Below are 55,763 nucleotides of genomic sequence, written 5' to 3'. Positions count from 1 at the left end.
GGGCCGCATGTTCATTGCCGGCATCATCCCGGGCATCCTGCTGGCGGTTACCTTCTGTGTCACGATCCTGCTGCTGGCCTACCTGCGCCCCGGTTTCATGATGCAGGATCAGGCGGTGCAGCCCGAACGCGAAACCATCGACGAGACGCCGCTGTCCCTGGTGCTCAAGCTTGTGCCGATACTGGCACTGATGGCCCTGGTGCTCGGCGGGCTCTATTCGGGGTTCTTCACCCCCACCGAAGCCGGTGGCGTCGGTGCCTGCGGTGCTCTGCTGCTGGCATTGATGAAGCGACGCTTGAATGCGGCCAAGTTCTATCAGGTGCTGGGCGAGACGGGGCACGTGGCGGTATCGATCCTGTTCCTGATTCTCGCGGCCTCGCTCTACAGCCGCATGCTGGCACTGACCGGGCTGCCGATGTCCATCGCCCAGTGGGTCACGGCCATGGACCTGACCGCCTATCATTTCCTCTTCCTCTACCTGCTGGTGGTGATCCTGATGGGCTGCATCATCGATTCGGTGTCGATCATGCTGATCGTGCTGCCTATCGTGCTGCCCATTGCGCAGTTCTTCGGCATGGACCTGATCTGGTTCGGGGTGATTACGGTGGTGGCGGTGGAAATCGGCCTGATCACGCCGCCGTTCGGGATCTCGGTCTATACGGTCAATGCCGCCCTCAATGACCGCAACGTACCGGTAAAGGAGATCTTCAAGGGCGTGGTGCCGTTCTTCGCCGCGATGCTGCTGGTGCTGTTGATCCTGTCGCTGTTCCCGGTGCTGTCCACCTATCTGGCTTATCGCTACTGAATTCGCAATGACCGAGCAAGGCAAGGGAGAGACGAGATGACCGTAGGCATATTGAACCCGCCGGCGCTGGACCAGCTGTTCCTCGAAGCGCGAACCCATGCCTACTGGCAGGATCGCCGCGTGAATGATACAACGCTGCGTCGGCTTTACGACCTGCTGAAAATGGCGCCCACCAGCGTCAACTGCAATCCGCTGCGTATCCATTTCCTGCGTACGTCAGAAGCCAAGGCAAGGCTGATGCCGGCACTGGCCGAGGGTAACCGGCAGAAGGTGGAACAGGCCCCCGTGACGGCTATCCTGGCCTACGACAGGCGTTTCCACGATCATTTGCCGGAGCTGTTTCCCCACGTGGATGCCAGGGCCTGGTTCGTCGGCGATGAGCCCCACCGGGAGGAGACGGCCTTTCGCAACGGCAGCTTGCAGGGGGGGTACTTCATCGTTGCCGCCCGGGCGCTCGGCCTGGATGTGGGGCCGCTGTCCGGTTTCGACAACGACATGGTAGACAGCCTGTTCTTCGCCGAGCGACACCCCCACTACCGCAGCAACTTCCTGTGCAATCTGGGCTATGGCGATGAGGCGGGGCTGCGACCGCGTGGCCCCAGGCTTAGTTTCGATCAGGCATGCGCGCTGCTGTAACCCGTAATACCGCATGAACGCAAACGGCCACCCGAAGGTGGCCGTTTTTCAGCAGCACGCCTTTCAGGCGCTTGCTCGCTCCCCCGGCTGGGCCAGTACGGCCTTGAGATGGGCGAGGTCGCGCGAGACGTCGATTTCGACGAACTCCGCCAGCAGGCGCTGGGCTTCCTGTTGGGCTGCTATCTGCACGTACTCTTCATATGTTGCTATGGCTGTCTGGCAATAGCGGCACTGAAGCACATCCGTTGGCTTCGGGTTACCGTTCCAGAAATTGCTGCCACTGCACTCCGGACACTCCACTTTCCTTGATCGCTGAAACATTCTGGCCTCCTGCCTGAATCTCATGCAGTGAAAAGGTTATCCTCAACACACCTTGTACAAGATGCCACAAGTGACCGCACTTGCGTCAAGTTTAATGTTAAGAATAGTTGTGCTTCATGACAGACACGAGACTAAAAGCCGCTGGGTCATCGCTGCGCTTGGGCTGGGACCCAGCGGAACATTGGCCATCTGTCGCGGCTCCAAGCGCTGAGCCTGTGTTTTGCCAAGGCCCATGAGTTCGGTAGGGACTCATTGGAATTGGGTAATTGCAATTGATGTCCTAGGGTGACTGAATACAACGATTTTGGGGGAAAGAAGATGGCGGACGATCTGCACCAGCCCAACAACCTCATGATTAGAAAGCTGGAAAGCATCTTTCCTCTCACCGATGAGGAAACACATGCGCTCCAGGAGTTAACGGCTGTGATCAAAAGCCTCAAGGCCGATCAGGAAATCGTCAGTATCGGGGATCGCCCTCAACATTGCTGCGTGGTTCTCGAGGGTTTCACCTGTGTCTACAAGCTGAGCTATGCGGGCCGACGCCAGATCATGGCGCTGCACGTGCCCGGCGACATGCCTGACCTGCAGAGTCTGCACCTGGAGGTCATGGACTTCAGTATCGCCTCGATCAGCCCTTGCACGGTCGGCTTCATCCAGCATGACGACATGCGCCGTGTGTGCGAACGCTTTCCCCGTCTTACTGCCGCCTTCTGGCGCGAGACGCTGGTGGACGCTTCGCTCTATCGCGAGTGGCTGCTCAACATCGGACAGCGGGATGCCTATACGCGCATCGCGCACCTGCTCTGCGAATTGCTGCTGCGTTTGAAGGCGGTGGGACTCGTCGAAGACATGTCCTTCACCTTGCCGACGACTCAGGAAGAGCTGGCGGATGCGGTAGGCATAAGCCCCGTTCATGTCAGCCGTACCCTCCAGGCGTTGCGCGCCGATGGGGTGATTCAAACTGAAAAGACGCGTGTGATCGTGCCTGACTGGCAGCGCTTGGTGGAGGCCGGTGAGTTCGACCCGCTCTATCTCCATCAGCAAGGGCGCGATGGGCCTTGAACGACGCCACGTAGCCGCTGCAGGCGGCAGTGCGATATCGATGGAGAGCGAGAAAGGCAATCATGGGCTGGCGCCCCCATCAGGATTCGAACCTGAGACCTTCCCCTTAGGAGGGGGACGCTCTATCCAGCTGAGCTATGGGGGCAGCACGGCTGCGCATTATAAGCGCTTGTGGCGGCAAGATAAACCGCTTGGCTGGAGGCGGTTGCCATACGTTCTGGCGGACGCCATCATCGAAGCGTCCGCCACGTCAGGGAACGCGCATGCTGATCGATGAATATCGCCGATACGACGCCATGGGGCTGGCTGAGCTGATTCGAAGCCGGCAGGTGAGTCGTGATGAGGTGCTGGAGGCCGCGTGTCGGTGCATAGAGCGCTACGATCCGCAATGGAATGCCATCGTGAGGACACGCTTCGAGCGCGCCAGAGGCGAGGCGCAAGGCGTCGTTCCCGATACGCCTCTCGCGGGGGCGCCGACCCTGACCAAAGATCTGCTGACGGCCATCGCTGGAGAGCCGTTGGCCTTTGGCAGTGCCGCCTTGGCCGAGTGGACGGCGCCGGCGGATTCGACGCTGGTGACCCGGTTGCGTGAGGCGGGGATCTCTCTTCTCGGCCAGACGGCCACCCCCGAGCTGGGGCTGATGGGGATCACCGAACCGCGAGCCTTTCCTCACCCACGCAACCCATGGAACGTCGATCATTCCCCTGGCGGCTCCAGCGGCGGCGCAGCGGCGGCGGTGGCGGGGGGACTGGTGCCGCTGGCCATGGCCGGCGACGGTGGCGGCTCGATCCGGATTCCTGCAAGTTACTGTGGTCTGTTCGGTTTCAAGCCCTCGCGCGGGCGTGTGCCCCAGGGGCCGCTACACGGCGAGGTATGGCGGGGCGCCGTGGTGGAACACGCCGTAACCCGGTCGGTACGCGACAGCGCCGCGCTGCTCGATGCGATTAACGGCATGGATGAAGGTGGTCCCTATCCGGTGCCTCGCGAACATGGCTTCCTGGCGGCGCTGGATCGCCCGCCCGGGCCGCTTCGCATCGGCGTTTCCCTGGGTGAACCGCTAGGCAAGCCGTTGGGAACCCGGCTCGATCCCGAGGTGCGTCAGGCGGTCGAAGGGGCGGCGCGAACCCTTGAGGGGCTTGGTCATCACGTCGAGTGGGCCGATCCGCCCGTCGACGGCGAGCGTCTGGCCAACGCCTACCTGACACTCTATCTGGGCCAGGTGTGTGCCGATCTGGCCTGGATCGCTAGGGAAACCGGCGTTGCCGTGGGGCGGCTGGCCATCGAACCCGCTACCCGCGCCATCGGTCGCCTGGGGCGCCATCTGCCGGTGCGCGACTACGAGCTGGCCAAGCGCGACTGGAACACGGCGGCGCGAGCCATGGGGGAGTTTCACAGCCGCTACGATGTGCTGCTGATGCCCGTCACCGCTGCACCGGCGCCACGTCTGGGCGAGCTTTACCCGCCGGCTTCGCAGGAGCGCCTGATGTCGCTGCTGGCCTTTCCCGGGCTGCCCAAGCTGGCGCTCAAAGCGGGCATGCTCAAGCATCTGGCGCGAGACGCTCTGGCGCGCACCCCCTATACCCAACTGGCCAATCTCACCGGCCAGCCGGCCATGTCGCTGCCGTTTCACGTCACTGCGCAAGGCTTGCCGGTGGGCGTTCAGGTAGTGGGCCCCATGGGCGACGAGCGCCGCCTGCTGGCGCTGGCGGCCCAGGTCGAGGCCGAGGTGCAATGGCAGCGACACCTGCCCAGGCCCGCCCAGGAGGGGTAGAATGCGCGCCACATACGCCGAAGCAGCAGGCCATGACCGAACCCACACCTCTTTCGCCGGCCGGCGACCGACATTTCGACGGCCTTGTCGACAAGTTCTCTGGCAGCCTTTACGGCGGCCCGCGCGGTGAGCTGCGCCTGGCCATGCTCGATGAGCTGCTGCCGCAAATGCTCGCTCTCGACGGTCAACCCGTGCTGGACGTCGGGGGTGGGCTGGGCCAGCTCTCCGCCTGGTTCGCCCGGCGTGGCCATCCCGTCACGTTGATGGAGCCGGCCGGCGATATGCTCGACCAGGCCCGACAGACGCTCGCAGACCTGCCAGTGAGCTTCGTCCAGTCGCCGCTTCAGGCGTTGCCGGAGCGTGCTGACGCCCCCTGGTCGCTGATCGCCTGCCACGCGGTACTGGAATGGCTCAGCGATCCAGAGGCGGCTTTTGCCACCCTGGCGAAGAGCCTTGCTGCCGATGGCCAGCTATCGCTGATGGTGTTCAATCGCGATGCGCTGCGTTTTTCCAACGTGGTCAAGGGTAACCTGCAGAAGGCGCTGGACGATCGTCTGGAAGGTACCGGCAAACGCCAGCGCCTGACACCCATCTCGCCGCTTTGCCACGAGCAAATCGTTGCCTGGAGCCGCGATAACGGACTGGCGATTCGCTCCGTGGCCGGCATTCGCATCTTCCATGATTATCTGCGCCAACCGCCGACCAACGAGGCGGACTGGCAGCGCCTGGTGGCGTTGGAACTCCGCTACTGCCGGGCCGAACCGCACTGGCGGCTGGGACGCTATCTGCTCTATACCCTGGTGCGTGACGATGAGCGTTCGCTCGAGGAGAAGGTGCGATGAGTGCGCAAACGCCGGTCTGCCAGCTGCTCGAGCGCCAGGACTGCGACTACCGCGGCTGGTTATGGGTGGCACCGCCGCGGGATGCCTGGCTCGAGGATGGTCAGGGTAGCGTTCTCAGCGCCGATCATGCCGTGCTTGCAGCCTGGCGGGAGCGCGAGCGCCGGGCCAGCTCACCGTTTGATACCGGCTCCGTAGGCGAACCGCCGGGTGTCGTGCTGTTCTGGCCCAAGAGCCATGCCTTGGGCGAGTGGTGGCTGCTGTGGCTGTGCGCCAACCTGCCGCCGGGAACGCCGCTGCAGTTGGTGGGCGAGAACCAAGGCGGTATCAAGCGAGTGTTGAAGGTACTGGCGGCGCTGGGGCTGGGCTGCCGTAAGCTCGACAGCGCACGGCGCTGCATCCTGTTCGAGTCGCGTCTCGGCGCGGTGGGCATCGACCCGGATGCCGCCTGGACCACCTTCGAAGCCGAGGGACTGACGCTTGCCAGCCATCCCGGGGTGTTCGGCCACGGCAAGCTGGACGAAGGCACCCGGCTGTTGCTCAGTCAGCTCGACCGGCAGCTCCCGACGCCGGAAACGGGGCATGAGGTGCTCGACATGGGCTGCGGTGATGGCATCCTGAGCGCCTGGCTTGCCCGTCGCGGCCACGCCGTGACGGCGGTGGACGTCAACGCCTTCGCGGTGGAGGCGACTCGCCGCACCCTGGCCGCCAATGACCTGCAAGGGCAGGCCCTGGCCAGCGATGTCTATTCGGCACTCGACGGACGCCGCTTTGCCGCCATCGTCAGCAATCCGCCGTTTCACCAGGAGCGCAGCATCGACTACGGCCCCGCCGGGAAACTCATTCGTGAGGCGCCGGCGCACCTGAAACGGGGCGGGGAGCTGTGGGTCGTCGCCAACGCCTTCCTGCCCTATCCCGACCTGCTCGCAAGCACCTTCGACGGCTTCGAGATCGTTGCCGACGACCGTCGCTTTCGGGTTTATCATGCCCTCAGGCGCTAGGCCTACAACTGAGTGATCCGGTCATGGCGGGAAATCTGCGCAGTGCAGCGGTTCTGGGGGTGCTGTTGGCGGTGGGGTTGATCCTCTTTACCGGCCTCGATGCCATCAAGCCCGAGATGATCGCCGATGCCACCGCCGACGCACGTCGGGCCGCGCAGCAGTTCGCCGAGGACTCCGGCAGCCGGGTGGGGCAGATTCGCCAGGCCACCCAGGGCTACTTCTCCATCGAGGATCTCGACAGCTACACGCCGGACGTGAAGCGGGTAAGGGTGGTGACGACCGTGGATTACGCGCTGGAGGACTGAAACTGCCTGAGTTCGCCGACGTTTCAGGCAGGGCCTGGGCTCAACTACCCGGCGTGCGATAGGCGATATCGGTAATGATGTAGGCGCTATCACCCGCCGGGGCCTTCACCGTGACCTCGTCGTCCAGGGCCTTGCCCAGCAGTGCCTTGGCCAGCGGCGCATCGACGCTGATCCAGCGTTTGCCGGTGTCGGTCTCGTCATGACCGACGATGCGGATGCGCATCTCCTCGCCCTCATCGTCCTCGAGGGTGACGAAGGCGCCGAAATAGACCTTGTCGGTGTCTGCCGGCAGGCGATCCACCACCTGCAGTTCGTCCAGCCGCTTGGTCAGGTAGCGGATCCGCGCGATGACCCGGTTGAGTTCCTTCTTGTTGTAGGTGTAGTCGGCGTTCTCGCTGCGGTCGCCCAGCGCCGCGGCTTCGCCCACCTTGGCCGAAAGCTCCGGGCGCTTGACCCGTGACAGATGATCGAGAATTCCGCGTAGCCGAGCCGCTCCCTCGCCGGTTATCAGGTTGCTCCTGGGTTCCTGGCGCGGGTCCTTGGCGGGGTCGCGCCAGCGCGTCATATTGCGGCCCTTCATGCCGAAGCTCTCCTCGATCGGTGGGTGGCGAAAGCAACATACGCCATCGGCCAGGCGCATGCCAGACGCGAACCGACTGGCGGATCAATCAAACGTTCGTTACATTCTCAGTGGCGGCGTCACGCCGTCACCAAGAACAATCCTGCGTGAAAGGAGTCTGGACATGTTTCGACGTCAGCTTATCGGTGCCGCTCTGGGTGCCGCTCTAATGATTACCCCCTTCAGCGCTGCCCTGGCCTGGGAGAGCGAGGTCGAGACGCTCAAGCAGCGCTGGGAGCAGATCACCACCCAGCGGGCGGAAGGGCAGCGGCGCAATTCACTCAAGTCGCTGGCCGATGAAGCCGAGCGGCTGGCCCAGGCCAATGCCGGTGAGGCCCAGCCGCTGATCTGGTACGGCATCATCGAGGCCTCCCATGCCCGCGAGCGTAGCGGACTGGGGGCGCTCGGCAGTGCGCGCTCGGCGCGGGATGCTCTCGAGCGTGCCATCGAGATCGACCCTCAGGGTGGTAACGGCTCGGCCTATGTGACCCTGGGCGCCCTGTACGACCGAGCGCCGGGTCGCCCCGTGGGCTTCGGTAACAGCGGCACTGCCGAGCGCATGTTCCAACGCGCGCTGCAGATTCGCCCCGATGGCATCGACGTCAATTACTACTATGCCGCTTTCCTCGAGGACGAGGGCCGTCGCGACGAGGCGCGCGAGCACGCCCAGCGTGCCGTGGACGGCACCGCTCGTGAGGATCGTCAGGCCTCGGACGAGGCGCTGCGCGAGCAGGCAAGAGCGCTTCTCTCTCAGCTTTGAAGCGGTCCTTCCCCTTGCGCCTCGCCTGCGCGGCGCAAGGGGAGCGAGGCAGAGTTGGCATTCCTGGCCTCGCTCACGATAATGGTCTCCATGCGCAGACTCGGAGGCTTGCATGACCGATGATCGTGACAACGGCCAGGATGGCGCTCGCCTGCCCGCTTTCGGCACCGACGACGTTGAACTGATCGAACGCCGCCCGCTGTATCAGGGATTCTTTCGTCTGGAAGAGGTCCATTTGCGCCACCGCTTGTTCGACGGTGGCTGGAGCCGTTCGATGGCGCGTGAAGTTCACGTGCGCCACGATGCCGTCGGCGTGCTGCTCTACGATGTAGAACGCGACTGTGTGGTGCTGGTGGAGCAGATCCGCGCCGGTGCCCTGAACGATCCCCGGTCGCCATGGAAGCTCGAGATCGTTGCCGGCCTGGCCGAGGCGGGCGAAAGTGCTGCCGAGGTAGCCCGGCGCGAGGCCATGGAGGAGGCTGGCTGCGAAGTTGCCGATCTGATCGAACTGCATACCTACTACCCCAGCCCCGGCGCTTGTACCGAGAGGGTCACGCTTTTCTGTGCCCTGATAGACTCCGCTGGGCTCGGCGGCGTGCATGGGCTGGATGAGGAACATGAAGACATACGCGTTCACGTGCTACCGTTTATCCAGGCTTGGGAACTCCTGAATGCCGGGAGACTCGACAATGCCATGTGTCTGATCGCCTTCTACTGGTTGGCGGCTGAACGTGCATCTTTACGAGCAAGGGGGTAGCGTGGCGAGAACCGCCTATGTCACCGATCTGAAAGGCCTGCAGGGCGAATGCAGCGCCAACTACCTGCGCCTGATCCGGCTGCTTGGGGATATGGGCGAGGGCGAGACGCGCGAATTCGAGCTGACCGGCAAGCGTGGTCGGTTCGGCACCCTGTGGCTTTCGGTGCTGGAGCGGGCGCCTTACACCACCATCGCCCGGGTGAGCCAGAGTGGCTTGATGGATGGCGTGATCGAACCGCCGCGGATGCGCGTGCATCTCTATCACGACGTGCGCATGGCCGAAGTCACCGACTTCCAACGGGAGCGTCACTTCAGCGGGCGCTACCGTTACCCCAACGTGCGGATGTTTCAGCCTGACGAGAAGCTGCAGTTGAACCGCTTCCTCGGTGAGTGGTTGGCGCATGGCCTCGAACACGGCCATCCCACCAACCTGACGGAACTGCCCGGATGACACGGCTGGTTCAGATTACCGATTGTCATCTCCACGCTGACCCCAATGCGCGCTCCCGTGCCGGCTTCCCGCTGCGCCAGCTCGAGGCCGTGGTGGCTGCCGCACGCACTGAACGGCCTGATGTCGTCATCGTCAGCGGGGACGTCAGTCAGGACGAGACGTCGGCATCCTATCAGCATGCCATGAACGTCCTCGCGACCCTGGAGTGCCCGTGGTTCTGGCTGGAGGGAAACCACGACCAGCCGGGGCTGATGGAAGAGGTGCGGGTCGTTCACGACGAGATCGAGCTGAACGATTGGCGCCTATTGGTGGTGGATACCTGTGTTCGCGGGCATGCCCATGGCGAGCTTGGTCAGGAGCGGCTGGATCGTCTGGTGGAGCAACTGTCGGAGGACGACCGCCCCACGCTGCTGGTCATGCATCATCCGCCGGTCAGCGTCGGCTCGGCATGGCTCGACGAGATCGGCCTCGAGGACAGCGCTGCTCTGTGGCAGGCGCTGGATCCCTTTCCTCAGGTCAGGGCGATTCTCTGTGGCCACATCCATCAGGCCTTTGCAGAGCGCCGCACGCTCGGTCAGGGCGAGGTGATGGTATACGGTTGCCCCTCCACCACCGACCAGTTCCTGGCCGGCTCCGATGAATTCGCCATCGATGAAGCGTCGCGCCCCGGCTATCGGGTTTTCGACATACGCAACGAGCAGTGGCTGACCTGGGTAGAGCGGGTCGATCTGTGATCATTGATTCTTTTCTGGTCTAAAAAGATAGGCAATCATTCTTTTACGTTATTATTACCCCGGCGTTACCCTGTCCGCATGAATTTCCCTGCCCACGTCATGCGAGGTACCCGGGCCGATGACCAGTCTTCACGCTCCCGAGCATCAGTCGATATCCCAGGCTGCCGATACGCCGGCGTCCCTGTCCCCACGCCGGCTGACCCACCTTCAGCAGCTGGAAGCCGAGTCGATTCACATCATCCGTGAGGTGGCGGCGGAATTTCGCAACCCGGTGATGCTCTACTCCATCGGCAAGGACTCCTCGGTGATGCTGCATCTGGCGCGCAAGGCCTTCTATCCCGGGCCGCCGCCGTTCCCGCTGATGCATATCAACACCACCTGGAAATTCCGCGAGATGATCGCCTTTCGCGATCGCATGGCGGCCGAGTGCGGCATGGAGCTGATCGAACACATCAACGAAGAGGGGCGGGCCGCCGGCATCAACCCCTTCGATCACGGCTCCAGCGGCTACACCGACGTGATGAAGACCCAGGCGCTCAAGCAGGCGCTGGACAAGTACGGCTTCGATGCCGCCTTCGGCGGTGCCCGCCGCGACGAAGAGGCCAGCCGTGCCAAGGAGCGCGTCTTCTCCTTCCGCGACAAGTTCCATCGCTGGGACCCCAAGGTCCAGCGGCCCGAGCTGTGGAACCTCTACAACGCGCGTATCAACAAAGGCGAATCGATCCGCGCCTTCCCGCTCTCCAACTGGACCGAGCTGGACATCTGGCAGTACATCCATCTCGAGCAGATCCCCATCGTGCCGCTCTATTACGCCGCCCCGCGACCGGTGGTGGAGCGCGACGGCATGCTGGTGATGGTCGATGACGAGCGCCTGCCGCTGGCCCCGGGCGAAGTGCCCGAAGAGAAGTGGGTGCGCTTCCGTACCCTGGGCTGCTATCCGCTCACCGGGGCCGTCGAGTCGAAGGCCGATACCCTGCCCGAAATCATCCAGGAGATGCTGCTCACCCGCACCAGCGAACGCAGCGGCCGGGCCATCGACCACGATCAGGCGGGCTCGATGGAGAAGAAGAAGCGCGAGGGGTACTTCTAGCCGCTGGCAAAAACTCGCTGCGCTCGGCCATACGGCGTTAAACATCGGCTCAAGATGCTCATTTACTCCAGTAAACTCCGCTCTTTCGCCGCTGTTTGCCTTGTCTGGCCATCGCTCGCTGACTTTTCGCTCAGCGTCTGATCAATGATTTCCAGGATGTCACCATGGCTCATCAGTCTTCTCTAATCGCCGACAATATCGAGCAGTACCTGCACGAGCACGAGAACAAGGACCTGCTGCGCTTCATCACCTGCGGCAGCGTCGACGACGGCAAGTCGACCCTGATCGGCCGGCTTCTGCACGACTCCAAGATGATCTTCGACGATCATCTGGCGGCGCTAACGCGTGATTCGAAGAAGAGCGGCACTACCGGTGGCGCCGTCGATCTGGCGCTGCTGGTCGACGGGTTGCAGTCGGAGCGCGAGCAGGGCATCACCATCGACGTGGCCTATCGTTTCTTCTCCACCGACAAGCGCAAGTTCATCATCGCCGACACCCCGGGGCACGAGCAGTACACCCGCAACATGGCCACCGGCGCCTCCACCGCCAACCTGGCGATCATCCTGATCGATGCGCGCTACGGCGTGCAGACCCAGACCCGCCGGCACAGCTTCATTGCCGACCTGCTGGGCATCAAGCACCTGGTCATCGCCGTCAACAAGATGGACCTGGTGGGCTTCTCCCAGGCACGCTTCGACGAGATCGTGGCCGACTACCGCCGCTTCTCCGAGCAGCTTTCGGTCGACGATCTGCACTTCGTGCCGATCTCGGCGTTGGAAGGCGACAACGTGGTCAACCGCAGCGATCGTATGGCTTGGTACCAGCTTGAAGGTGAGGCGGGGCCGGCGCTCCTGGAGCTGCTGGAAACCGTGGAGGTCAGCCGCGATCGTAATCTGGTCGACCTGCGTTTCCCGGTGCAGTACGTCAATCGTCCCAATCTCGATTTTCGCGGCTATGCCGGCACGCTGGAAGCGGGTGTGCTGCGCCCGGGCCTGGCAGTCAAGGTGCTGCCGTCGGGCAAGACGAGCCGGGTCGAGCGCGTGGTGACCTTCGATGGCGATCTGGAAGCGGCCTGGCCGGGCCAGGCGGTGACCGTCACCCTGGAAGACGAGATCGATATTTCCCGCGGCGACTGGATCGTCGCCGAGGATGCCGACGTCACCCTGACCAATGTCTTCGATGCCGACATCGTATGGATGCACGAGCAGCCGCTGGTGCCGGGTCGGCAATACGACATTCGCCTGGCGGGCCGTTCGGTATCGGGCCAGGTGAGTGCGATTCATCATCAGATCGACGTCAATACCCTGGCTCGGCTCGATGCCGACTGCCTGGAGCTGAACGCCATCGCTCGCTGCCGTGTCGAGCTGACCGCGGCCGTGCCTCTGGATCCCTACGATCAGAGCCCCGGTACCGGCAGCTTCATCGTCATCGATCGCCTTTCCAATGTCACCGTCGGGGCAGGCATGGTGCGTAGCGCCGCCGAATCGGCGGGAAATGGGGAGCACAAGGTCGATTGGGCCGCCTTCGAGCTCGAGCTCAACGGGTTGATCCGTCGTCATTTCCCTCACTGGCAAGCGAAGGATATACGCGACCTGCTGAGTTGAGCGTCATCCAAGCGAACCATAGACGGTTGATTAAGCTGTATCATCCTCCACACTATGAACAGGGTTCGGCCTATGCCGGGCCCTGTCGTCTGTCAGGGAGGAGACAATGTCATATTGCCAGGAAAGGCCGTTACCATACCGCTCGAGGGCCCACCGCCGTTGCGCCTTGTGTCGGGTGGGCCCATGACCGGCTTCATCAGGCGCCTGCTGCGCATCGCTGCGAGACCCATGGAGCGCGATCGCGGGCGTGGCGGGTACGTGGTGCACTCGTACCGTGGCTATGGCTCTCGTCACGAGGTGCTCCTTATCGGGCGGGTATTTCGTCAGGCCGCGCTGGGGAACGCTATCCCACGCTACGGCGTGCTGCGTGACCTGGCCGATATCGTACGGCGCATTTTTCGCCGCGGCCTGTCACAGGTTAGCGTCGAGGTCACGCTGGGCGAGAATGTCGCCACGGTGACGACCGACCGCGATGGTTACTTCGACGTGCACATGCCCCTCGAGCATCCCTTGCCGCAAGATAGCGACTGGCACCACGCCGACCTGCACGTGGTGCTGCCGGGGGTGAAATCGGTGCATTCCTTCACCGAGGTCTACATAGCGCCACCGGAAGCCGATCTACTGGTCATCAGCGATATCGATGACACGGTGATGTACACCGGCGTGGCCAACAAGCTGCGCATGCTGCACCGTCTGTTCGTCAAGCAGGCGCATCAGCGCTTGGCCTTTCCCGGCGTGGCGGCGTTCTATCAGGCGCTGCATCTCGGCAAGAGCGGCAAGTCCAGAAGGCCGATTCTGTATGTCTCCCGCGGGCCGTGGAGTATCTATGAGATGCTCGAGGAGTTCTTCCAGCTCAACCGCATTCCGGTAGGCCCCATTCTGTTCCTGCGTGAGTGGGGCATCTCCTGGCGCAAGCCCTGGCCTCGCCGCGCCGAAGATCACAAGTACGACATGATCCAGAACATGCTGTCGCTTCGCGACGAGCTGCCTTGCGTGCTGATCGGTGACAGCGGACAGCATGACCCCGAAGTTTACGCCCGCATCGTGCACGAGTATCCCGAGCGAATCCGAGCGGTCTATATCCGGCGGGTGGAACGCAAGCCCGACCGTGAGCGAGCCATCAACAGGCTGCGTGAGGAGATCAGCCATACCGGTTGCGATCTGGTGCTGGCCGAGGACAGCCTGACCATGGCGGAGCACGCCTTCGCTCAAGGTTTGATTGCCGAGGAGGCTGTAGAGAAAGTGCGTAGGGAACAGGATCAATAGCTCGAAGTGATGCTCCCTTCGGCGCCTGATGAGGGAATGGGTCGAGACAGGAAGTCGTTAGGCTGAGTGTCGATTTCTTGCGTTTTTAGACCCTACTCTGCGCCCGATCTACACCGCCCGATCTACACCGAGGTGATCACATGACCACAATCGTCTGGGATGGAACGACGCTTGCGACGGATTCGCTGATCAGTGTCAACGGCTCGACCTACAACCACGCACAAAAGCTGTTTCAGCTCGAGAGTGGTGAGTGGGTTGCCTTCGCCGGCGAGCAGCAGGAGTGGTGGGAGGTCCTCGAATGGCTCGAGGCCGGGGCGCCGCGCAACGACAAACCTCATGTCACCCGGGTCGAGATGATCATCGCCGGCCCCGACGGTGTTTTCGAGATGTTCAACAAGCTGGTACGAATTCCGGTCAAGGGTCCCGTCGCCTACGGCACCGGCTGGAAGTGGGCGCTCGCCGCCATCGATCACGGCAAGAGCGCCGTCGAGGCGGTGGAGTATGCCATCAGTCGCGATCACGACAGCGGTGGCGAAATACAGGCGATCACACCGCTCCTCAAGGCCACTGTACCTTTTGCCGCCATGATGCGAGGTGTCGAGGCGGCTCCCGCCGCGAACTGAGTCTCCGGCTCGGCCACCCCGGCCGTGACCGGGGATGGTTGCGTTCGGGTGGTCAGGGCGCCAGCACGATCAACGGAGCGCCGTCGTCATGGCGGGGCCCGGCCATCAGCTCGGCGTCGAACACCTGGGCCAGGATCTGGCCATCGAGCACCTCTCCTGGTGAACCCGCCGCGATACGCCTGCCCCCCTCGAGCAGCCAGATCCGGTGGGCGTAACGTGCCGCCAGATTGAGGTCGTGCAGTACACATGCCACCGCCAGCTGCTGGCGCTCCGCGAGTCGTCGCAGCAGGCGCATGAGACGCTGCTGCTGGCCGATGTCCAGGGCGCTGGTCGGCTCGTCGAGCAGCAGGATGCGGCCTTCCGGGTTGTCGTTTTCCTGCCCCAGGCCAAGCTGGCACAGGGCGCGGGCGATCATGACCCGCTGGGCCTCTCCACCCGATAGTCCCAGCGCGCCGCGTTCGGCAAGTGTCTTCAGATCGAGCAGCGCCAGCACGCTGTCGATGATCTCGGGGGATGCGTCGCTGCCCAGCGCCACCAGTTCACGTACCGGCCAATCGAAGCCCAGGGTCAATTTTTGTGCCACCAGGGCCCGGCGTCGGGCCAGCGCGTCCGGCAACCAGCATGACAGCGGTTTGTCATCCAGGGTGACCTCACCTCGCTCAGGGCGTCGAAACCCCGAAAGAAGCGACAGCAGCGTACTTTTGCCGGCGCCGTTGGGACCGACGATGGCGAGCAGCTCCCCCGGCATCAGCTGGCCGCTGATGGGCGCTAGGGTGGGGGGCTGATCGAAACCGGCGGCGTGAAGACTCAGCATCGCACTCTCCGCTTGAGCAATAGCCACAGGAAATAGGGACCGCCGAGCAGGCTGGTGAGCAGCCCCACCGGGATCTCGGCCGGGCTTGCCACGGTGCGCGCCAGGGTGTCGGCCACGATCAGCAGCAGAGCGCCGCCCAGCATCGAGGCGGGTAGCAGAAGCCGGTGCCCCGGCCCCAGCCATAGACGTAGGCAGTGGGGCACCAGCAGGCCGAGAAAGCCGATGATACCGGCCAGCGCCACGCACAGACCGACGCCCAGTGCCGTGGCCAGCACGACGCGTCGCTTGAGACGCGGTGCATCGAGTCCGGCGCCATGGGCGGTCAGTTCGCCAAGCTGCAGCAGGTCGAGTCCCTTGGCGCAGCGCAGCAACCACCATAAGGCCGGCGGGATGCCGAGCATCGCACCCACCGCAGCGCCCCACATCGCGTGGGACAGACTGCCCATACCCCACAGGCTGAGCTGGCGTAGCTGCTCATCGCTGGCGATGAAGGCCATCACGCCGCCCATGGCGCCCGCCAGGGTATTGATTGCCAGACCCGCCAGCAGCAGGGTGAACAGCGCCTCCTGTCCATGCTGGTGCCGGCCCAGGGCGAACACCAGCACGCACACCCCGAGCGCGCCGAGAAAACCGGCAAGGAATTGACCGTAGAGACCCAGGCTGCCGGCAGCGCCTTCCAGCAGCACGATCCAGAGCGCTACGGCAAGGCCGGCTCCGCTGGCCAGACCCAGCAGGGTGGGGTCGGCCAGAGGGTTGCGGAAGAGCCCCTGCATGGCTGCGCCGCTGCCGGCCAGCATGGCGCCGATCAGCGCAGCGAGCACGAGCCGCGGCAGGCGCAGCTGCCACCACACCTGCCACGCCAGCGGCGTAGGCCACTCGCCGAGCAGCACACGGGGAGAGAGTCCGACGCTGCCGCTCATGGCCGCCACCAGCAGCGCCGCCGCAACCGCCAAGCCGAGAAACCCAATGACCCGGACCGGTGAGCGTAGCATCGTCCGATGGCCTGCCACCGAGCGTCGCCAGGAAGGGGCCATGGGCAGGCTGCGACTCATGAAACCACCACCCAGCAACCCTCCCCGGTGCTGCCTTCCTTGCCTTGCAGAGCCCGCTGCAGTGCCATCAACGCCGCAGGCGTTCGCGGACCGAACCCGAGCAGCGCCTGGTCGTCACACACGATAAGACGGCGCTCGCGACCTGCCGGGGTCATGGCAAGGCCGGGAAGCTGCCATAGCCGCGCCTGCCCGCCAATGCCCTCGAGCCCGCTGCGGGTGGCGATCACCACCTCAGGTGCCACGCTCACCAGGGCTTCAGAACCGACTGTCTTGTAGCCGTTGAAGCCGGTAAAGGCGTTACGCGCCCCGGCGGCCTCGATCACGGCCTGGCCGGCGGTGTCGTTTCCCGCCGCCATGGGCGTCATGCCGCTGTGACTGAGCAGGAACATGGCGCTCGGCACCGGTTGCGGTTCCGCATCACGCAGCGTTGCGAGCCGGGCCAGCTTTGCTTCGATATCGGTTGCCAAGGCCTCGCCTTCGGCACGCCGGTCGAGGGCGAGTGACACGGCGCGAACCTTGTCGGGCAATGCCGCCAGGCTCGTTCCCTGCTCGATCCGTATCACCTCGATCCCTACGGCTTCCAGTTGGACCAGCACCTCGCGTGGACCGGCCGCGGCGGCCACGATCAGCCTCTCCGGGCCGAGCGAGAACACGCCTTCGGCCGCGAGCTGGCGCAGGTAGCCAACCGACGGCAGTGCGGCGACGGCGTCCGGGTACTGGCTGGTATCGTCGCGACCCACTACGCCTTCGAGTGCATCGAGGGCGGCGAGAATCTCCGCAACGTCGCTGCCGATCACCACGGTGCGCGGCGGTGCGGCAGACGCCTGCATATGCCAGGTCAGCAGGACCAGGCTGGCCAGCCAACCCAACCAGGACGGAAGCCTCATGCCGCGGCCTCGCGGGCGCGGAGTCCATCCAGCAGCTGGAGCCACTCTCGGCGCTCACTCTGGCCTTCGCTGCGTTCGGCATAGATCTGCAGTACCAGCCCGCCCTGGGCGTCGAAGGCTTCCAGGCTGGTGACTCCGCCGTCGCGGTTGGGCTTGTGCACCTGCCATGCGCTGACGATGCTGGCATCGTCCAGATGCAGGGTGAAATCTTCACCGAACAGGTTGAGCCAGCCGCGCATGCGCTGCGGTGTAGGTATCTTGCCGGTGCGGATCTGCACGCAGCCTGGGCTGGCCACGAACAGCATGAGCGGCAGTTCGCCGTTCGCGGCCTGGCGCAGTGCCGTCTCGCAGGCCTCGGGGCGAAGTGCCCGGGTGAAGCGGCCTTCCACCAGGGCGTTGGCTTCGTGGCGACGCAGCTGGTGGCGGTTCAACAGGCCGAAGAATTGATGCACGTCGCTCATCCGTGCCCACTCCTCGGCGAGGGTGGGAACCACCGGCAAGGCGCGTGGCAGCGGTTCAGCCGCTTGAGCGAAAGCAGGTTCCTGCCCGCTGCCCTGCGCGACAAGCTCTTGCCATGACGCGGGTGGCTCGGCCGCCAGCGAGAATGTCTTGTGCAGTGCCGTGCCATGGCGATCGAAGACCTGCAGGCTAAGGCGCTGGGCGGTGCCGCCCCCCTTGCGTGGCATCCGGTCGCGAATCAGGCAGGCCCAGTACCATTGGCTCAGGTGCAGGCGCAGGTCGAGCCCGCCCGGGGCGAGGAGCAGGCCGGCATGTTCCGACCCACTTAGTGACGGATACCGGCCCTGCTGCTCCAGCACCGCATGGCGTGAGCGGGTCAGCGCCTTGACCTCGCCTAGCCGATGCAAACGCGCGGCCAGCGCTTGGGGCGACAACGGCAGGGTGAATACGTCGCGACCGAGGCGGGCGGCCTGCAGCTCCCCTTCGCTGATACCCAGACGCCGGGCGATATCCAGTGCCGGCAGGTGGGGGGTGGCATTGCGAGCGGCATCGAGGGCGTCAAGGATGGCTTGGCGGGTTTGGCACGTGGCGTTCATGAGAATCTCCTTGGTCACCATTGAAGGCTGACGTTGGCGAGCAGGCTGCGTCCGTCGCCGAGATTGCCGTCGGGGCGATACCAGGCCTTGTCGGCGACGTTGCGCAGCTTGAATGAAGTGGAAAGCAGCGGCGTGATCTGCCAGCCGAGCTGGATGTCGTGCAGGCCATAGCCGGGCAGCGCTTCGTCTTCACCCTGCTTGTCGAACGAGCGGGCGAAGCGGCCGCGCCAGCCCAGCGTCAGATCGGGTCCGGCTAGGTGATAATCGAGACCGGTGAGTGCCTCCAGCGGGGTGAGGCTGCCGAGCGGTTCGGCGCTGTCGCGGTCGTGACCGCTCACTTCGGCCAGGCCAAGGAAGGCCGTGACGGGAGTGCCCGAAGGCGACCAGTCGAGACGGGCGTCATACCCCCACAGCTGGGCCCGACTGACGTTGGTGGCACGGGTGGTACCGGCCAGGATGTCGACCTCGGTGTCGATGAAGTCCTTGGCTCGGGTATCGAAGTAGCTGGCGCGCAGGCCCCAGTCGCCGAAGCGCCAGGCCAGACCGCTCTCCCAACTCCGGCTGGTTTCAGGCTGCAGGTCGGGATTGGGTACCCAATAGTTGTCGGGAACGCAGAAGAAGGGCCCCATGCAGAAGCCGCCGAAGTGGCGCTGATCGGCGTAGAGCTCGGAGAGGGTGGGGGCGCGAAAAGCTTCGGCATAGCCGCTGTAGAGCATCAGCTCTCCGGTGGGGCGCCAAGCCAGGCGCAGGCGCGGCGAAACCTGGCTCCGCTTGCTCTCTCGGCCACAGTCGCCCTCGGCGCGATAGCTGTCATAGCGTGCGCCGAAGCCGAGGTCGAACTCGCCGGCGCCACCATCCGCGAGATAGCGGCCCAGCGTAAGGGTATCGTCGAGATAGAGCGCGACGCTGTCGATATCGGCCTCGGGGAATCCGGCGGCTGTGCCGCTTGGGCGCTGCATGGCGCGGCTCGCTTCGGCGCCGAAGGCAAGTGTCTGCGACAGCCAGCCGTGATCCAGGCGATGGTAGCCGTCGCTCTGAACGCCGAGGCGCTCCAGCGTGCGCTCTGCGGTGGGCTCTTCGATATTCTGACGGCTCAGGGTCAGGCGAGTGTCGATCTGGGTTTCCTGGGCCGGCGTCCAGCGATGGCCCAGCTGCAGGTTGTCGCTGGTGGTGATCCTGTTACGCAACTCACCGTCCATCTCCGCCAGCTGCTGCGGGTTGGGCGGCTGATCGGCGTCTTCGGCGTAGTGCTGCCAGCTGGCGAACAGGCGGTGGTCGGAACCGAGTTGCCAGCCGCCCTTGGCGAGAAGGCTGTTCAGACGGGTGTCTTCCGGCGTGAGCTGGCCGCCGGCGCGGCGTATGTCGCCGGATTCGCTGCGACCCAGGGCCAGCAGGCCGTCGAGACTGCCGCCACCCGGCAGGTCGTGCTTGCCAAACAGGCTCAGCGTTGCACCGAGTTCGTCGTTGGCCGTGGCGCCGCGCAGGGAAAGTCGGGCGCCGCTGCGCTCACCCGGGCCCAGCAGGTCGTCGGCGTCCACCGTCTCGAAGCTGATGACGCCGCCCATGGCGTTACTGCCGTAGAGGCTCGATAGGGCGCCGCGGGCGATCTGCACTTCGCGCAGTAGCCCTGGGTCGAGGAAGAAGTTACCGATGTGACCGGTGTCGATATCCTGACGTACGCCGTCCAGGCGGACCAGCACACCGTTCCCGTCGAAGCCGCGCAGGCTCAGGGTCTGGCCGTTGCGTCGACCCTGTCCGGCCACGTGCAGACCAGGCTGGTCGGCCAGCAGGTCCTCGACCCTTGACGCGGTACTGAGAGCGGGGTCGTTCAGGTCGATCACATCGACGAAAAGCGGGGCGAAGAAGGTATCGGCGGGAGTGCGCGTACCCGTGACGACCAACGGCGCCAGCTCGGCGGCGACGGTTGTGCCGGTGGCCACCTGGGCCTGGGCCATCGGTGACAGGAGGAAAAGCGCCAGGGCGCCGGTGCAGCTCGTTGCTCGCTTCATGTTCCTGAAGTTCCCTTGTCGGTTCAGGCAATGAGCGGCTGGCTGGGTGGCGATGGCTACCTGGCTGGCGGTCTCGTCGGGGTTAGGAGGTCAGTATCAGCTTTCCGTTACGTGTTTCACGCAGCTGGTAACGCTTGCCGCGGTGCTCGATGATCACTTGGCCCCGTTCGTCGAGCAGGGAGCTGCTGGAGACGATGCCGGGTTTGCCCATTGGGTCGAGCTGAACGGCGGCCTGCGCGCGGGCCGTGCTCGGGTCGGAGGAAGTTGCGCACATGGGGTGTCGCCCTGGATGAGTTATTGTGTCAAACGAGAATAATTATTGTTTATTGGTTGGGCGACGTCAAGCAATGCCGCGACAGTCTGAACCGGAAAAGGGTAGGCTTGGTCCAACGGCAAGTCGCTGCAGCGAGACCCGATACACCATGATCGTTCTTCTGATTGTCCTTTTTCTCGCCATCTTCCTATTGCCCAACGTATGGGCCAAATGGGTGCTGTCGCGCCATGCCAGAGGGCGAGACGACTATCCCGGCACGGGTGCCGAGCTGGCCGATCATTTGCTGCGTCGCCTGGGTATCGAAGATGTGAAAGTGGAACTGACCGAGCAGGGCGATCACTACGACCCGGAAGCGCGTCGGGTGCGGCTCTCCCGCGATCACTACGAAGGGCGTTCGCTCACCGCGGTAACGGTAGCCGCCCATGAGGTCGGACATGCCATCCAGCATCATGAAGGCTACGCGCCGCTGATCGCCCGGGCGCGCATGGTCGGCGTGGCGCAGCGTGCCGAAAAGATCGGCGCACTGCTGATGATGGCAGCACCCTTCCTGTTCATTCTGACGCGCCTGCCGGGCGGGCTCGCCATCGTGATCGTGGCAGCGGTGATCAGCTTCGGCACGGCGGCGCTGGTGCACCTTGTGACCCTACCGGTGGAGTTCGATGCCAGCTTCAACAGGGCCCTGCCGCTGCTGCGCGAGTACGTGCCGCCCTACGACATGCCTGGCGCCCGCCACGTGCTCACCGCCTGCGCCTTCACCTACGTGGCAGCGTCGTTGGCGAGCATTCTCAACCTGGGGCGCTGGCTGGTGATTCTGCGTCGCTGACGGTAGCGATAGGCGATTCCATCAACGGGGCTGGCCGGGTTCTCGCCGGCTCCACTCGTTCTTAGCTCGCTGAGTTCGGCCGGTTGGCGATGAGCACGGCACGGCGTGGCGCCGGATAGCCCTCGCGGGTGCGCGACGAATCGTTAGGGTCGAGGAAGTCGGCCAGCGACTGGAAGGTCATCCATTCGGTGGAACGTTGCTCGTCGCATGAGGTAGGCGCTTCATCCACCACCCTGACGTTGGTGAATCCGCAGCGCTCGAGCCACTGGCACAGTGCCGCGGAAGAGGGCAGGAAATAGACATTGGGCATGGCGGCGTAGCGCTCGCCGGGCAGCAGCACGGTGGTTTCGTCGCCTTCCACCACCAGCGTTTCGAGCACCAGCTCGCCTCCGGGCCGCAAGGCGTCCCTCAGCTGCAAGAGATGCTCGAGCGGGGAAGGGCGGTGGTAGAGCACGCCCATGGAGAATACCGTATCGAAGAAAGCGAGCCTCTCGGGTACGTCCTCGATGCCGACGGGTAGGAAGTGGGTACGGCCGCCATCGGCGTCACCGACGAAATGGCGCAGAGCCTGAAACTGGTAGTAGAAGCGTGGAGAGGGATCGATTACCAGAACGAAGCCGGCGCCCGCTCCTGCCATGCGCCAGGCGTGATAGCCGCTGCCGCCGCCCACGTCCAGCACGCGTCTGCCGCGCAGCTCGGCCAAGTGGGGGGCTACGCGTTGCCATTTCCAGTCGGAGCGCCACTCGGTATCGATATGAATGCCGGCCAGGGCGTAGGGGCCCTTGCGCCACGGCATCAGCTTGCGCAGCAGGTTTTCACATTGGCGGCGCTGGCTCTCGTCGAGCTCGCAACCGATCGTTACCGTGTCGCAGTCGAGACTTACGTCGCGCGGCTCGGGCAGAGCCGGCAGCTTGGCCACCGCCTTCTCCCAGGCCGGCAGGTCGCCGTAGCGCCTGCGATCGAGCCCGCGGGCGAGCTGCTCGGGGAGACGTGCAAGCCAGGCGTCGAGACCTTGCTCGATGAAGGCGCGATAGAGCGGCTTCTGCTCGGGAGGAATTGCCACCTCAGGCCTCCTTGAACGCGATCAGCGAGGCGAAGTTGAGGTACTGGAACCAGGTGAGCGAGCGCGGAAAGCCGGCCCGGGCGAGGCGTGCATGGTGCGCCTCCAGGGTATCGGGCACCAGCACGTTCTCCAGTGCCGTGCGCTTCTGGCTGATCTCCAGGTCGCTGTAACCGTTGGCCCGCTTGAAGTCGTGATAGCGTTCCACGCGCCAGGCGTTATCGCGCTCGTCGGGGTCCACGACTTTTTCCGAAAGTACCAGCACCCCCCCCGGTTCCAGAGCTGCGTAGATACGTTTCAGCAGCGCTTCACGATCTTCGGGGGGCAGGAACTGCAGGGTAAAGTTGAGTATCACCATGCCTGATGGCTGGTAGTCGAGGCAGCGAATATCGCCTTCAAGCACTTCGATGGCATGCTGGGGGCACTCGGCGGCGAGGGTCTCGCGAGCCCGTTCCACCATGGCGGGAGAGAGGTCCACTGCGGTGAGGCGGAAGGCATCCGGCGGCAGTTGGCCGGCCAGCGCCAGACTGGCGGCGCCCAGCGAACAACCCAGGTCGTAGACATGCGAGCCGTGGCGCAGATGCCTGCCGGCGATGAGCCCCAGCATGCCGAGTATCTGGCCGTAACCTGGCACGGAGCGGCGAATCATGTCAGGAAAACAGGCTACCACTCGTTCGTCGAACGAGAAGCGTGCCACTCGGTCCAGGGGTGTGGTAAAGATTGCGTCGCGATAAGATGCGTCACTCATGAGCAGGCCGTCACCGAAAACAGGTCGATATTCTACGCTTGCTGTCGATCGGCTGCACGGAGCGTCATGGCTTTGGCGGTCAAATCGATTGTATTGGGCCTATGCAGAGTGGTGTCATGCCCTTCGGTGGATTTACAGGCGGATACAAGGCTAGCCTGAGGAAGAGGGAATTTGCCCGGATATCACAGTGAGAGCTCAACGACGCGATAGCTCCCGCAAGAGGTCAAGGAGGATTGCAATGAATCAAGCCCCCATCGATCAGGCCGTGGCCTGGAAGCGTTTGATGGAACATGCAGAAGAGATGCGCGGCGCGCATTTGAGCCAACTGTTCATCGACCAGACGCGGGGCGATGCCTTCGCGCGACGGGCTGCGGGGCTGACCCTCGATCTGTCGAAGCAGCGTTGGAGCGAAGCGACGATCGAAATGCTGCTGGACCTGGCCCGAGAGGCCGGCGTGCCGGAGGGCATTCAGGCGCTGCTGAACGGCGAGCACGTCAATGTCAGCGAGGATCGCCCGGCTTTACACACGGCCCTGCGCCTGCCCCCTGAGGCGTCCTTGATCGTCGATGGCGAGGATGTGGTGCCGGGCGTGCACGCCTCGCTGGACCGCATGGCCACCATGGTCGAACGGCTGCACGCCCGCCAGTGGCGCGGCGCCACCGGTCGGCCGATTCATGATGTGGTCAACCTGGGCGTGGGTGGCTCCGACCTCGGCCCGCTGATGGTGACACACGCCTTGGCCGACTATCGGCCCGCCGATGCCCATCACGTCGAGGTGCACTTCGCCTCCACCATGGACGGCTCGCAGCTCGCCGACTACCTCAACCGCTTCAACCCCGAGACCACGCTGTTCGTGATCTCCTCCAAGTCCTTCACCACCATCGATACGCTGTCGAACGCACGTACTGCCCGCGACTGGCTCATGGCGCGATTGGTCAACGACGGCATCCAGGGGGTGGACGAGCACATGGTGATGCGCCAGCACTTCGTCGGGGTCTCGGCCAAGCCCGACAAGATGAGTGAATGGGGTATTGTCGACGCCAACCAGCTGCTGTTCTGGGAGTGGGTCGGCGGCCGCTATTCGCTATGGGGTGCCATCGGGCTGCCCATCGCCCTGGTGATCGGCATGGCCAATTTCCGCAAGCTGCTGGCCGGTGCCAACGCCATGGACGAGCATTTCGCCCAGGCCCCACTTGCTGACAACCTGCCGGTGCTGCTGGCGTTGGCAGGCATCTGGAACGTCAACTTTCTCGATATTCGCGCCCACTCGATCCTGCCCTACGACGGCCGCCTGGAGCACTTCGCCGCCTATCTCGAGCAGTTGGAGATGGAGTCCAACGGCAAGTCGTCAACACACGATGGCCGTCAGGTGAGCTACGCCACCTGCCCGGTACTCTGGGGACAGCTCGGGCCCAACGCGCAGCACGCCTTCTATCAGCTGTTGCACCAGGGCACCCAGCCGGTGGTGTGTGACTTCATCGCTCCGCTCAAGCGCTACGACGATGTCGAGGACGCGGCCACCCGCGATCATCTCAAGGCCCAGCACCGTCTGACGCTGGCCAACTGCTTCGCTCAATCGCGGCTGCTGATGCTGGGCGACGATGCCATCGACGAGTCGGGCGAGCGCCCCGGGCACAAGCGCTACCGTGGCAATCAGCCTTCCACTACCCTGCTGCTCGACCGCCTGACCCCTGCCACTCTAGGGTCGTTGATTGCGCTCTACGAGCACAAGGTGTTCGTCCAGGCCGCCATATGGGGCATCAATCCCTTCGACCAATGGGGGGTGGAGCTGGGCAAGCAGATTGCTGGCGAAACCGGGCAAATCCTGGCCGAGCACGAAGGTCTCGAGAAGATGGACGCTTCCACCCGGGCGCTGATCGAAGCTGTGTGGCTTGCCGAGCAGGAGGCCGAGCGTTGAAGGGAAGGGGGAGCGATGTGCCTGTCGGGCTGGTAATCCATACAGTGGGTTGGGTATGCTGACAGCGCCAATGACACCGCTCCCGGCCAGCGGCGTACTCTATTTGCATGGCTTCAACAGCGGCTACGGCTCGCCCAAGGCGGTACTGATGCGCGCTGCCTGCCATGCATTGTCGCTGCCCTGCGAGACACCCCAGTTGCCCCATCGACCCGCGGCGGCTCTGCAACGGGCGGAATCGCTGCTCGCAGGGCTGGGCAAGCATCCGCTATTGGTGGGTAGTTCCATGGGCGGTTTTCTGGCTACCTGCCTGGCCGAACGCCACGGCCTGCCGGCTGTCCTGATCAACCCGGCAGTGCGCCCTGCGCGGCTGGTCTCGGAGTGGGTGGGTGAGTCCTTCGTCAACGAGCATACCGGCGAGCGCTTCACCATCGAACGCGCCCACCGGGAAGAGCTCGATGCGCTGACGCCGCAGCGGGTCTCACCCGAGCGCTATCTGCTGCTGCTGGGCAGCGCCGACGAGACGCTGGACCCGGCAGACGCCTTTGTGCTCTATCATGGCGCCAGGACCGTGCTGCATCCGGGAGGCGATCATGTGTTCAGCGCGCTGGAAGCCTATCTGCCGGCGATCCTGGCCCATGGCGGGCACCGTCTGGCACCGAACTGCCGGGCGCAGGGTGACCCATCGCGGTGAAGCAGGGCGGGCGGCAAGGATGCGCAGAGATCACGCTGGGAGCGCAATCGAATTCCTAATGGCTTTGGGATACGCATGACACAGTACAGTGCCAGCTCAATCGAAGTACTCTCCGGTCTCGATCCGGTGCGCAAGCGCCCCGGCATGTACACCGACACCACCCGCCCCAACCATCTGGTCCAGGAAGTCATCGACAACAGCGTCGACGAGGCGCTGGCCGGCCACGCCCGGGAAGTCACCGTGCGCTTGCTCGAGGATGGCGGTATCGAGGTCCTCGACGACGGCCGCGGCATGCCCATCGACATCCATCCCGAGCATGGCGTTTCGGGGATCGAGCTGATCCTCACCCGCCTGCATGCGGGAGGGAAATTCTCGCAGTCCAGCTATCGCTTCTCCGGCGGGTTGCACGGCGTGGGGGTATCGGTGGTGAACGCCCTGTCGCGGCGCCTGGAGGTCGAGGTGATGCGCGACGGCGCTCGTCATGGCATGGCCTTCGAGCACGGCGACAAGGTGTCGGAGCTGGCCGAGATCGGCAGCGTGGCCAAGCGCATCACCGGGACCCTGGTGCGCTTCTGGCCGGATGAGTCCTATTTCGACAGCCCCCGGCTGGCCATGGGGCGACTCAAACACCTGCTGCGGGCCAAGGCGGTGCTCTGCCCGGGTCTCAAGGTCACCCTGGTCGAGACCGATGGCGCCGAGAGCGTATGGCAGTACGAAGACGGTCTGCGCGACTACCTGGCCCAGGCGACCGACGGCTTCGAGGTGCTGCCGGCTTCGCCGCTGATCGGTCATTTTGCCGACGACGAGCAGGCGGTCGACTGGGCGGTGCAGTGGCTCCCCGAAGGCGGCGAGACGCTGATGGAGAGCTACGTCAACCTGATCCCCACCCCCCAGGGTGGCACTCACGTCAACGGGCTGCGCTCGGGCCTGCTCGAAGCGCTGCGCGAGTTCTGCGAATACCGCAACCTGCTGCCGCGGGGCGTCAAGCTTACCGCCGAAGATCTCTGGGAGCGCGTCGCCTACGTGCTCTCGGTGAAGATGCTCGACCCGCAGTTCGCCGGCCAGACCAAGGAGCGGCTCTCGTCGCGTACCGTGGCGGCCTTCGTTTCCAACGTGGTGAAGGACGCCTTCTCGCTGTGGCTGAATCATCACGTCGACCAGGCCGAGGCGTTGGCCGAGCTGGTCATCAGTGCTGCCCAGCGGCGCCAGAAGAGTGCCAAGAAGGTGGCGCGCAAGAAGGTCACCGCCGGCCCCGCGCTGCCCGGCAAGCTGGCCGACTGCTCCGGCCAGGATCCTGCCCAGGGCGAGCTGTTCCTGGTGGAGGGCGACTCCGCCGGCGGCAGCGCCAAGCAGGCGCGCAACCGCGAGACCCAGGCGATCCTGCCGCTGCGCGGCAAGATCCTCAACACCTGGGAGGTCGACAGCCACGACATCTACGGTTCCCAGGAAGTCCATGACATCGCCGTGGCGGTGGGCATGGACCCGGGCAGCGACGACCTCAGTCAGCTGCGCTACCACAAGATATGTATCCTCGCCGACGCCGACTCCGACGGCCTGCACATCGCCACGCTGCTGTGCGCGCTGTTCGTGCGCCACTTCCCGGCGCTGGTGGACGCGGGCCACGTCTACGTCGCCATGCCGCCGCTCTACCGCATCGACCTGGGCAAGGAAGTGCACTACGCCCTGGACGAGAGCGAAAAGGCAGCGATCCTGCGCCGTCTCGAGGGCAAGCGCGGCACGCCCAACGTGCAGCGCTTCAAGGGCCTGGGCGAGATGAGCCCGCTGCAGCTGCGCGAAACCACCATGGCGGTGGAAACCCGCCGTCTGGTGCAGCTCACCCGTGAGGTCGGCGACGGCACCATGGAGATGATGGACATGCTGCTGGCCAAGAAGCGCGCCGGCGACCGCAAGAGCTGGCTCGAAGATTATGGCAACCTCGCAGACATAGAGGTCTGATCCCCTTATGACCATGGATATCCAAGTGGCGGAGGGCGACGTCGAACGTCTCTCGCTGCGCGAATACACCGAGAAGGCGTACCTCGACTACTCGATGTACGTCATTCTCGACCGGGCGCTGCCGCATATCGGCGACGGTATGAAGCCGGTACAGCGGCGCATCGTCTACGCCATGCGCGAGCTGGCGCTGAATGCCAGCGCCAAGTACAAGAAGTCGGCGCGCACCGTCGGCGACGTGCTGGGCAAGTTCCACCCTCACGGCGACAGCGCCTGCTATGAGGCGATGGTGCTGATGGCCCAGCCGTTCAGCTACCGCTACCCGCTGGTGGACGGCCAGGGCAACTGGGGCAGCCCCGACGATCCCAAGTCGTTCGCGGCGATGCGCTACACCGAGTCGCGGCTGTCGAAGTTCGCCGAGGTACTGCTCGCCGAGCTGGGCCAGGGCACGGTCGACTGGACCCCCAACTTCGACGGCACCATGAACGAGCCGGTGGTGCTGCCGGCACGCCTGCCCCATGTATTGCTCAATGGCGGCACCGGCATTGCCGTGGGTATGGCCACCGACATCCCGCCACACAACGTGCACGAGGTGGTCGAGGCCACCTGCCACCTGCTGCGCCATCCCGAGGCCACCACCGCCGAGTTGATGGAGTACCTGCCGGCACCGGACTTCCCCACCGCGGCGGAGATCATCACCTCGCGTGATGACCTGCGCAAACTCTACGAAAGCGGTCGCGGCTCGGTGAAGCTGCGTGCGCGCTACGTGATGGAAGAGGGCAAGGTGGTGGTCACCGCGCTGCCCTATCAGGTCAGCGGCTCCAAGGTGCTCGAGCAGATCGCCGCGCAGATGCAGGCCAAGAAGCTGCCCATGGTGGACGACCTGCGCGATGAGTCGACCCACGAGGAGCCTACCCGGCTGGTGATCGAGCCGCGCTCCAACCGCATCGACATCGAGGCGATGATGGCGCACCTGTTCGCCACCACCGACCTAGAGAAGAACATTCGCGTCAACCTCAACGTGATCGGCCTCGACGGCCGCCCGCGGGTGATGCCGCTGCCCGACATGCTGGGTGAATGGCTCACCTTCCGCCGCAAGACGGTGCGCCGCCGTCTCGAGCACCGGCTGGGCAAGGTCGAGGATCGCCTGCATATCCTCGAAGGCCTGCTTGCCGCCTACCTCAATATCGACGAAGTGATCCGCATCATCCGCGAGGAGGACGAGCCCAAGAGCGCCCTGAGGGACGCCTTCGGCCTCTCCGACCGACAGGCCGAGGCGATCCTCGAGCTGCGCCTGCGCCACCTGGCCAAGCTCGAGGAGATGAAGATTCGCGGCGAGCAGGACGCGCTGGAAGCCGAGCGCAAGCATCTGAAGGAGCTGCTCGGCAGCGAGGCCAAGCTCACCGACCTGATCGAGGAGGAGCTGCGCGAGGCGGCCCGCGAGCATGGCGACGCCCGCCGCTCGCCCATCGTCGAGCGCGAGGAGGCCAAAGCGCTCTCCGAGGTCGAGCTGATGGGCGCCGACCCCATCACGGTAGTACTCTCCGAGAAGGGCTGGATTCGGGCCGCCAAGGGTCATGACATCGACCCGGAAGGGCTCTCCTACAAGTCCGGCGACCGCTTCGCCCTGGCGGCCCGGGGCAAGACCAACCAGCCGCTGGTGCTGCTCGACGACACCGGGCGCGCCTACACCTTGGCCGCCCACAATCTGCCCAGCGCCCGCAGCCAGGGCGAGCCTGTCACCGGGCGGGTCAACGTCGTGGCCGGTGCCCACATGGCCGGTTTGATGCTGGCGCCGTTAGAGACCCGCTACCTGCTCGCCAGCGACGGCGGCTACGGCTTCGTGGCCAAGTTGGAAGAGCTGATCGGCAAGAACAAGTCGGGCAAGGCGGTTCTCTCGGTGCCCAAGGGATGCCGAGTCATGGCGCCATTGAGGGTGCCGGAGGGCGACGACATCTGGGTGGCTTCGGTTTCCAACGAGGGACGCCTGCTACTGTTCCCGTTGGAACAGCTGCCCGAGATGGCCAAGGGCAAGGGCAACAAGATGATCGACATCCCCGGGGCTCGCGCCGCACGGCGCGAGGAACTGGTACGCGACATCGCCCTGGTGCCAGCCGGTGCGTCGCTGGTCATTCATGCCGGCAAGCGTCATCTGACCCTCAAGGATGCCGAGCTGGACTATTATCGCGGCGAGCGCGGCCGCCGCGGCAGCAAGCTGCCACGCGGCTTGCAGAAGGTCGACCGCCTGGAGAGTGGGGAATGACACGACGATTGCTGATTCGCGCCACCGGCGCGGCACGCCCCGGCCAATTGGCCGGCCTTGGCCAAGCCATGGCGCGCAGCGGCGCACGACTGCTCGACATCAACCAGAGCGTGACCTTCGGCATGGTCTCGTTGGAGGCGCTGGTGGGGCTCGAACGGGACAGCGACCTGGAAGGGGCGCTCAACGAAGCAGGCGCCACGCTGGGACTCGACGTTCAGGCCATTCAGGTCAGTGCCGATGACTATCAACGCTGGAGCGTGCATGCCAGCGAGCCGCGGCTGATCCTGACCCTGCTCGCACCGCACCTCCCCGCCGGCATCCTGGCCGAGGTGGGAGCGCTTACCGCCGAGCACGGTCTCACCGTTGAGCTGATTCATCGCCTCTCCGGGCGTGAACCGCTGGATGGCGGTGTACCGCGCTTCGGTTCCTGTGTCGAGTGCTGGCTGCGCGGCGACGAGGTCGATCTCGACAGACTGCGCGAGAAGGCGCTGGCACTGGGCGCCATGCACGGCGTCGACATCGCCCTGCAGGAAGATTCCATCTGGCGTCGCCATCGTCGCCTGGTCTGCTTCGACATGGACTCGACCCTGATCCAGGCAGAAGTGATCGACGAGCTGGCTCGTCGTCATGGCGTCTACGAAGAAGTGGCGGCGGTGACCGAGCGCGCCATGCGCGGCGAACTCGATTTCCAACAGAGCTTCCGTGAGCGCATGGCCAAGCTCAAGGGGCTCGATGAATCGGTACTCGCCGAAATCGCCGAGGAGCTCCCGCTGATGGATGGCGTCGAGCGATTGATGAAGCATCTCAAGCGGCTGGGCTATCGCACTGCCATTCTCTCCGGCGGTTTCACCTACTTCGCACGGCACCTGCAAGAGAAGCTCGGCTTCGACGAGATTCACGCCAACGAGCTCGTGATCGAGCACGGCAAGGTCACCGGCGAGGTGCGCGAGCCCATTCTCGACGCCAGTCGCAAGGCCGAGCTGCTACGCGAGATAGCGGCCCGTGAGGGGCTCGCCATTGAACAGACCATCGCTGTGGGCGACGGCGCCAACGATCTCAAGATGCTCGCCGCCGCCGGGCTCGGCATCGCCTTTCGGGCCAAGCCGCTGGTACGCAGCCAGGCGCGTCAGTCGATCTCGACCCTGGGCATCGATGCGGTGCTCTACCTGATGGGCTATCGCGAAGGCGATCTGGAGGACGAAAGCCGTGCGGGTTGATCGGCGTCACTGGTGAAGCGGCGGTAACTGGCGTACCTTCGAAGGAGCTGACTGAAGAGCTTATCTCAAAGGAACCATCTCACCGGAGGTCGCCATGGCCCAAGCGCATTTCTCCGCCGAGCTGCTGGACGAGCTGAACCTGCTCTGCCTGTATAACCTCGATACCACCCACGAAGGCCTTAAGGTCCACGCCAGCAGTGCGGCACCCGGCGCTGTTGCCGCCGCATCGCGGCTGTACGCCAAGGGCCTGGTTACCCAGGGCGATGGCGGTTACCTGACGCCACGCGGACGCGAGGCCGCACTCCACGCCCAGGAGCTGACGGGCCTGCTGGCTGCGGCCGAACTCACCACCTGAGCCCGTTCTATACAACTAAGCCCGCCTCATCGAGGCGGGCTTCGTGCTATGGGAGACTAGCCCACAGCGAGCCTCGTTAACCGCATCGGCTCAGGTATTGAGCACCACGCCGCCGTTCAAGTGCAGAGTCTGCCCACTCATGTAGGAGGACTCCTCACAGGCCAGATAGACGTAGGCCGGGCCCATCTCGGAGGGCTGGCCGGCACGATTCATCGGCACCTGGCCGCCGAAGGAGGCGACCTTGTCCGCCGGGAAGCTGGCCGGGATCAGCGGTGTCCACACCGGCCCTGGGGCGACGGAATTGATCCGGATACCCTTCTCCGCCAGAGGTACTGCCAGCGAGCGCACCAGCCCCTGGATGGCGCCCTTGGTGGCGGTATAGTCGATCAAGGTGGGATTGCCCTTGAAGGCATTGATCGACGAGGTGCAGATGAAGGTGTCGCCTTCATGCATATGGGGCAGGGCGGCCTTGGTCAGGTAGAAGTGACTGAAGACGTTGGTCTGGAAGGTGCGCTGAAGCTGGTCGGGGGGGATATCGGTGATATCGTCCCAGTCGTACTGCTCGGCGGCGTTGTGTACCACGATGTTCAACTTGCCGAACTCCTGAAGCGTCTTGTCGACGATCTCGTCGCAGAACGACGGCTCGCCTATGTCGCCCTTGAGTACCAGACAGCGACGTCCCTCAGCCTCGACCAGGGACTTCGTGTCACGCGCATCGGTATCCTCTTCCAGATGCACGATGACGCAGTCGGCCCCCTCGCGTGCATAGTGCACCGCCACGGCGCGACCGATGCCGCTGTCGCCGCCGGTGATGATCGCCACCTTGTCCTTGAGCTTGTCGGCACCACGATAGCTTTCGCGAATGTATTCCGGCTGCGGCTCCATCTTGTACTCGGCGCCGGGCTGGTGGGACTGCTCCTGCGGGGGTTGTTTCTCTTCGCTCATGTGCTGGCCTCCTTTTCCATGTGCACCTGATGCATTGAAAGTAGGTGCTGTGAAGTAAACACGACAAGGCCGGGAGCGTGAATAAAGGTTTCGCTGTCGTAATGAGCGGTGAAGCTTCCCGTCGATGGGGGCGTCTTGGCGCTCTTCGTCGTGTTACCATCACGCCGCTCCGCCCACCCTGTGCAATGGCGGTGGGCCTGCGGTCGGGAGCTAGTCTGTCCTGTCACTGAGTATGTCGAGACTTTCCATGAGCGCTTCCTTCGATACCTGGCGTGACCGCTTCGAGCGGTTGCGGGCCAACAAGATATTCGAGCTCACGGTGATCGCCATCATCGTGCTCTCCGCGCTGCTGATCGGGGCAAGGACCTACGAGGAAGTGTCGCGCTTCCAGCAGTGGCTCCTGGTGCTGGACGTGGCCGTGACGGTCTTCTTCCTGGTTGAAATTCTGATCCGTATGGCCGCGGAACGGCGTCTGCGCGACTTCTTCAAGAAAGGCTGGAACGTCTTCGACTTTCTGATCGTCACCGCCAGCCTCATCCCCATGGACGACTCGGAAATGGTGTTGCTGGCCCGGCTGCTGCGCATCTTCCGCGTGCTGCGCCTGGTCTCGATGATTCCCGAGCTGCGCATACTGATGGCGGCGCTGTTCAAGTCCATACCGCGCATGGGCTACGTGGCACTGCTGATGTTCATCATCTTCTACATCTATGCCGCCGTTGGCAGCTTCCTGTTCAGCGATGTCGATGAGCGACTGTGGGGCAACATATCGCTGGCCATGCTGACCCTGTTCCAGGTCGCCACCTTCGAGAGCTGGGCCACGGCGGTGCTCTATCCCACCATGGAGCACTACCCCTACGCCTGGATATTCTTCCTTACCTTCATCTTTCTCAATGCCTTCATCTTCCTCAACATGATGATCGGCATCGTGCTCGACGTGATGCAGAAGGAGAGCATCCAGATCGAGCTCGAGAGCGGTGAAGGCGAGGCTGCCGAGCTGCACGGGTTGCGCAACGATGTCCGCCAGCTGCGCGATCAGCTGTCGCGTATGGAGGCGATGCTGGAGCGGCGCGAACGTTAGCCGGCTCAGGCCGTACTCCTTGCCACCTTCCGCTATGCTCGAATGAGCAGGCTCGACGGTCGAGCCACATGGCAGAAGGAGAGTAAGGGATGACCGACCATTCAGCCTCGGGGACGCGCACCTTTCTACCGCCCTACCTGCTCGAGCGTGTCGCCAAAGGTGGGTCCACCCATCTGCGCGAGAGCGCCCGACATACCCTGCTTGTCGATCAGCAGTTCCGCGCCCGCGCAGGAGCGGCCAGTCTGCCTCAGGGCAGCGCACGGCGCGGCGAGTCGGCGCGCTACGTGCACTCCGCCGAGCAGCGCGAGGTGCTACCTGGACGGCTGGTGAGAAGCGAAGGACAGGGCGACAGTGGCGATCTCGCCGTGGATGAGGCCTACCGGGGCCTGGGGGCGACCTACCGCTTGTTCTGGGAGGTATATCAGCGGCACTCCATTGACGACCACGGCATGGCACTGCTGGCGACGGTTCACTACGGCAGGGACTACGAGAACGCCTTCTGGGATGGTCGGCAGATGGTATTCGGCGACGGTGACGGCGAGCTGTTCAACCGCTTCACCATCGCGCTGGACATCGTGGCCCATGAGCTGACTCACGGCGTCATCCAGCACGAAACCGCGCTGGCCTATGCCGGTCAGTCCGGGGCGCTCAACGAGTCGCTGTGCGACGTGTTCGGCAGCCTGGTCAGGCAGCGACAGCTGGAGCAGAGCGTCGACGAGGCGGACTGGCTGATCGGCAAGGGGCTATTCACCGAGCGCGTCGAAGGTCTCGCCCTGCGCTCCATGGCCCGGCCCGGCACCGCCTACGACGACCCCTTGCTGGGGCGCGACCCGCAACCCGACCATATGGACAGCTTCGTGATGACCGAAGCGGACAACGGTGGCGTGCACATCAATTCGGGTATCCCCAACAGAGCTTTCCAGCTTACCGCCATGGCCTTGGGCGGCAACGCCTGGGAGCGGGCCGGACAAATCTGGTATGACACCCTGGTCGACCGGCGCCTGAGGCAGGACGCTGAGTTCACTACGTTTGCCATGTTGACGTTGGACAACGCCGCGCGCCGCTATGGTGCTGCGAGCGAGGAAGCAACGGCGGCACGTGAAGGTTGGCGCCAGGTCGGGGTGCTGCCGTGAGTCGGCCGCCTGAGCTGACCGAGGTCAGCGTGGTCTGGCTGCGGCGTGAAGGGGGGGTAGCGCACTTCCCTGGTCTGGCGCGTCCGCGTTGCATCCACTGCGCTCATTACAGCGAAGCGCAGCGTGACGAGCTCTGGCACCTGCTGTCGAGCCTCAATGAGGCCGAAGAAGCGGCGCCGGGTGCCGATCGCCGCCGCTTTTGCCTGAGCGTAGAGGATGCGAGCAGGGGCGCTCTCTGGTCGTTGACGGTGTCCGAAGAGGCCGCACCACCTCGGCTTCTCGAATGGTGGCGGCAGGCCGAAAACGGAAGTGTGCCTTGACAAGCGTCGCGCATGCTGATTTTCTAGAGAGTATGAACATGACATTTTGCTACCTCAGCCTGAACCTACGACTACTAGCCGGCCTTTGAGCGCCGGGCGATGCGTCGCGCATCGCGTTTTGTCCAGGTCAGTCGAGGTACCAAGATGTCAACCAACCGAATCGCTTCTCGCTACGTACGCCGTTTTACCGTGACCGTCATCGGTCGCGTAGCGTGTTTCGTCCATTGCCTCGACGCCCCGGCATGCTCCATGCAGCCGGGGCGTCGTCGTTTCTGAATGCCGCCAGCCTGGGAGAAAACCACCATGATGCTCGACAACCCCGCCGTCAAATATCGCCCCTTCGTTGCCGTCGACCTGCCCGACCGTCAATGGCCGAACCGACGCATCGAAACGCCGCCGCTGTGGTGCAGCGTCGACCTGCGTGATGGCAATCAGGCGTTGATCGATCCCATGGATCAGGAGCGCAAGCAGCGCTTTTTCGACCTGCTGGTGAAGATCGGCTTTAAGGAGATCGAGGTCGGTTTCCCCTCGGCGTCGCAAACCGACTTCGATTTCGTACGTGCGCTGATAGAGCAGAACAGGATTCCCGACGACGTCACCATCCAGGTACTGACCCAGGCGCGTCCGCATCTGATTGAACGTACCTTCGAGGCACTCGAGGGCGCCAGGAACGCTATCGTTCACGTATACAACGCTACCGATCCTGTGTTCCGCCGTGTGGTGTTCAACGTCAGCAGGGAAGAGTGCATCGGCATCGCCGTGGACGCCACCACGCAGATCCGCGAGCTGATGGCGGCGGCGCCGGAGACGAACTGGACTTTCCAGTACTCGCCTGAGCTGTTCACCACCACCGAGATGGATTTCGCCAAGGAGGTGGTCGAGGCGGTGATGCAAGCCTACGGCGCCACGGCCGAGAAGCCGATGATCGTCAATCTGCCGGCTACCGTGGAGGCAGCCACGCCCAACAACTACGCCGACCAGGTGGAGTGGTTCTGCCGTAACGTGAAGAATCGCGATCATCTGATCGTCAGCGTTCACCCGCACAACGACCGCGGCACCGGCGTGGCAGCGGCGGAGCTCACCCTGATGGCCGGGGCCGATCGCGTCGAGGGCACCCTGTTCGGCAATGGCGAGCGCACCGGTAACGTCGACATCGTCACCTTGGCCATGAACCTCTATACCCAAGGTGTGAACCCCGGGCTCGACTTCTCCAACATCACGCCGATCATGCGCGAAGTGGAGTACTGCAACCAGCTGCCGGTTCACCCGCGCCATCCTTACGTCGGCGACCTGGTCTTCACCGCCTTCTCAGGCTCCCACCAGGACGCCATCAAGAAGGGCATGGCCGAGCGCCGCGCCAACCCCGATGCCATGTGGGAGGTGCCCTACCTGCCCATCGATCCCCTGGACGTGGGCCGCAGCTACGAGGCGGTGATTCGCGTCAACAGCCAGTCGGGCAAGGGCGGGGTCTCCTACCTGCTCGAGCAGGAGCACGGCATCGAACTGCCGCGCCGGCTCTCCATCGAATTCAGCCAGGTGGTGCAGGAGGTGGCCGATCGCACCGGGCGCGAGATCACCTCGCAGATGATCTATCAGGCCTTCGCCGACGAGTACCTGGAGCGCACGACCCCTTATGCGCTGATCAACCATCGCCTCGCCTCTGAAGCCGATAGCCCCAAGGTGAAACTCGAGGCCAGCATCGACGAGCGTGGCGAGCAGCGTGCCATCCGCGGTGAGGGCAACGGCCCACTGGCTGCCTTCATCAAGGCCCTGGGTGCGGCCGGCCATGACGTGGAGATCATCGACTACCACGAGCACTCACGTGGTCAGGGCGCCGACGCCGAGGCGATCGCCTACGTGGAGGTGCGCATCGATGGCAAGGCGGTGTTCGGCGTGGGCACCGATGAGAGCATCACCAGCGCCTCGATGAAGGCGGTGATGAGCGCCATCAACCGCCACGTCTCCACCCAGCCGGCGGCGGCCAATGTCACCGCCGAGAGCTTGGCAGACGTCAAGTAACTGCTTCTCGACAGCGCCGCCTGATCGTTGGTCACAGCGGCGTCTTGCTCGCCTCGCCGGGGATCTCCCTGACCAGGCGTGGCAGCAGGAAGCCCGGCAGTATCTCTCTGAGGCCCGCGACCAGTTCGCGGGCCTCTGCGTCTGGTACGTCGAAATGTGCCGCGCCAGTAACCGGATCGAGCACATGCAGGTAGTAGGGCAGTACGCCTGCCTCGAACAGTCGCTCGGAGAGCTCGGCCAGCGCCTCCACCGAATCGTTGACGCCGCGCAGCAGCACGCTCTGGTTGAGCAGGGTGACGCCAGCCTGCTTGAGCCGGGCACAGGCTTCGACCATGGCGTCGTCGATCTCCTGGGCGTGATTGACATGCAGCACCATCACTCTCTGCAGCCGCGTATTGCCGAGCCAGCTGAGCAGAGCGTCATCGACCCTGTCGGGAATCACCACCGGCAGGCGGGTATGGATGCGTAGCCGCTTGAGGTGGGGAATCGACTCGAGGCGCTCGACCAGCCAGGCCAACTGGCGGTCGCTGGCGGCCAGGGGGTCGCCGCCGGAGAGAATCGCCTCGTGAATCGAGGTGTCCTGCCTCAGGATATCCAGAGTTCGCTCCCACTGAGCGCGGGAAGGGCTGTTGTCGCCATAGGGGAAGTGGCGACGAAAGCAGTAGCGGCAGTTCACGGCGCAGACGGGGCTGGCGATCAGCAGCACCCTCCCGGCGTACTTGTGGATCAGCCCCGGCCCCGGCGTATGCTCGGCCTCGGCAAGGGGATCGGACACATAGCCCGGTATGGCCACGCCTTCGGCAGCAAGCGGCAGCACCTGGCGCAGCAGGGGATCGGCGGGGTCGCCGTGCCGCATGCGGGCCAGGAACGCCTCGGGCACGCGCACCTCGAACAGAGCGTGGCCTTGCTCGGCGCCGGGTAGCCAGCTGTCATCCAATCCCAGCCGTCGGCACAGCTCGCGCGGGTCTCGGACCGCCCGCGAGAGCTGGGTCTGCCAGAGGCTCTGCAGCGCCAGAGGAGCGACTTCAGCACAGGTCGATTCCGCTCTCTGCAAAAGGGCGGAGCTTCGGGTTATCATGCGGCACACCAGTCACAAAGGGACGAGGGCTCGAATCCTCGTCGATTCGGTTCTTTTGCGCGCCCAGAGCCTGCTGCGGCGCGCCCGATCATTCGAGAGGCAACATGGCTAACTATTCTACCAACGAATTCAAGGGCGGTCTGAAGGTGATGCTCGACGGCGACCCCTGCGCCATCGTCGAGAACGAATTCGTCAAGCCAGGCAAGGGGCAGGCGTTCAACCGTGTGAAGCTGCGCAACCTGATCACCGGGCGCGTGTGGGAGCGCACCTTCAAGTCGGGGGAGTCTCTCGAAGGCGCCGACGTCATCGATCTCGAGATGGAGTATCTCTACAACGACGGCGACATGTGGCACTTCATGAAAACCGACGGCTCTTTCGAGCAGTACGCCGTCGAGAAGAAGGCGCTGGGCGACACCGTCAAGTGGCTCAAGGAGCAGGTGGCCTACACCGTGACGCTGTGGAACGACAATGCCATCAGCGTGACGCCGCCCAACTTCATCGAGCTGGAAGTGGTCGAGACCGACCCGGGCCTGAAGGGCGACACCGCTCAGGGCGGCTCCAAGCCGGCCACGCTCTCATCGGGTGCGGTGGTGCGGGTGCCGCTGTTCATCAACCAGGGCGAAGTGCTGAAAGTCGATACGCGCTCTGGTGACTACGTCTCCCGCGCTTGAGCTGCAGCCCTTCCTGCGCTTGCTCATACGTCGTTGAATCCCGAGTCGGCTTGCTCATTTAGCGCTGCTAAACTCCGCTGCCTTACTCGGGATTCGCCTCGTCTGAGCATCGCTCGGAGAGGGCGCTAGGACGGCTTGTGCGGTTAGCTGCGTAGGGGACAGGTAGTAGAGAGGGTCTTTTGCCATGGGTGAGGAGCATCGCTCCGAGCGGGCTGGCCATGGATGGCCAGCCCCGGTCCTGCAAGCGGAGCAGGATGCGAGAGCGAAGCAGGGCAAAAGTAGCGTACAGGGAGGTATTCACAGCGCCCTCTCGTAGACCTGTCGCCGGCAAGCCGCGGTTTCTTGCTGCCCAATGTAGGCCACGCTCCAAGGGCGTGGCTTTCTTGTTGCTGGGAGGTAGTAGAGTATGACGACTGACTGGCGCCCCACGGCGAGTATCGAGACGCTGCGCGAGCGAGCGCGGCTGCTGGCCGAGGTGCGGGCGTTCTTCGCCGCGCGCGGCGTGCTGGAGGTGGAGACGCCGGTGTTGGGACACGGCGGCAGCACCGACGTGCACCTGGCCTCGCTGTCGCTCGAGGCGACGACGCCTGCCGGGCGCGAGCGGCTGTGGCTGCAGACTTCTCCCGAGTTTCATATGAAGCGGCTGCTGGCCGCAGGTTCAGGGTCGATCTTTCAGCTGGCGCGCAGCTTCCGTGACGGCGAGGTAGGCAGCCGCCACAATATCGAATTCACCATGCTGGAGTGGTATCGCCCGGGCTTCTCCCTCGACGATCTGATCGAGGAAGCGGCGGGGTTGATTCGCCATGTGCTTGGTCGCGATCCCGGCCCGCTGCGCCGGCGACGTTATCGCGAGCTGTTCCGCGAGGCGTTGGGACTTGACCCCTTCACCGTCGAGATCGATGCGCTGCGCCGAACTGCAAGTGAGCGCGGCGGACTCGACATGCACGATGCCGAGCACGACGACTGCCTCGACCTGCTGATGAGTCTGATCATCGAGCCCGATCTGGGGCGCGAGGGGCTCGACGTGGTAGTGGACTACCCAGCGAGCCAGGCGGCCTTGGCGCGGCGCCATCGCGATCCCGAAGACGGCGAGTGGGTCGCCTCGCGCTTCGAGGTCTATCTCGGCGGGCTGGAGCTCGCCAACGGCTATGACGAACTCACCGATGCCGATGAGCAGCGTGCGCGCTTTATCGAGGACAATGGCGTACGGCGGGGGTTGGGGCTGCCGGAGGTGGATATCGACCTACGCCTGCTGGCTGGACTCGAACACGGCATGCCGGCAGGCAGCGGCGTGGCGCTCGGCATCGACCGGCTGATCCAGCTCGCCCTGGGGCGGGCGAGCGTTGCCGAAGTCATGGCCTTCGCCACGCAGCGTTGCTAAGAGCGGCTAGACGAAGTCGGGCGTATTCCGCTTCGGGAAGCCACCCAGCGACTGGCCCATGCTGACCTTGGTCTTGGGTGCCAGGGCGGCGTCGAAGTCGACCTGGCCGGCGAAGGTCATCACCACCGTGGAGCCGAGTTTGAAGCGGCCCATCTCCGCGCCGCGTTCGAGGTGAATCGGCTTGTCGAAGCGGATGCGCTGCACCTGGCCCGAGAGCGGAGTGATCTGTCCGGCCCACACCGTCTCGATTGCAGCCACGATCATCGCACCGACCAGTACCACCGCCATGGGGCCGTATTCGGTATCGAAATGGCACACCAGGCGCTCGTTGCGCGCAAACAGATTGGGGACATGGTCCGTCGTGGCCGAGTTGACCGAGAACAGCCGCCCCGGCACGTAGACCATTTCGGTCAGGGTGCCGGCCAGCGGCATGTGTACGCGGTGGTAGTCCTTGGGCGAGAGATAGACGTTGGCGTAGCTGCCGCCGCTGTAGCGTCGCGCGGCGTCGGCATCGCCGCCGAGCAGGTCGATCACCGAGAAGCGGTGCCCCTTGGCTTGCAGCAGCTTGTCGGCCTCGATGGGGCCGAATTGAGAAAGGTTGCCGTCGGCGGGTGAGAGCAGCCCTTCGCCAAGGGGGCGAGCGCCCGGCTTCAGCTCCCGGGTAAAGAAATCGTTGAAAGTGGCATAGGCGGTGGGATCGGGATCGGCGGCCTCGCCCATGTCGACCTTGAAGGCCTTGATGAAGGCGCGAATCAGCGCATTCTTGAGCCAGGCCACGCGGGTTTCGGCAAGGCAACCCACCAGCCGTGAGAGCAGGTGATGGGGAATCGGATACTGGATCAGGGCGAAGAACTTGGCGAGAGACAAGGTAAGTCCATTCCATGCAGGCAAATTTTGCGCGGTCTGTGAGGCAGAGAAGCAACCTTGTCGAGGACGCAGCCCTGAGGGAGCCGGGCGGCGCAAATCGACAGGGATGTCGATTTAGGGCAGGCAAGAGGGACCTTGATCCTGCCCGGCGCGCCACCCCGCTCTCGAATGCCAGGGTTTCGTTCTCGATTGTCGCAAATCGCCTCGCATGACCGCCCAGCGATAAGGGCGTAGTTTACTTCTCTATCGGCGTATCGTCGCGGTTGCCCCACTCCTTCCAGGAGCCGGCATAGCCGCGGATCTTCTCGAAGCCCAGTGCCTTGCCTACCAGCCAGGTGAAGCCGCTGCGGTGGTGGCTCTGGCAGTGAGTGACCACTTCCATATCCGGCGTGAGCCCCAGTGCCTCGAGCTCGGTGATCAGCTCGGCGTAATCGCGAATACGCAGCGCACGCTCCTTGTCCATGGCCTCGGTCCACTCCATGTTGACCGCGCCGGGAATATGGCCGAGCTGCTTGTTCTCGCCTTTCTCGCCCCGGTACTCCGCCGGTGAGCGAGCGTCCCATACCGCGAAGCCTTTTTCGTGCAACCGCTCTTGCAGCTCCAGTCGGTCGATGGCCGCCTCCGGGTGCAGAATCTCGGCTTCGTATTCGCTGGGAGCCGGTTGGCTCGGCTCATGGGCGACCGGCTGGGCAGCCTGGCGCCATGCGTGGATGCCGCCGTTGAGGTAGGAGTAGCGGGTATGGCCGATCAGCTCCAGTGTCCACAACAGGCGTCCGGCCCAGCCACCGCCCTCATCGTCGTAAGCTACCACGTGGGTATCGCGGGTGAGCCCCAGTGATGAGAACAGCTTCGACAGCGCCTCGGTGATCGGCACCTCGTTGGGCACCTCGCCCTCGCCGCGCATCAGACGGCGAAAGTCCAGGAGCACGGCGCCAGGCACATGGCCCTCTTCATAGCTTTCCGTTCGCAGCGGGACGTCGACGATCAGCAGCTGTGGGTCGTCCAAGTGCTCGGTGAGCTGCTCGGGTTCGACGATCAGCGGTAGCAGATTCTCTTCGGAACTCATGGCGCTCTCCTTGGTCTTGTCGCGATGCGGCCGAGTCAGGTCTCGTTGAGACTATCGACGATATGGCGGTAGCTGGCAAAGCGCTGGGGATGTATGTCGCCGCGTTCGACGGCTTCGAGCAGGGCGCAGCCCGGCTCCTGGCGGTGGCTGCAGTCGCGAAAACGGCAGCGACCCAGGAAGTCGCGAAACTCGATGAAGCCTTCGGCGACCTGCTGCTCGTCCAGATGGACCAGGCCGAATTCGCGGATCCCCGGCGAGTCGATCAGCTCGGCGTCGTCGGCGGCCGGCAGCTGGTAGAGCCGGGCCGTAGTGGTCGTATGGGTGCCCTTGCGCGAATCCTTCGACAGCGCGCCGATGCGCAGTGACTCATCGGGCAGCAGACGGTCGATCAACGACGACTTGCCAACGCCGCTCTGACCGACGAATACCGACGTGCGCCCGTCCAGGCGCTCCAGCAGGGCATCCAGCCCATCGTCGCGGGCGGTGGTCGTCGCCACCACCGGGTAACCCAGCGCCTCGTAGCGAGCCAGCAGTGCGCGCAGCTCGCCCCCATCGTCGGGTAGCAGGTCGATCTTGTTGAGTACCAGCACGGGGGCGATGCCGGTGGCCTCGGCGGCTACCAGGTAGCGGTCGATCAGATTGGGGTGCGGGGCGGGTTCCACGGCGAACACGATGAGTATCTGATCGATATTGGCTGCCACCGGCTTGAGCAGGCCGCGAGGGTCGGGGCGTTCCAGCACATTCTGCCGCTCGCTGCGGGCCACCACCACGCCATCCACTACGTTACCAGCCGGGTCGTAGGCGGCGCGCCAGACGACCCGGTCGCCCGTTACCAGCCCTTCGAGGTTGGCACGTAGGTGGCAACGAACCGTGCCCAGGCTCTCATCGCCCAGTACATCGAGGGTACGGCCGAAATGGGCGATGACGCGACCAGGCTGTTCCGGCCCGTATTCGCCGGCGTTGAGCTTATGCTCATCCTTGGCATCGCGCTGCTCGGCGCGCCTGGACCTCTCGGCCTGTACCTTCTCGATTCGCCAGCGCTGCTGGCGGCTCAACTTGCGTTTGCTCATGGGCACCCGAAGATCGTTACAATAGGGGCATTGTACCCAGCGTGGCTCGGCCTGTCCCGCTGCGCCCTTCAACCTGGAGTTTTATTCAATGGCGAATACCCCCACGCCACGAGAAGACCTGCTGGTATGGATCGACCTCGAGATGACCGGACTCGACCCCGAGCGTGAACGCATCATCGAGGTGGCCACGCTGATTACCGACGGCGAACTCAATCTGATTGCAGAGGGCCCGGTGTTCGCGGTGCATCAGCCCGATGCGCTTCTCGCCGCCATGGACGACTGGAACCAGAAGACCCACGGCGAGTCGGGACTGGTCGAGCGCGTCAAGCAGAGCCATGTCGATACCGCCGAAGCCGAGCGGCAGACTCTTGCGTTTCTCAAGACCTACGTGGCCCCCGGCTCCTCGCCCATGTGCGGCAACAGCGTGCATCAGGATCGACGCTTCCTCGAACGCGAGATGCCCGAGCTGCTGGCCTTCTTTCACTACCGCAATCTGGACGTCTCGACCCTCAAGGAGCTGGCCAAACGCTGGAATCCGGGTGCGCTGGCCGGCTTCAGCAAGCGCAATACCCACCAGGCGCTGGACGACATCCGCGAATCGGTGGCGGAGTTGGGACACTATCGCAATACGTTCCTGCGCTTGGCCGGCAGCGAGCGCGACGAAGAGGAGTAGGGGCGCCCTGGCTGGCCCACCAAGGGGAGCTGTCCCCGGTAAAGCCTTGGCCCACCACGGTCAGGCGCTTGCTATCAGCCGGGCACGCTTCTCCCGCTGCCGTTCGAGCGCCCAGCGCACGTGCTCGCGCACCAGGTCGGAGGGGAAGGCGAGGCGGGCGTGCAGGGCCGCCACCACGCTTTCGCTCCAGGGGGCGTTGCCTAGCCCCACCGCCAGGTTGCGCAGCCAGCGCTCGTAGCCGATGCGGCGAATCGGGCTGCCGGCGGTCTTGTCGAGAAACTCTTCCTCACCCCAGGCGAACAGCGACACCAGGCTGGCACGATCCAGGTCGTGGCGAGGAGAGAAGTCGACTTCCGTCGTGGCTTTGGCAAAGCGGGTGAAGGGGCAGACCAGCTGACAGTCGTCGCAGCCGAACACGCGGTTGCCCATGGCTTCGCGAAAGCGCTCCGGGATGCTGCCGAACAGCTCGATGGTGAGATAGGAGATGCAGGCGCGGGCGTCGACCACCTTGTCCTCAACGATGGCTTCGGTGGGACAGGCCGTGCGGCAGGCGCTGCAGCTGCCGCAGTGTTCGCTGTCGAAGGGCGGGTCGACGGGCAGCGGCAAGTCGACGTAGAGTTCGCCGAGAAAGAACAGCGAGCCCGCTCGGGGATTGAGCAACATGGCGTTCTTGCCCACCCAGCCCAGCCCGGCCTTGCGCGCCAGGGCGCGCTCCATCACCGGCGCCGAGTCGACGAAGGCGCGGTAGCCGAAGGGGCCGACGCGCTCCTCTATCCAGCTGGCCAGGGTGGCCAGGCGTTTGCGCATCAGCTTGTGATAGTCGCGGCCCACCGCATAGCGTGAGACATAGGCCGTTTCCGGCTGGCCCAGCACCTTGGCGCTTTCGACGTCAGCCGGCAGGTAGTCCAGACGCGCGCTGATCACCCGCAGGGTACCGGGAACGAGTTCCTCGGGCCGGGTACGCTTGGTGCCATGCTTGGCCATGAACCCCATTTCACCCTGGAAGCCGGCATCCAGCCAGCGCTGCAGGTGGCGCTCGTCCTCGGCCAGATCGATGTCGGCGATGCCCACCTGCTGGAAGCCGAGCTCACGCCCCCACGTCTTGATGGTGGCGGCCAACTCTTCCAGCGCGCTGTCTTCGAGGATTGCGGGGGAGGTCATGATCGAGAAAAAACCGGGTAAAAACGTAGCGTAGGGATTGGCGAGAGCGCCATGCAGCTTACACTCGCATGATAAAGCAATGCCGCCAGGGAGACACGGGGTGTCGGATAACCGTTCAGAACGATCACAGGTCATGCTGCGTCCGTTGTATCGCGCCGAGCAAGTGCGCGAGCTGGACCGACGTACCATTGATGGCGGCATCGAGGGATTCGCCCTGATGCAGCGGGCTGCGACGGCCGCCTGGCAAAGTCTCAAGGCTCGCTGGCCCGGTGTCAGACGCATCAGTGTGCTGTGCGGAGGCGGCAACAACGGTGGCGATGGCCACGTGCTGTCTGCTCTGGCGACGGTGGCAGGTGTCGAGGTGCAGCGCATCGCTCTCAAGCCGACAGCAGCGCTCGAAGGCGACGCGGCACGGGCCGCCGAGATGGCCACGGCTGCGGGAGTCGGGCTGGAAACCTGGCGCACGGATATCGCTTTTCGCGGCGAAGTGATCGTCGATGCGCTTCTCGGTACCGGGCTCAGCGGTGAGGTGGGCGGCGAGTACCGCGATGCCATCGAGGCGATCAATGCCAGCGGCCTGCCGGTGCTGGCCATCGACATCCCCAGCGGGCTGGCCGCCGATACCGGCGCCGAGCTCGGCGTGGCGGTACGTGCCACCCGCACGGTCACTTTCATCGGCGACAAGATCGGCCTGCATACCGGACGGGCGCCGGCGCTTGCCGGTGAGGTGCACTTCCGAGCCTTGGGGGTCGATGCGCGTAGCCATGCCGACCTCAGGCCGGCCGCGGATTTGCTCGATCAAGAGCTGGTTGAAGCGTGGTTGCCTGCGCGTGACCGCGATGCCCACAAGGGCGACATGGGGCATGTGCTGGTGCTGGGCGGGGCGCCGGGCTTCGGCGGTGCGGCGCTGCTGGCCAGTGAGGCGGCGGCGCGCCTGGGTGCCGGGAAGATCAGCTTGGCGACCGCTCCGGAGCACGTCACGGCCTGCCTGACCTATCGCCCCGAGGTGATGGTACATGGTCTGCGCGGCGCCGCCGAGCTGGGGGCGTTGCCGGACAAGGCCGACGTGCTGGTAGTCGGGCCTGGCCTGGGGCAGGCGGCGTGGGGGCAGGGCATGCTGCAGGTGGCACTGAGCGCCACCCGGCCGCTGGTGGTGGATGCCGATGGGCTAAACCTGCTGGCTTCTCATTTCACCGATCAGCGTCGCGATGACTGGATACTCACGCCTCATCCGGGGGAGGCGGGACGTCTGCTGGGCTGTCGTGCCGCGGACGTGGAGGCCGACCGACCCGCGGCGGCGAGCGAGCTTCAGCGCCGCTACGGCGGTGTGATCGTGCTCAAGGGAGCCGGCACCTTGATAGCAGGACCGGAAAGCCTGGCGGTGTGTCCCTACGGTAATCCCGGTATGGCCTCGGGGGGCATGGGCGACGTTCTCTCGGGCATGCTTGGGGCGCTGCTGGCGCAGGGTCTGCCGCTGGAAATGGCTGCCAGGCTCGGCGTCATGGTACATGCCATGGCCGCCGACATGGCGGTGCGTGATGCGGGGGAGCGTGGCCTGCTGGCGGCCGATCTGGCATCCTATGCGCGAGTCATCGTCAATCCCGGTTTCGTACCGGGGTTAGCTACGTTTTCCGGGGGCCATGATGCGCATAAGACTCGATGACGAAGACCGTCAGGTCGTCTTCGGGCAGTGTCTGGGTAGAGCCCTGAAGGGGCGGGGGCGCCTCTATCTCGAAGGTGAGCTGGGTGCCGGCAAGACGACGCTGGCTCGCGGTATCTTGAGAGCCTATGGGCATGCCGGGGCCGTCAAGAGCCCGACCTACACGCTGGTCGAGCCCTACGAGTTGGAGGGCGGCCTGATCTACCATTTCGACCTGTACCGCCTGGGCGATCCCGAGGAGCTCGAGTTCATCGGTGGCCGCGATCTGTTCGCCGACGATGCGCTTTGTATCGTCGAGTGGCCGAGCCAGGGCGAAGGCTGGCTGCCGCTACCCGACCTGAAGGTGGCTCTGGCACTGTGCGGCGAGGGACGTGAAGCCCGGCTCGTGGCCAACACCCCCCATGGCCGAACGGTGCTCGAGGCCTTGCGTATGGAACCCGCCCTGACCGATCTGATTTGCAATGGAGAGCGTGAAACGCCGTGATGATCACTCGATCCTTGCCCTCGGGCCAAGACGGTAAGCTGAGTCTCATTTACCGCAGTTGCCTTGGTCTGCTGCTTTTCTTACTGCTGTTGATGACGACTCCCGTGCAAGCTGCCCAGGTCGACAATATTCGTCTTTGGGCGGCTCCCGACCATGCCCGCCTGGTATTCGACCTCTCAACCGATGCCGAAGCCAATGTCTTCATGCTGGACAATCCACGGCGGTTGGTCATCGACCTCGATCGCAGCGAGCTCAATATGGATCTCGCCCAGCTCGACTTGTCGGGTAGCGCCATCTCCACGGTACGTAGCGGCTCGCGTGACGGCGGGGGGCTGCGCGTGGTGCTGGAGCTTTCCCGCGACGTGGAGCCGCGCCATTTTACCTTGCCACCCACCGACCAGTATGGACACCGTCTGGTAGTGGACATGGAGTACCCGGGTGAGAGCGCGGTGGAGAACCCCATCGATCCGATCGAAGCCATGATTCGCGAGCAGGAGATAGCCGCTACTCGACATCGCGGCGAATCGGCCGGCGAGGCGCCTCGCATTGACCCCGAGGTGGTGGCGCAGCAGCCGGCGGCACCGCATCCGCGTCGGGACATCATCATCGCCATTGACCCTGGGCATGGCGGGGAGGATCCCGGTGCGATCGGGCCCGGCGGCACCCGGGAGAAGGATGTGGTCATGGAGATCAGCCGCCGCCTGCAGCGTCTCGTCGACGGGGCCGAAGGCTTCCGCGCCGTGATGATCCGCGACGGTGACTACTATATCGGGCTGCGCCAGCGCACTCGCATAGCGCGTGAGCAGAAGGCCGACTTCTTCGTTTCGGTACACGCCGACGCCTTCACCAGCCCGCGGCCCAGTGGCAGTTCGGTCTATGCGCTTTCCCAGAGCGGTGCCACCTCGGAGACGGCCCAGTGGCTGGCGGCCAGTGAGAATCGCGCCGACCTGATCGGTGGCGTCGACGGCAATCTCTCGCTCAACGACAAGGACGAGGTGCTGCGTGGCGTACTGCTCGACCTGACCATGACCGCCACGCTCAACGACTCGCTGTCCATTGGCGGTCAGGTGCTCGACCAGTTGGGTCGCGTCAACCGATTGCATCGCTCCCGGGTGGAGCAGGCCGGCTTCATGGTGCTCAAGTCGCCCGATATTCCATCGCTTCTGATCGAGACGGGGTTCATCTCCAATCCCGACGAGGAGCGCCGCCTGCGCGACTCGGGGCATCAGCAGCGGCTGGCCGAGTCGATCTTTTCCGGTATCGAGTCGCACTTCCGCAGCAATCCGCCGCCGGCCAGCCTGCTGGCCTGGCAGCGCGACAATCGCCGCACGCCCTCGAGTAACGAGTACCGCATCCAGCCCGGCGATACGCTATCGCAGATCGCCGCCCGGCACGGGGTGCCGGTGGCGCAGCTCAAACAGGCTAATGAAATCAACGGCGATGTGATCCGTGTCGGTCAGGTATTGCGGATCCCTCGCTCATGACGGTTCTCGACGCCACCCGGCGAATCCGCGTTCTCGACCCCCGGCTGGCCAACCAGATCGCCGCCGGCGAGGTGGTGGAGCGCCCGGCTTCGGTGGTCAAGGAGCTGGTCGAGAATGCCATCGATGCCGGCAGCAGCCGCGTCGAGGTGGAGCTCGAAGCCGGTGGCGCCCGCTTGATTCGCGTGCGTGACGACGGCAGTGGCATCGCCGAAGCCGATCTGCCGTTGGCACTGTCGCGCCATGCCACCAGCAAGATCGCATCGCTGGAAGACCTGGAAGGTGTGGCCAGCCTTGGCTTTCGCGGCGAGGCGCTGGCCTCGATCAGTTCGGTGTCGCGGCTCGAGCTGGTGGCCAATGTGGATGACGATCCGCGAAACGGCTGGCGCGTGGTAGCCGAGGGGCGCCAGATGGAGCCTCGGGTCAGCCCGGCACCGCATCCCCGCGGCACCTCTGTCACGGTGCGCGACCTCTTCTTCAACACGCCGGCACGGCGCAAGTTCCTGCGTACCGAGAAGACCGAATATGGGCATGTTGAAGAAGCTTTCCGGCGCCTGGCGCTCTCTCGCTACGACATCGCCTGGGTGCTGCGCCACAATCAGAAGACCGTTCATCAGCTACCGGCAGGCGATGATGCCACCCGCCGCGAACGGCGCATCGCCGCCCTGTTGGGCAAGAGTTTCATCGAGAATGCCCTGCACCTCGACCTGACGGCCGGCGGCCTGCGCCTGTGGGGCTGGGTGGGGCTGCCCACCCATTCCCGCGCCCAGGCCGATCAGCAGTACTTCTTCGTCAACGGACGGGTGGTGCGCGACCGACTGGTAGCCCATGCCATTCGTCAGGCCTACCGTGACGTGCTGTTCCATGGTCGCCATCCGGTGTTCGTGCTCTATCTGGAAGTCGACCCCACGGTAGTGGACGTCAATGTCCATCCTACCAAGCACGAGGTGCGCTTTCGCGACGGTCGACTGGTGCACGACTTTCTCTTCTCCAGCATGCATCGGGCCCTGGCTGAGGCGCGACCGGCCGGCAACGATCTGCAACCGGAAAGCTCACCCTTAGAGGTAACCCGGGACGGAGCAAGCGACGCTGGGCAGGAAGTGCGCGAGCCCGCGGCCCACTGGCAGCAGCAGCTCATGGCACTGCACCCTACCGGCGAATCGTCCGGACGGGTAACGGCCGACCGCGTGCGTGCCTTCATGAATGGCTACCGCGCACTGCACCCCGACCACGAGGAGCAACTGCTCACGCCTCGATCCACCGATGGCGAGATGAGCGACGAGGTTTCAGTACCGGCCGGAGAAGGTGTGGCCATGGCGGCTGATCTTCCCGCTGCTGAAGAGGGCAGCGGTATTCCGCCGCTTGGCTTCGCCATCGCTCAGCTCCATGGGATCTACATTCTTTCCCAGACCGCCCAGGGCATGATCATCGTCGACATGCACGCGGCCCACGAGCGCATCGTCTACGAGCGCATGAAGTCTCAGGTTCACGACGGTGCGTTACAGGCACAGCCGCTGTTGGTACCGATGTCGCTTGCGGCGAGCCACGCCGAGGTGGCTACCGCGGAAGCTGAGCGTGATGCCTTCAGCCGCTTGGGGGTAGAGCTCGACGTGGCAGGGCCTGAGACGCTGCTGGTGCGTCAGGTACCGGCGCTGCTGGCCGATGCCGATGTCGAACCACTGATCCGCGACATGCTGGAAGATCTGGAACGCTTCGGACGCTCCGACCGCCTGGAGGCGCGTATCAACGAGCTGCTGGCCACGATGGCCTGCCATGGCAGCGTGCGTGCCAACCGGCGCCTGAGCGTAGCCGAGATGAACGCGCTGCTGCGTGACATGGAGCGCACCGAGCGTAGCGGCCAGTGCAACCATGGCCGGCCTACCTGGACCGAAATGTCGCTGAAGCAGCTCGATCGCCTCTTCCTGCGAGGGCAGTGAGGAGCCTTCGATGACAGATTCTCGTCCCACTGCCATATTGCTGATGGGCCCCACCGCCGCCGGCAAGACCGATCTGGCTATCGCCCTGCATGAACGGCTCGACTGCGAGTTGATCAGTATGGACTCGGCCATGGTCTATCGCGGCATGGACATCGGCAGCGCCAAACCCTGTGCAGAAGAGCTCGCGCGTGCGCCGCACCGGTTGATCGACATCCGCGACCCGGCCGAGCCGTACTCGGCGGCCGACTTTCGCGAGGACGCGTGCCGTGAGATGCGACAAATCACCGCAGCGGGACGGGTGCCGCTACTTGTCGGTGGCACCATGATGTACGCCAAGCGCCTGCTCGAGGGTGTGGCCAATCTGCCAGCCGCCGATCGGGCGATACGCGCCGAACTGACGCGCGAGGCCGAGCGCAGCGGCCTGGCAGGGCTGCATGCCGAACTAGCCCGGGTCGACCCCGACTCCGCGCGGCGCATTCATCCCAACGATCCGCAGCGGTTGATGCGTGCTCTGGAGGTCTATCGTGCCAGCGGCTTGACCCTGACCGAGCTGTGGCGACAGCAGCAGCCTGAAACCTTCCCCTGGAAAGTGGTGTCGATAGGACTCACGCCTTTCGATCGACGTATTCTGCATGAGCGGATCGCGGCACGTTTCGAGGTAATGCTCAACGCCGGCCTGCTCGGCGAGGTGGAGGCGCTTCGGGCGCGTGGCGACCTGCATCTCGAGCTGCCGTCGATGAAGAGTGTCGGCTATCGTCAGGCTTGGGAGTACCTCGATGGTTCGGGGGATATCGAGGCGTTGCGCCATCGCACGGTGGTGGCGACCCGTCAGCTGGCCAAGCGCCAATTGACGTGGCTGCGCAGCTGGCCGGCACTGCACTGGGTCGATAGTCAGACCCCGAATGCGCTGGACGAGGTCCTGAAATTCGTGCGTGAATCGGGCTCTTAGCGTAAGATGTTGGCTTCGAGTGGCCGGGGGACCAGGCCAAACCGGCATGGTGGCATGTCGCAAGACAGGCAACCCAAGAACACAACTTTCACCCCTCAAAAGAACGTTTTAGGGAGAGGTAAAATGTCCAAAGGGCAGTCCCTTCAAGACCCATACCTGAACATCCTGCGCAAGGAGCGCATTCCGGTTTCGATTTTCCTGGTCAACGGCATCAAGCTGCAGGGACAGATCGAGTCCTTCGATCAGTTCGTGATTCTGCTGCGCAACACCGTCAGTCAGATGGTCTACAAGCACGCCATCTCCACTGTGGTGCCTTCGCGCAACGTGCGGCTGCCGCCGCAGGATCCCGCGGCTCAGCCGGACAGCAACGTGTGAGGTATTGATTGTTTTTTGAACGACCCGACGCCGGCGAAACGGCAGTACTGGTTCATGTGGACTTCCAGGACGATCGCGAGCGCGAGGATCCGGGCGAGTTCCTGGAGCTGGTCCGTTCCGCCGGAGCCGACCCGGCCATGTTGCTCACCGGGAGCCGGCATCGCCCCGATTCGCGCACCTTCATCGGTAGCGGCAAGTTGGAAGAGCTGCGTGAGGCGCTACAGCTGCACGGCGCCGAGCTGGTCATCTTCAACCACGGCTTGAGTCCTTCCCAGGAGCGTAACCTGGAGCGGGAGCTCAAGTGTCGGGTATTGGACCGTACCGGACTGATACTCGATATCTTTGCTCAGCGAGCGCGTACCCATGAGGGCAAGCTGCAGGTCGAGCTGGCCCAGCTCGAGTACATGGCGACTCGTCTGGTGCGGGGCTGGACCCACCTTGAACGTCAGAAGGGCGGCATCGGCCTGCGCGGTCCGGGCGAAACGCAGCTCGAGACCGACCGTCGTTTGCTGCGGGCTCGAATCAAGTCCATTCACAAGCGGCTCGACAAGGTTCGCAGCCAGCGCAGCCAGAATCGTCGTGCGCGCGAGCGAGCGGAAATTCCCAGCGTTTCGCTGGTCGGCTATACCAATGCCGGCAAGTCGACGTTGTTCAATGCGCTGACCGAGGCGAAGGTCTACGCGGCCGACCAGCTGTTCGCCACCCTTGACCCGACCCTGCGGCGACTTGAAATCGATGACGTAGGTCCCGTGGTGCTTGCGGATACGGTGGGTTTCATCCGCCATTTGCCGCACAAGCTGGTCGAGGCCTTCCAGGCCACGCTTCAGGAAGCGTCCGAAGCGACACTGCTGGTGCACGTGATAGACGCTGCCGACCCCGACCGCGAACTCAATGTGGAGCAGGTCGAAAACGTGCTCAACGAAATCGGTGCGCTGGATGTGCCGATGCTCAAGGTAATGAACAAGATCGATCTGCTCGACAGTGCGCCGCGGATCGAGCGTGACGGGCATGGCAAGCCCGAGGTCGTCTGGCTGTCGGCACGCGACGGGCGAGGCCTCGATTTGCTGGGGCAGGCACTGTCGGAGTGTCTGGCGGAGAACGTTATCGAGTTCAGCGTGCTGCTTTCACCGCAGCAAGGTCGCCTGCGTGCGAGCCTGCACGAACTCGGTGCCGTACGACAAGAAGAGTACGAGGAAGGTGGCATGGTGCGGCTCGACGTGCGCCTTCCTCGGCGTGATTTCCTGCAGTTGATGGCCCGGTTGGGAGAGCGTGCGGAAGACTATCTTCCGTCCGAGCTGCACGAACGGCCGGTATGGGATGCGTGACGACGGCAGTGTCCCGATCGACTGGATCGACTTCCCCTAGAAATAACGACGCCGGACGATAATCGGCGTCATAACAGGATGGCAACCGGCCTCTCTAATGCGGCTGACCGTGACGCCGATTGAGAGGCAACGCAGAGTGGAGACGACGTATGGCTTGGAATGAGCCGGGTGGCGGCAACCAGCATGACCCCTGGAGCGGTGGGGGGCGACGCGGTGGCGGCAATGGCGGCAGCGGCGGCAATGGCGGGAATGGCGGCGGCGGTGGTAACCGCGGCGGTAACCAGGGGCCACCCGACCTTGACGAGGCCCTGAAGAAGTTTCAGGACAAGCTCAATGGCATGCTGGGCGGCCGTGGTGGCAAAGGTGGCGGCGGTCGAGGCGGCAAGGGTGGCGGAAAGCCGCGCAATACCTTTGCGCTGCCGGGCCTGCTGCTGGTGATCGCCCTAGGCATTTGGGGAGCCATGGGGTTCTACCTGGTCGACCAGGCCGAGCGCGGCGTCGTGCTGCGCTTCGGTGAGTTCCAGACCGTGGTGGGCCCAGGCCTGCACTGGAACCCGCCGCTGATCGATGACGTGCGTATGGTCAACGTGACCCGCGTTCGTTCACTGACTCAGACCCAGGCGATGCTGACCCGCGACGAGAACATCGTCGAGGTCGAGATCTCGGCTCAGTATCAGGTCAACAACCCGCGTGACTTCGTGCTCAACGTGCGCAATCCGCAGCTCTCCATCGAGAATGCGCTGGACAGTGCGCTGCGCCACGTGGTCGGCGGCACGGACATGATCGAGATTCTGACCTCCGGTCGTGAAATCCTCGGTAGCTCCGTGGCGAGTCGACTGCAGACTTATCTGGACAGCTACGGCACGGGGATTCGCCTGCAGACCATCAACATCGAGTCGACCTCGGCGCCGGCCCCCGTCATCGATGCCTTCGACGACGTGATCCGGGCTCGCGAAGATCGTCAGCGGACCATCAACGAGGGCATGGCTTACGCCAATGCCATCATTCCGGCCGCCCAGGGTCAGGCGCAGCGTCTGGTCGAGCAGGGCCAGGGGTATCGCGAGTCGGTAGTGGCAGAAGCTCAAGGTCAGGCCAACCGCTTCAACGCGCTGCTGGTTCAATATGACAACGCGCCGGAAATCATGCGTGAGCGTCTCTACATCGATGCCATGGCCGACGTCTTCGCACGTACGCCGAAGGTACTGATCGATGTCCGTGACGACGCCCCGCTGATGTATCTGCCGCTCGACCAGCGCCCTGGCGGCGGTGGCGGTAGCGGTGGTGGCGAGGGCAACGGCGATGCGGCACGTGGCGAAAGCGGTGAGCTCGATCCACGAGTGCTCGAACGCCTGCGGACGACGTCCTCGGCGCAGGGTGGCAATACCGGTGGTATCCGCAGGGAGGGCCGCTAAATGGTGAACAACCGTTCCTTGATCATCGTGGGTGGCCTGGCTGCCGTGGCCTGGTTGGCCAGCAACAGCCTCTATGTGGTCGACGAGACCGAGCGTGCCGTCAAGCTGCGTTTCGGTGAGGTCATCGAAGAGAACATCCAGCCTGGACTGCACTTCAAGGTGCCGATCACGCAGACCGTTCGCAAGTTCGACACTCGCGTACTGACGCTGGATACCGATACCAGCCGCTACCTGACCCTCGAACAGAAAGCGGTGATCGTGGACTCCTACGTCAAGTGGCAGGTGATCAATCCCACCCGCTACTACGAGGCGACGGCCGGAGACGAGATGATGGCGATTCGCCTCATCCAGCCGCGGGTCGACGAAAGTCTGCGTAACGAATTCGGGCGTCTGGACCTGCAGCAGATCATTGCCGAGCGTCGTGACGATCTGATGATTCGTCCGACCCAGGAGCTCGATGCGCTGATGCGAGAAGAGCTTGGCGTGTCGATCCTGGATATCCGGGTGAAGCGTATCGACCTGCCCGATGACGTATCGGCCGCGGTTTTCGAGCGGATGCGCTCCGAGCGTGAGCGTGAGGCTCGCGAGTGGCGCGCCCAGGGTCAGGAAGAGGCCGAGCGTATTCGCGCCAACGCCGACCGTCGGCGTCAGGTGCTACTGGCCCAGGCCACCGAGCGTGCCGAGACTCTGCGCGGTGAAGGCGATGCCGAAGCGGCGGCGATATTCTCGGAGGCCTACGGTCAGAACCAGGAGTTCTTCAGCTTCTGGCGCAGCCTCAACGCCTACCGCAACAGCTTCGACGGCGAGCGGGACATGCTGGTGCTGGACCCGACCAGCGATTTCTTCCGCTACCTGCGTAGCCCCGGAATCCAGAACGACGAATGACCTGGTAACGTCGACCGGCAAAGGCCGGT

General features: G+C 64.3%; 55 protein-coding genes and 1 tRNA gene (1 of these 56 running past the window's edge). 39 read left to right on the top strand and 17 right to left on the bottom strand.

The window, feature by feature from the left end; all coding sequences use genetic code 11:
* On the top strand, positions 1-805 hold the 3' portion of the coding sequence (locus AC2VNO_RS12635) for a TRAP transporter large permease (protein WP_486934436.1). It extends 518 nt beyond the left edge of the window; only the last 805 of its 1,323 coding nucleotides appear in the window; its start codon lies off the left edge, out of view; it ends in the stop codon at positions 803-805.
* Between the two features lie 36 nt (positions 806-841).
* The gene (locus AC2VNO_RS12630) at positions 842-1,441 is read left to right on the top strand and encodes a malonic semialdehyde reductase (protein ID WP_486934435.1); all 600 of its coding nucleotides are present in this window, start codon (positions 842-844) and stop codon (positions 1,439-1,441) included.
* Positions 1,442-1,504: 63 nt separating this feature from the next.
* Here AC2VNO_RS12630 and AC2VNO_RS12625 read toward each other — a convergent pair whose 3' ends face one another.
* Complete coding sequence (locus tag AC2VNO_RS12625) at positions 1,505-1,630, bottom strand: hypothetical protein (RefSeq protein WP_486934434.1); 126 nt, start codon at positions 1,628-1,630, stop codon at positions 1,505-1,507.
* A gap of 450 nt (positions 1,631-2,080) precedes the next feature.
* Between AC2VNO_RS12625 and AC2VNO_RS12620 the strand changes: the two genes are divergently transcribed.
* On the top strand, positions 2,081-2,824 hold the full coding sequence (locus AC2VNO_RS12620; protein ID WP_486934433.1) for a Crp/Fnr family transcriptional regulator: 744 nt from the start codon (positions 2,081-2,083) through the stop codon (positions 2,822-2,824).
* A 68-nt stretch (positions 2,825-2,892) separates the two neighbouring features.
* Here AC2VNO_RS12620 and AC2VNO_RS12615 read toward each other — a convergent pair.
* Positions 2,893-2,969, bottom strand: a tRNA-Arg gene (locus tag AC2VNO_RS12615).
* A gap of 118 nt (positions 2,970-3,087) precedes the next feature.
* On the opposite strand from AC2VNO_RS12615, the gene AC2VNO_RS12610 reads away from it, so the two are divergent.
* The 4 genes from AC2VNO_RS12610 to AC2VNO_RS12595 are packed head-to-tail and all read left to right on the top strand — an operon-like array spanning position 3,088 to position 6,741.
* Positions 3,088-4,596: an amidase gene (locus AC2VNO_RS12610; protein WP_486934432.1), complete on the top strand. Its 1,509-nt coding sequence runs from the start codon at positions 3,088-3,090 to the stop codon at positions 4,594-4,596.
* A 32-nt stretch (positions 4,597-4,628) separates the two neighbouring features.
* Entirely contained in the window at positions 4,629-5,438 is an 810-nt protein-coding gene (locus AC2VNO_RS12605) for a methyltransferase domain-containing protein (protein ID WP_486934431.1), read from the top strand.
* On the top strand, positions 5,435-6,436 hold the full coding sequence (locus AC2VNO_RS12600) for a methyltransferase (RefSeq protein ID WP_486934430.1): 1,002 nt from the start codon (positions 5,435-5,437) through the stop codon (positions 6,434-6,436). Before AC2VNO_RS12605 ends, AC2VNO_RS12600 begins: the two co-directional genes overlap by 4 nt.
* 23 nt (positions 6,437-6,459) lie before the next feature.
* Positions 6,460-6,741: an SIMPL domain-containing protein gene (locus AC2VNO_RS12595; RefSeq protein WP_486934429.1), complete on the top strand. Its 282-nt coding sequence runs from the start codon at positions 6,460-6,462 to the stop codon at positions 6,739-6,741.
* Positions 6,742-6,781: 40 nt separating this feature from the next.
* Here AC2VNO_RS12595 and greB read toward each other — a convergent pair whose 3' ends face one another.
* Entirely contained in the window at positions 6,782-7,321 is a 540-nt protein-coding gene (gene greB, locus AC2VNO_RS12590; RefSeq protein ID WP_486934428.1) for a transcription elongation factor GreB, read from the bottom strand.
* Between the two features lie 163 nt (positions 7,322-7,484).
* Here greB and AC2VNO_RS12585 point away from each other — a divergent pair, with 163 nt between their 5' ends.
* The 8 genes from AC2VNO_RS12585 (at position 7,485) to AC2VNO_RS12550 (ending at position 14,645) form a co-directional block, all read left to right on the top strand.
* Positions 7,485-8,120, top strand: coding sequence for a hypothetical protein (locus tag AC2VNO_RS12585; protein WP_486934427.1), 636 nt, complete (start codon positions 7,485-7,487; stop codon positions 8,118-8,120).
* Between the two features lie 112 nt (positions 8,121-8,232).
* Positions 8,233-8,877, top strand: coding sequence for an NUDIX domain-containing protein (locus tag AC2VNO_RS12580; RefSeq protein ID WP_486934426.1), 645 nt, complete (start codon positions 8,233-8,235; stop codon positions 8,875-8,877).
* Position 8,878: 1 nt separating this feature from the next.
* Positions 8,879-9,328 carry a DUF1249 domain-containing protein gene (locus AC2VNO_RS12575; protein ID WP_486934425.1) on the top strand — a complete coding sequence of 150 codons (450 nt, stop codon included), beginning with the start codon at positions 8,879-8,881 and terminating at the stop codon, positions 9,326-9,328.
* Entirely contained in the window at positions 9,325-10,062 is a 738-nt protein-coding gene (locus AC2VNO_RS12570) for a phosphodiesterase (RefSeq protein WP_486934424.1), read from the top strand. The genes AC2VNO_RS12575 and AC2VNO_RS12570 overlap by 4 nt, the downstream gene beginning before the upstream one ends.
* A 118-nt stretch (positions 10,063-10,180) precedes the next feature.
* The gene (cysD, locus tag AC2VNO_RS12565; protein WP_486934423.1) at positions 10,181-11,152 is read left to right on the top strand and encodes a sulfate adenylyltransferase subunit CysD; all 972 of its coding nucleotides are present in this window, start codon (positions 10,181-10,183) and stop codon (positions 11,150-11,152) included.
* Positions 11,153-11,316: 164 nt separating this feature from the next.
* Positions 11,317-12,756: a sulfate adenylyltransferase subunit CysN gene (gene cysN / locus AC2VNO_RS12560; RefSeq protein ID WP_486934422.1), complete on the top strand. Its 1,440-nt coding sequence runs from the start codon at positions 11,317-11,319 to the stop codon at positions 12,754-12,756.
* A 183-nt stretch (positions 12,757-12,939) separates the two neighbouring features.
* On the top strand, positions 12,940-14,022 hold the full coding sequence (locus tag AC2VNO_RS12555; protein WP_486934421.1) for an App1 family protein phosphatidate phosphatase: 1,083 nt from the start codon (positions 12,940-12,942) through the stop codon (positions 14,020-14,022).
* A gap of 140 nt (positions 14,023-14,162) precedes the next feature.
* Entirely contained in the window at positions 14,163-14,645 is a 483-nt protein-coding gene (locus AC2VNO_RS12550; RefSeq protein ID WP_486934420.1) for a 20S proteasome subunit A/B, read from the top strand.
* A 52-nt stretch (positions 14,646-14,697) separates the two neighbouring features.
* On the opposite strand, the gene AC2VNO_RS12545 is transcribed toward AC2VNO_RS12550, so the two are convergent.
* The 6 genes from AC2VNO_RS12545 to hemP form a co-directional block, all read right to left on the bottom strand.
* Complete coding sequence (locus AC2VNO_RS12545; protein ID WP_486934419.1) at positions 14,698-15,459, bottom strand: ATP-binding cassette domain-containing protein; 762 nt, start codon at positions 15,457-15,459, stop codon at positions 14,698-14,700.
* Complete coding sequence (locus tag AC2VNO_RS12540; RefSeq protein WP_486934418.1) at positions 15,453-16,511, bottom strand: FecCD family ABC transporter permease; 1,059 nt, start codon at positions 16,509-16,511, stop codon at positions 15,453-15,455. The genes AC2VNO_RS12545 and AC2VNO_RS12540 overlap by 7 nt, the downstream gene beginning before the upstream one ends.
* On the bottom strand, positions 16,508-17,398 hold the full coding sequence (locus AC2VNO_RS12535; protein ID WP_486934417.1) for a heme/hemin ABC transporter substrate-binding protein: 891 nt from the start codon (positions 17,396-17,398) through the stop codon (positions 16,508-16,510). The genes AC2VNO_RS12540 and AC2VNO_RS12535 overlap by 4 nt, the downstream gene beginning before the upstream one ends.
* Complete coding sequence (locus AC2VNO_RS12530; protein ID WP_486934416.1) at positions 17,395-18,453, bottom strand: ChuX/HutX family heme-like substrate-binding protein; 1,059 nt, start codon at positions 18,451-18,453, stop codon at positions 17,395-17,397. The genes AC2VNO_RS12535 and AC2VNO_RS12530 overlap by 4 nt, the downstream gene beginning before the upstream one ends.
* A gap of 14 nt (positions 18,454-18,467) precedes the next feature.
* Positions 18,468-20,462 (bottom strand): TonB-dependent receptor domain-containing protein, encoded by a 1,995-nt coding sequence (locus AC2VNO_RS12525; RefSeq protein WP_486934415.1) that lies wholly within the window; start codon positions 20,460-20,462, stop codon positions 18,468-18,470.
* Positions 20,463-20,544: 82 nt separating this feature from the next.
* Positions 20,545-20,736 (bottom strand): hemin uptake protein HemP, encoded by a 192-nt coding sequence (gene hemP, locus AC2VNO_RS12520; protein ID WP_486934414.1) that lies wholly within the window; start codon positions 20,734-20,736, stop codon positions 20,545-20,547.
* A 148-nt stretch (positions 20,737-20,884) separates the two neighbouring features.
* Here hemP and AC2VNO_RS12515 point away from each other — a divergent pair, with 148 nt between their 5' ends.
* Positions 20,885-21,559 carry a zinc metallopeptidase gene (locus tag AC2VNO_RS12515; protein WP_486934413.1) on the top strand — a complete coding sequence of 225 codons (675 nt, stop codon included), beginning with the start codon at positions 20,885-20,887 and terminating at the stop codon, positions 21,557-21,559.
* A 61-nt stretch (positions 21,560-21,620) separates the two neighbouring features.
* On the opposite strand, the gene cmoB is transcribed toward AC2VNO_RS12515, so the two are convergent.
* On the bottom strand, positions 21,621-22,622 hold the full coding sequence (gene cmoB, locus AC2VNO_RS12510; protein ID WP_486934412.1) for a tRNA 5-methoxyuridine(34)/uridine 5-oxyacetic acid(34) synthase CmoB: 1,002 nt from the start codon (positions 22,620-22,622) through the stop codon (positions 21,621-21,623).
* 1 nt (position 22,623) lies between these two features.
* Positions 22,624-23,367, bottom strand: coding sequence for a carboxy-S-adenosyl-L-methionine synthase CmoA (gene cmoA / locus AC2VNO_RS12505; protein WP_486934411.1), 744 nt, complete (start codon positions 23,365-23,367; stop codon positions 22,624-22,626).
* 238 nt (positions 23,368-23,605) lie between these two features.
* Here cmoA and pgi point away from each other — a divergent pair, with 238 nt between their 5' ends.
* The 6 genes from pgi to AC2VNO_RS12475 all read left to right on the top strand — a co-directional run bounded on the left by pgi (position 23,606) and on the right by AC2VNO_RS12475 (position 31,764).
* Entirely contained in the window at positions 23,606-25,285 is a 1,680-nt protein-coding gene (gene pgi, locus AC2VNO_RS12500; protein WP_486934410.1) for a glucose-6-phosphate isomerase, read from the top strand.
* Between the two features lie 70 nt (positions 25,286-25,355).
* Complete coding sequence (locus tag AC2VNO_RS12495; RefSeq protein WP_486934409.1) at positions 25,356-25,976, top strand: YqiA/YcfP family alpha/beta fold hydrolase; 621 nt, start codon at positions 25,356-25,358, stop codon at positions 25,974-25,976.
* Between the two features lie 75 nt (positions 25,977-26,051).
* Positions 26,052-27,932 (top strand): DNA topoisomerase IV subunit B, encoded by a 1,881-nt coding sequence (gene parE, locus AC2VNO_RS12490; RefSeq protein ID WP_486934408.1) that lies wholly within the window; start codon positions 26,052-26,054, stop codon positions 27,930-27,932.
* 7 nt (positions 27,933-27,939) lie between these two features.
* Entirely contained in the window at positions 27,940-30,192 is a 2,253-nt protein-coding gene (parC, locus tag AC2VNO_RS12485) for a DNA topoisomerase IV subunit A (protein WP_486934407.1), read from the top strand.
* Positions 30,189-31,409, top strand: a complete 1,221-nt coding sequence (gene serB / locus AC2VNO_RS12480) for a phosphoserine phosphatase SerB (protein WP_486934406.1) — start codon at positions 30,189-30,191, stop codon at positions 31,407-31,409. Before parC ends, serB begins: the two co-directional genes overlap by 4 nt.
* A 94-nt stretch (positions 31,410-31,503) precedes the next feature.
* Complete coding sequence (locus AC2VNO_RS12475; RefSeq protein ID WP_228579335.1) at positions 31,504-31,764, top strand: TIGR02647 family protein; 261 nt, start codon at positions 31,504-31,506, stop codon at positions 31,762-31,764.
* A gap of 90 nt (positions 31,765-31,854) precedes the next feature.
* Here the strand turns inward: AC2VNO_RS12475 and AC2VNO_RS12470 are convergent, their stop codons facing one another.
* Positions 31,855-32,709, bottom strand: coding sequence for an SDR family oxidoreductase (locus AC2VNO_RS12470; RefSeq protein ID WP_228579336.1), 855 nt, complete (start codon positions 32,707-32,709; stop codon positions 31,855-31,857).
* Between the two features lie 247 nt (positions 32,710-32,956).
* Between AC2VNO_RS12470 and AC2VNO_RS12465 the strand changes: the two genes are divergently transcribed.
* The 5 genes from AC2VNO_RS12465 to leuA all read left to right on the top strand — a co-directional run bounded on the left by AC2VNO_RS12465 (position 32,957) and on the right by leuA (position 37,259).
* Positions 32,957-33,787 carry an ion transporter gene (locus tag AC2VNO_RS12465; RefSeq protein ID WP_486934405.1) on the top strand — a complete coding sequence of 277 codons (831 nt, stop codon included), beginning with the start codon at positions 32,957-32,959 and terminating at the stop codon, positions 33,785-33,787.
* Between the two features lie 89 nt (positions 33,788-33,876).
* Positions 33,877-34,920 carry a M4 family metallopeptidase gene (locus AC2VNO_RS12460; RefSeq protein WP_486934404.1) on the top strand — a complete coding sequence of 348 codons (1,044 nt, stop codon included), beginning with the start codon at positions 33,877-33,879 and terminating at the stop codon, positions 34,918-34,920.
* Positions 34,917-35,240 carry a protealysin inhibitor emfourin gene (locus AC2VNO_RS12455; protein ID WP_486934403.1) on the top strand — a complete coding sequence of 108 codons (324 nt, stop codon included), beginning with the start codon at positions 34,917-34,919 and terminating at the stop codon, positions 35,238-35,240. Before AC2VNO_RS12460 ends, AC2VNO_RS12455 begins: the two co-directional genes overlap by 4 nt.
* 144 nt (positions 35,241-35,384) lie before the next feature.
* Positions 35,385-35,516, top strand: a complete 132-nt coding sequence (locus AC2VNO_RS12450) for a hypothetical protein (protein WP_486934402.1) — start codon at positions 35,385-35,387, stop codon at positions 35,514-35,516.
* A gap of 27 nt (positions 35,517-35,543) precedes the next feature.
* Positions 35,544-37,259 (top strand): 2-isopropylmalate synthase, encoded by a 1,716-nt coding sequence (leuA, locus tag AC2VNO_RS12445; protein WP_486934401.1) that lies wholly within the window; start codon positions 35,544-35,546, stop codon positions 37,257-37,259.
* Positions 37,260-37,290: 31 nt separating this feature from the next.
* Here leuA and epmB read toward each other — a convergent pair whose 3' ends face one another.
* Positions 37,291-38,337, bottom strand: a complete 1,047-nt coding sequence (gene epmB / locus AC2VNO_RS12440; protein WP_486934400.1) for an EF-P beta-lysylation protein EpmB — start codon at positions 38,335-38,337, stop codon at positions 37,291-37,293.
* Between the two features lie 104 nt (positions 38,338-38,441).
* Between epmB and efp the strand changes: the two genes are divergently transcribed.
* Both efp and epmA read left to right on the top strand, forming a co-directional pair.
* Positions 38,442-39,008: an elongation factor P gene (gene efp / locus AC2VNO_RS12435; RefSeq protein ID WP_228579342.1), complete on the top strand. Its 567-nt coding sequence runs from the start codon at positions 38,442-38,444 to the stop codon at positions 39,006-39,008.
* Positions 39,009-39,414: 406 nt separating this feature from the next.
* Positions 39,415-40,389 carry an EF-P lysine aminoacylase EpmA gene (gene epmA, locus AC2VNO_RS12430; RefSeq protein WP_486934399.1) on the top strand — a complete coding sequence of 325 codons (975 nt, stop codon included), beginning with the start codon at positions 39,415-39,417 and terminating at the stop codon, positions 40,387-40,389.
* Between the two features lie 6 nt (positions 40,390-40,395).
* Here epmA and asd read toward each other — a convergent pair whose 3' ends face one another.
* From asd to rsgA, 3 genes are all read right to left on the bottom strand, one after another.
* On the bottom strand, positions 40,396-41,256 hold the full coding sequence (gene asd, locus AC2VNO_RS12425) for an archaetidylserine decarboxylase (protein ID WP_486934398.1): 861 nt from the start codon (positions 41,254-41,256) through the stop codon (positions 40,396-40,398).
* Between the two features lie 235 nt (positions 41,257-41,491).
* Positions 41,492-42,322 (bottom strand): sulfurtransferase, encoded by an 831-nt coding sequence (locus tag AC2VNO_RS12420; RefSeq protein WP_486934397.1) that lies wholly within the window; start codon positions 42,320-42,322, stop codon positions 41,492-41,494.
* A 35-nt stretch (positions 42,323-42,357) separates the two neighbouring features.
* Positions 42,358-43,392 (bottom strand): small ribosomal subunit biogenesis GTPase RsgA, encoded by a 1,035-nt coding sequence (gene rsgA / locus AC2VNO_RS12415; RefSeq protein ID WP_486934396.1) that lies wholly within the window; start codon positions 43,390-43,392, stop codon positions 42,358-42,360.
* A gap of 88 nt (positions 43,393-43,480) precedes the next feature.
* Between rsgA and orn the strand changes: the two genes are divergently transcribed.
* On the top strand, positions 43,481-44,065 hold the full coding sequence (orn, locus tag AC2VNO_RS12410) for an oligoribonuclease (protein WP_486934395.1): 585 nt from the start codon (positions 43,481-43,483) through the stop codon (positions 44,063-44,065).
* A gap of 60 nt (positions 44,066-44,125) precedes the next feature.
* Here orn and queG read toward each other — a convergent pair whose 3' ends face one another.
* Complete coding sequence (gene queG / locus AC2VNO_RS12405) at positions 44,126-45,226, bottom strand: tRNA epoxyqueuosine(34) reductase QueG (RefSeq protein WP_486934394.1); 1,101 nt, start codon at positions 45,224-45,226, stop codon at positions 44,126-44,128.
* Between the two features lie 133 nt (positions 45,227-45,359).
* On the opposite strand from queG, the gene AC2VNO_RS12400 reads away from it, so the two are divergent.
* From AC2VNO_RS12400 to hflC, 9 genes are all read left to right on the top strand, one after another.
* On the top strand, positions 45,360-46,889 hold the full coding sequence (locus AC2VNO_RS12400) for an NAD(P)H-hydrate dehydratase (RefSeq protein WP_486934393.1): 1,530 nt from the start codon (positions 45,360-45,362) through the stop codon (positions 46,887-46,889).
* Positions 46,870-47,370 carry a tRNA (adenosine(37)-N6)-threonylcarbamoyltransferase complex ATPase subunit type 1 TsaE gene (gene tsaE, locus AC2VNO_RS12395; protein WP_486934392.1) on the top strand — a complete coding sequence of 167 codons (501 nt, stop codon included), beginning with the start codon at positions 46,870-46,872 and terminating at the stop codon, positions 47,368-47,370. Before AC2VNO_RS12400 ends, tsaE begins: the two co-directional genes overlap by 20 nt.
* 92 nt (positions 47,371-47,462) lie before the next feature.
* On the top strand, positions 47,463-48,854 hold the full coding sequence (locus AC2VNO_RS12390) for an N-acetylmuramoyl-L-alanine amidase (RefSeq protein WP_486934484.1): 1,392 nt from the start codon (positions 47,463-47,465) through the stop codon (positions 48,852-48,854).
* Entirely contained in the window at positions 48,851-50,788 is a 1,938-nt protein-coding gene (mutL, locus tag AC2VNO_RS12385) for a DNA mismatch repair endonuclease MutL (protein ID WP_486934391.1), read from the top strand. The genes AC2VNO_RS12390 and mutL overlap by 4 nt, the downstream gene beginning before the upstream one ends.
* Positions 50,789-50,798: 10 nt before the next feature.
* Positions 50,799-51,737, top strand: coding sequence for a tRNA (adenosine(37)-N6)-dimethylallyltransferase MiaA (miaA, locus tag AC2VNO_RS12380; protein WP_486934390.1), 939 nt, complete (start codon positions 50,799-50,801; stop codon positions 51,735-51,737).
* A 123-nt stretch (positions 51,738-51,860) separates the two neighbouring features.
* Positions 51,861-52,112 carry an RNA chaperone Hfq gene (hfq, locus tag AC2VNO_RS12375; protein WP_010627317.1) on the top strand — a complete coding sequence of 84 codons (252 nt, stop codon included), beginning with the start codon at positions 51,861-51,863 and terminating at the stop codon, positions 52,110-52,112.
* An 8-nt stretch (positions 52,113-52,120) separates the two neighbouring features.
* Positions 52,121-53,437: a ribosome rescue GTPase HflX gene (gene hflX, locus AC2VNO_RS12370; protein WP_486934389.1), complete on the top strand. Its 1,317-nt coding sequence runs from the start codon at positions 52,121-52,123 to the stop codon at positions 53,435-53,437.
* A 149-nt stretch (positions 53,438-53,586) separates the two neighbouring features.
* Positions 53,587-54,849: an FtsH protease activity modulator HflK gene (gene hflK / locus AC2VNO_RS12365; protein WP_486934388.1), complete on the top strand. Its 1,263-nt coding sequence runs from the start codon at positions 53,587-53,589 to the stop codon at positions 54,847-54,849.
* Positions 54,850-55,734: a protease modulator HflC gene (gene hflC, locus AC2VNO_RS12360; protein WP_228579355.1), complete on the top strand. Its 885-nt coding sequence runs from the start codon at positions 54,850-54,852 to the stop codon at positions 55,732-55,734. It begins immediately after the preceding gene.
* Positions 55,735-55,763 lie beyond the last annotated feature (29 nt).

The organism is Halomonas sp. TH-94 (assembly GCF_057473365.1).
The sequence above is the reverse complement of the archived record's forward strand: the minus strand, read 5'-3'. Positions and strand labels throughout refer to the sequence as shown.

Excerpts from the sequence above, each read along its gene's own strand:
- AC2VNO_RS12630 (WP_486934435.1), top strand. The coding sequence starts at position 842 with ATGACCGTAGGCATATTGAACCCGCCGGCGCTGGACCAGCTGTTCCTC.
- AC2VNO_RS12620 (WP_486934433.1), top strand. The coding sequence starts at position 2,081 with ATGGCGGACGATCTGCACCAGCCCAACAACCTCATGATTAGAAAGCTG.
- AC2VNO_RS12610 (WP_486934432.1), top strand. The coding sequence starts at position 3,088 with ATGCTGATCGATGAATATCGCCGATACGACGCCATGGGGCTGGCTGAG.
- AC2VNO_RS12605 (WP_486934431.1), top strand. The coding sequence starts at position 4,629 with ATGACCGAACCCACACCTCTTTCGCCGGCCGGCGACCGACATTTCGAC.
- AC2VNO_RS12600 (WP_486934430.1), top strand. The coding sequence starts at position 5,435 with ATGAGTGCGCAAACGCCGGTCTGCCAGCTGCTCGAGCGCCAGGACTGC.
- AC2VNO_RS12595 (WP_486934429.1), top strand. The coding sequence starts at position 6,460 with ATGGCGGGAAATCTGCGCAGTGCAGCGGTTCTGGGGGTGCTGTTGGCG.
- greB (WP_486934428.1), bottom strand. The coding sequence starts at position 7,321 with ATGAAGGGCCGCAATATGACGCGCTGGCGCGACCCCGCCAAGGACCCG.
- AC2VNO_RS12585 (WP_486934427.1), top strand. The coding sequence starts at position 7,485 with ATGTTTCGACGTCAGCTTATCGGTGCCGCTCTGGGTGCCGCTCTAATG.
- AC2VNO_RS12580 (WP_486934426.1), top strand. The coding sequence starts at position 8,233 with ATGACCGATGATCGTGACAACGGCCAGGATGGCGCTCGCCTGCCCGCT.
- AC2VNO_RS12570 (WP_486934424.1), top strand. The coding sequence starts at position 9,325 with ATGACACGGCTGGTTCAGATTACCGATTGTCATCTCCACGCTGACCCC.
- cysD (WP_486934423.1), top strand. The coding sequence starts at position 10,181 with ATGACCAGTCTTCACGCTCCCGAGCATCAGTCGATATCCCAGGCTGCC.
- cysN (WP_486934422.1), top strand. The coding sequence starts at position 11,317 with ATGGCTCATCAGTCTTCTCTAATCGCCGACAATATCGAGCAGTACCTG.
- AC2VNO_RS12555 (WP_486934421.1), top strand. The coding sequence starts at position 12,940 with ATGACCGGCTTCATCAGGCGCCTGCTGCGCATCGCTGCGAGACCCATG.
- AC2VNO_RS12550 (WP_486934420.1), top strand. The coding sequence starts at position 14,163 with ATGACCACAATCGTCTGGGATGGAACGACGCTTGCGACGGATTCGCTG.
- AC2VNO_RS12545 (WP_486934419.1), bottom strand. The coding sequence starts at position 15,459 with ATGCTGAGTCTTCACGCCGCCGGTTTCGATCAGCCCCCCACCCTAGCG.
- AC2VNO_RS12540 (WP_486934418.1), bottom strand. The coding sequence starts at position 16,511 with ATGAGTCGCAGCCTGCCCATGGCCCCTTCCTGGCGACGCTCGGTGGCA.
- AC2VNO_RS12535 (WP_486934417.1), bottom strand. The coding sequence starts at position 17,398 with ATGAGGCTTCCGTCCTGGTTGGGTTGGCTGGCCAGCCTGGTCCTGCTG.
- AC2VNO_RS12530 (WP_486934416.1), bottom strand. The coding sequence starts at position 18,453 with ATGAACGCCACGTGCCAAACCCGCCAAGCCATCCTTGACGCCCTCGAT.
- AC2VNO_RS12525 (WP_486934415.1), bottom strand. The coding sequence starts at position 20,462 with ATGAAGCGAGCAACGAGCTGCACCGGCGCCCTGGCGCTTTTCCTCCTG.
- hemP (WP_486934414.1), bottom strand. The coding sequence starts at position 20,736 with ATGTGCGCAACTTCCTCCGACCCGAGCACGGCCCGCGCGCAGGCCGCC.
- AC2VNO_RS12515 (WP_486934413.1), top strand. The coding sequence starts at position 20,885 with ATGATCGTTCTTCTGATTGTCCTTTTTCTCGCCATCTTCCTATTGCCC.
- cmoA (WP_486934411.1), bottom strand. The coding sequence starts at position 23,367 with ATGAGTGACGCATCTTATCGCGACGCAATCTTTACCACACCCCTGGAC.
- pgi (WP_486934410.1), top strand. The coding sequence starts at position 23,606 with ATGAATCAAGCCCCCATCGATCAGGCCGTGGCCTGGAAGCGTTTGATG.
- AC2VNO_RS12495 (WP_486934409.1), top strand. The coding sequence starts at position 25,356 with ATGACACCGCTCCCGGCCAGCGGCGTACTCTATTTGCATGGCTTCAAC.
- parE (WP_486934408.1), top strand. The coding sequence starts at position 26,052 with ATGACACAGTACAGTGCCAGCTCAATCGAAGTACTCTCCGGTCTCGAT.
- parC (WP_486934407.1), top strand. The coding sequence starts at position 27,940 with ATGACCATGGATATCCAAGTGGCGGAGGGCGACGTCGAACGTCTCTCG.
- serB (WP_486934406.1), top strand. The coding sequence starts at position 30,189 with ATGACACGACGATTGCTGATTCGCGCCACCGGCGCGGCACGCCCCGGC.
- AC2VNO_RS12475 (WP_228579335.1), top strand. The coding sequence starts at position 31,504 with ATGGCCCAAGCGCATTTCTCCGCCGAGCTGCTGGACGAGCTGAACCTG.
- AC2VNO_RS12470 (WP_228579336.1), bottom strand. The coding sequence starts at position 32,709 with ATGAGCGAAGAGAAACAACCCCCGCAGGAGCAGTCCCACCAGCCCGGC.
- AC2VNO_RS12465 (WP_486934405.1), top strand. The coding sequence starts at position 32,957 with ATGAGCGCTTCCTTCGATACCTGGCGTGACCGCTTCGAGCGGTTGCGG.
- AC2VNO_RS12460 (WP_486934404.1), top strand. The coding sequence starts at position 33,877 with ATGACCGACCATTCAGCCTCGGGGACGCGCACCTTTCTACCGCCCTAC.
- AC2VNO_RS12450 (WP_486934402.1), top strand. The coding sequence starts at position 35,385 with ATGTCAACCAACCGAATCGCTTCTCGCTACGTACGCCGTTTTACCGTG.
- leuA (WP_486934401.1), top strand. The coding sequence starts at position 35,544 with ATGATGCTCGACAACCCCGCCGTCAAATATCGCCCCTTCGTTGCCGTC.
- epmB (WP_486934400.1), bottom strand. The coding sequence starts at position 38,337 with ATGATAACCCGAAGCTCCGCCCTTTTGCAGAGAGCGGAATCGACCTGT.
- efp (WP_228579342.1), top strand. The coding sequence starts at position 38,442 with ATGGCTAACTATTCTACCAACGAATTCAAGGGCGGTCTGAAGGTGATG.
- epmA (WP_486934399.1), top strand. The coding sequence starts at position 39,415 with ATGACGACTGACTGGCGCCCCACGGCGAGTATCGAGACGCTGCGCGAG.
- AC2VNO_RS12420 (WP_486934397.1), bottom strand. The coding sequence starts at position 42,322 with ATGAGTTCCGAAGAGAATCTGCTACCGCTGATCGTCGAACCCGAGCAG.
- rsgA (WP_486934396.1), bottom strand. The coding sequence starts at position 43,392 with ATGAGCAAACGCAAGTTGAGCCGCCAGCAGCGCTGGCGAATCGAGAAG.
- orn (WP_486934395.1), top strand. The coding sequence starts at position 43,481 with ATGGCGAATACCCCCACGCCACGAGAAGACCTGCTGGTATGGATCGAC.
- queG (WP_486934394.1), bottom strand. The coding sequence starts at position 45,226 with ATGACCTCCCCCGCAATCCTCGAAGACAGCGCGCTGGAAGAGTTGGCC.
- AC2VNO_RS12400 (WP_486934393.1), top strand. The coding sequence starts at position 45,360 with ATGCTGCGTCCGTTGTATCGCGCCGAGCAAGTGCGCGAGCTGGACCGA.
- tsaE (WP_486934392.1), top strand. The coding sequence starts at position 46,870 with ATGCGCATAAGACTCGATGACGAAGACCGTCAGGTCGTCTTCGGGCAG.
- AC2VNO_RS12390 (WP_486934484.1), top strand. The coding sequence starts at position 47,463 with ATGACGACTCCCGTGCAAGCTGCCCAGGTCGACAATATTCGTCTTTGG.
- mutL (WP_486934391.1), top strand. The coding sequence starts at position 48,851 with ATGACGGTTCTCGACGCCACCCGGCGAATCCGCGTTCTCGACCCCCGG.
- miaA (WP_486934390.1), top strand. The coding sequence starts at position 50,799 with ATGACAGATTCTCGTCCCACTGCCATATTGCTGATGGGCCCCACCGCC.
- hfq (WP_010627317.1), top strand. The coding sequence starts at position 51,861 with ATGTCCAAAGGGCAGTCCCTTCAAGACCCATACCTGAACATCCTGCGC.
- hflK (WP_486934388.1), top strand. The coding sequence starts at position 53,587 with ATGGCTTGGAATGAGCCGGGTGGCGGCAACCAGCATGACCCCTGGAGC.
- hflC (WP_228579355.1), top strand. The coding sequence starts at position 54,850 with ATGGTGAACAACCGTTCCTTGATCATCGTGGGTGGCCTGGCTGCCGTG.